Origin of the sequence: Sphingobium sp. B2, assembly GCF_007693735.1 — a bacterium.
Classification (GTDB): Bacteria; Pseudomonadota; Alphaproteobacteria; order Sphingomonadales; family Sphingomonadaceae; genus Sphingobium; species Sphingobium xenophagum.
The window spans coordinates 2,547,104-2,604,774 of record NZ_VDBZ01000001.1 but is presented as its reverse complement, the minus strand read 5'-3'; the positions used below and the strand labels follow the sequence as shown (position 1 = coordinate 2,604,774).

Below are 57,671 nucleotides of genomic sequence, written 5' to 3'. Positions count from 1 at the left end.
CGCGAACCACGCCTGACGCGCTGGTGGCCACGTGTCTGTTGTCGTCGACTCCGCCATTTCAACCTCTCCACGAATATGTAACGCTACAAAGCTTGTATCGGCCCTGCTGTCAATATCGGCGTGACCGGACGGACATTCTAACCCCTGTTATCGGGCATATAGCAGGCGGGTGGGCGGCACGCGTCTATGGATGGACATGCGAAAGCCGATTGACAATCCGCTCAAAAAGTCATTTAGCGGTACATCGAAGCGACTCACGGATCTGGTTCCCAAGTCGCCAAACCGTTGACGTCAAAAATCTCGACATGAGGGGATCTGAAGTGGCCACCTATAAGTGCACGTTAATTCCGGCGGCCTCCGCCCTGGCCATGGGCATGGCGATGCTGGCCATGCCTGCCGTGGCGCAGGACCAGGCAATGCCTGAGAATGAGCCGGGCGAAATCGTGGTCACTGCGCAAAAGCGCGCCGAGCGTCTGCAGGACGTGCCGTTGGCCGTTACCGCCGTGGGCGCGGACACGCTGGCATCGCGTCAGATCAACGACACCAACTCGCTGGTCCAGGCCGTGCCTTCGCTCTCGTTCCAGCAGGGCGCCAACCCCACCAACACCAGCTTCCGTATTCGCGGCGTCGGTACGGCGCTGTTTGGCCAGGGCGTTGAGCCTTCGGTTTCGGTCGTCGTCGATGGCGTGGTCGCCGTGCGTTCGGCGCAGGGCTTTTCCGAACTCGCCGATGTGGAGCGGGTCGAAGTGCTGCGCGGCCCGCAGGGTACCTTGTTCGGAAAGAATGCGTCGGCCGGCGTCATCAGCGTGACGACGGCGCGCCCGTCGCGCGACTTTGAGGGCAAGGGCGACATCACCATTGCCGAGCATAATGAATATCGCGCCCGCGGCACCGTTTCGGGTCCGATCACCGACACGCTGCGCGCCCGCGTTTCCGGCTTTTACAGCGACGTCCAGGGCATCACCCGCAACCTGGCCACCAACAAGTGGACGAACGGGTCGAAGAGCTGGGGCGTGCGCGGCAAGCTGGAATGGGACGCCACCGACAGCCTGACCCTGCTGCTGGCCGGCGAATATCGCAAGACGGACGCCGATTGCTGCGCCTCCACGCTGATCCAGATCCGCAACCCTGTGCTCCAGTCGATCGTCGGGCCGATCAACGCATCGCGCGAGAATCGCGAGATCAACGACGACACCGAAACCTATGCGAACAGCAAGGCGCAGACCTATTCGTTGCAGGCCGACTGGGATCTTGGCAGCGCCACGATCACGTCGATCAGCGCGTTCCAGAAATATGATCTGGATGTGAACCAGCCGATCGACCGCATTCCCGCGACCTCGCCCATCTTTTTGGGGACGCCGGCCTTCGCGCCCTACACCTTCTGGAACCAGAACCACGGCACGGTTGACCTGAAGGGCTGGTCGCAGGAACTGCGCATCGCCAACAACGGCAATTCCGACCTTAACTATGTCGCGGGCATCTTCTACATGCACAGCGACATCCTGCGTCCCTTCGACCGTCGCCGCGCGCGTTGCACCGCCGGTGTCGTGGGCCAGCCCTGCGCGCCCGCCAACATCGTCTGGCAGTCGTCGGCCAGCCGCATCCGGCTGAAGCAGGACAGCATCGCCGCGTTCGGCCAGGCGGACTATCGCATCGTCGGCGGGCTGCGCGCCATCGGCGGCATCCGCGTGCAGTATGAAAAGGGCACCAACAGCGGCTATCGCATTGCGCCGATCGTCGCGGGTGACGCGATCTTCCCCGGCAATCCGCCCCGCAGCGGCACCTTCTCCGCCAATGACACCGCCGTCACCGGCAAGGCTGGCCTGCAATATGAATTCAACCGCAATGCACAGGTCTATGCCAGCTACACGCGCGGCTATAAGGGGCTGGGCTATGAAATGGAGATTGGCGGCGATCTGGCCAACCAGAAGGCCATTCAGCCTGAGCATGTGAACGCCTATGAAATCGGCTTCAAGGGCAGCACGGCCGACCGTACGCTGAGCATTTCGGCCGCCCTGTTCCAGGCCGACTATTCCAACCTTCAGGTGCAGGCCAACCGGTCCGATCCGAACACCGGCATCATCCAGTTCGTGACCACCAACGCCGGTTCGTCGCGCAGCCGCGGTTTCGAAGTCGAAGCCACGCTGCGTCCGTCCGACTCCTTCTCGGTCAATGCCGCCGTGACCTACGCGCAGTCGCGCATCAACATTGACGGCCTCAACTGCGCATTGCAGCTTCAGGCGGCAGCGCCGGTGCTGAGCGGCACGCCGACCAACATCTGCTATCGCACCGCGCCCGGCGCGACGCCGCAGCAGAATCTGCGCAACCGCCCGTTGCAGGCAAGCCCCGACTGGCGCATCGGCGTGACGCCGCGCTATGACTATGAAGGCGACAATTTCAACGCCTTCGCGCAGGTCAGCGCCAACTTCACCAGCGCGCAGTTCTTCTCGTCGGAACTCGATCCGCTCACGATCCAGCCGGCCTACACGCTGGTCGACGCGACGGTGGGCGTCACCACGTCCGACCGCCGCTATGGCGTGACGCTGTTCGTGAAAAACCTGTTCGACGAAAATTACCTGACGAACATCGGTCACAACTCCATCATGTCGACCGTGGCAAATCCGCTGGATCTGGTGGGGACCTATAACAAGGACAGCAGCCGCTACTTCGGGGCAACCTTTAGCGCGCGCTTCTGATCGGGCCGGGTGCCGGGCGATGTGCGTCCGGCTCCTCCACTCCTTTGTTAGGGTACAGCATGCTCCTGGACAGTCTCACGCCGCCCCCGACAGAACCGCTCTCCATCGACGAGCAAGCACGCGCATGGGTGGAGCGCACGCGTGACGCCATGAGCATCGAGGAGATGATCGGGCAACTCTTCATCTTTTCAACGTCACAAGACAGCGCCGAGGAGCTAGGCCCGCTCCTGGCGCTCAAGCCCGGCGGCATCAACCGTTTTCCCCGGAACGACCTCTCCGCGTTCCGCTCCGCGTCCGTCCACGCGATCGAGCAGGCGGTGGTGCCGCCGGTCTTTACCGGCGATATAGAAGGGGGCACGATCAGCTATCCCTTCGCCACGACCGTTCCCAATATCATGGGCATTGCGGCGTGCGACGATCTGGCGACGACAGAGGCCATTGCCCGGCTGGGCGCGCGGGAAAGCCGGGTGCTGGGCTATGACTGGTCCTTTGGCCCGGTGGTCGACATCAACCATGCGTTCCGCAGCGCGATCGTGGGCACGCGATCCTTCGGCTCGCGCCCGGAAAATGTGCTGGCGCAGGCCAGCGTCTATATCAGCGCCTTGCAGGAAGAAGGCGTTGCCGCCTGCCTCAAACACTGGCCGGGCGATGGTTTCGACGACCGGGACCAGCATCTGGTCACCAGCGTCAATCCGCTGTCGGTTGAGGAATGGCACGGCCTGTTCGGCCGCATCTACGGCCAGCTGATCGGGCAAGGGGTGATGACGGTCATGTCCGCCCATATCGCCTTTCCTGCCTATATCCGCGCGCATTTGCCGGACGCGGGGCGCGAGGCGTTCCAGCCCGCGACCGTGTCGCACCTGCTGAACCAGCGCCTGCTGCGCGAGGAACTGGGCTTTAAAGGCCTGATCGTGTCGGACGCGACCGGCATGGGCGGGCTGACCGGCTGGATGGAGCGATCCGAAACGGTGCCCGCGGTGATCGAGAATGGCTGCGACATGTTCCTGTTCAGCCGCGCGCCGCAGAGAGATTATGGCTTCATGCTCGATGGCCTGCGCAATGGCCGTTTATCCGAAGGCCGCCTGTATGAGGCGGTGACCCGCATTCTGACGCTGAAGGCGCGGCTGGGGCTGCACCGGATCGATCCGGCCGAGCGGATGATGCCGATCGAGGCGATGCGGGACGCCTTGCAGACGCCCGACCATCGTGTCGCCGCGTTGCAGGCCGCCGGGCAGAGCATCACGCTGGTCAAGGACACGCAATCGCTGTTGCCGCTGGCGCCCGCGACCCACCGCCGCGTCGTCATCGTCGCGGAAGAAGGGTTCAGCTTCTGGGACGGCGCCTTGTCGCGCGGCTATGGCCCGGTTCTCGACGAATTGCGCGCCCGCGGCTTCGAGCCGCGGATGCTGGACGTGGACCAGTGGCCGACGCGCGAGGACACCGACCTTGTCCTCTATCTGGTCGGGCAGGAAGCAACGCCCAGCGCGGCGCACATCTTCCTGGATCTGGTGAAGCTGCACGGGTCCAATCGCAAGGCGATGAGCCAGTTCGCGCAGGAAATCCCGACCGCGCTGCTGTCGTTCGGGCAGCCCTATTATCTATATGATGCCCCGCATATGAAAACATGCGTCAACGCCTACAGCGCGATCGAGCCGGTGCTGCGCGAAACAGTGCGTCGGCTGACCGGCGAAGCGCCCTTCACCGGCGTCAGTCCCGTTGATCCATTTTGCGGGCAGGAACAGTTGCGTTGGTAAGGAGAGCGATATGACGGTCATGTCCCAGGATCACGGCGCCAACGATCAGCGCGCCCAGTTGGAGGCGCTATATGCCGCCATGGCCCCCAAAGGGCTGCTGCCGCTGTGGGAAAGCCTGCATGCGCTGGTCCTGGCCGAGCCGCAGTCCCCGGCCAAGCCCTGGCGGTGGAGCTATGACGAGGTGCGCGACCATCTGATGCGCGCAGGCGACATCATCAGCGCCGAACAGGCGGAGCGCCGCGTGCTCATTCTGGAAAATCCGGGCCTTGGCGGCCTGTCCGCCATAACCCCCAGCCTGTACGCCGGATTGCAGCTGATCCTGCCGGGCGAGGTCGCGCCGTGCCACCGACATTCCCAGAATGCGCTGCGCTTCGTCATGGAAGGCAGCGGGGCCTTCACCGCGCTGGACGGGGAAAAGGCGGTCATGCAGCCTTTCGACCTGGTGCTGACGCCTGCGGGCCAGTGGCATGACCATGGTAACCAGACCGACCAGCCGATGATCTGGCTCGACGGGCTGGACATTCCCACCGTCCGCCTGTTCGACGCCAGCTTTGCCGAGCGGCTGGATGTCGCGGCCCATCCCGAAACGGTGCCCGCCGGCGACACGCTGACCCGATATGGCCACAATATGCGTCCGTTGCGCGGGAGCCTGGCGGACCGTCGGCCCAGCGCGCGCCCGCTGTTCCATTATCGCTATGCCGACTGGCGGCCCGCGCTGGACGCGATGGCGTCGAGCGCCGAGATCGATCCGCATTTCGGCCATGCGCTGGAATTTCTGAACCCCGCCGATGGCGGCCCCATCCTTTCGACCATTTCCGCGCATGTCCGCCTGTTGCCCGCAGGTTTTGAAACCAGGACGCGGCAGGCGACCGACGGCACCGTGTTCGTGCTGGTCGAAGGCGAAGCGACGCTGGAACTGGGCGATCAGGAAATCCGGCTGGGCGCGCGCGACATGGTTGTCATACCGTCCTGGGTTCCCTACCGCTTCCAGGCGCATTCGCAGACGATATTGTTCGGCTATTCCGACAAGGCTTCACAGATGAAGCTCGACCTCTACCGGGAGTGCAACCATTGACCCTCTTGTTCGACCCTCAGTCGCCCGTTTTGGCCCCGACGAGCGACGGCCATGATTTCCCCGTCCGCCGCATTTTCTGCATCGGCCGCAACTATGCCGATCATGCGAAGGAAATGGGCGTCGAGGTGGATCGCGAAGCGCCCTTCTACTTCACCAAATGGGCCGAAACGGTCGTGCCCAGCGGGCCGATCGCCTACCCGACGATGACCGGCAACTATCATTATGAAGCCGAACTGGTCGTCGCCATCGGCAAGGGCGGTCGCGACATTCCCGCCGACAAGGCGGTCGACCATATCTATGGCTATGCCACTGGCCTCGACATGACCCGCCGCGACCTTCAGCTCGACGCGCGCGCCAAGGGGCGTCCGTGGGACGCAGGTAAGAATGTCGAGCAATCCTCCCCGCTCGGCACGCTCCACCCGATCAGCGAGACCGGGGAATTGTCGACCGGCGCCATTCGCCTGACCGTCAATGGCGAGGTGAAGCAGCAGGCCGACCTTGCCGACCTGATCCATCCGGTGTCCGAACTCATCGCCTTCCTCTCGCGCGCCTATCGGCTGGAGCCGGGCGACCTCATCTACACAGGGACGCCCGCTGGCGTCGGCGCGGTCGTGCCGGGCGATGAAATCATCGTGTCGATCGACGGCCTTACCGATACCAAGGTCATGATCACGCCGGTCGCCCATGACTGACATGATCCTGCACGGCTTCTGGCGATCCTCCGCGTCCTGGCGCGTGCGGATCGCCATGGGACTGAAGGGCCTGACATGGTCGGATCGCACCTATCGCCTGCGTGCGGGCGAGCAGCGGTCCGACGCCTATATGGCGATCAACCCGCAGGGTTTGGTGCCAGCCCTGGAAGTGGACGGCACGGTGCTGACGCAAAGCATGGCCATCTGCGAATATCTGGACGAATGCTATCCCGATCCGCCGCTATTGCCCGCCGACCCGCTGATGCGGGCGACCGTGCGGGGGTTCGCCCAAGCCGTTGCATGCGATATTCACCCAGTCCAGAACCTCAAGATCCTGCGCATGCTGGCAGCGCGCGGACTGGATGAGGACGCCGTGCAGGGCTGGGCGCGCGAGGTGATCGAAACCGGGCTTGAAGCCTGTTCGCGGCTGATCGCCGATCGGGAAGGGCCATATTGTTTCGGCGATCAGGTGACGCTGGCCGACATCGTCCTGATCCCGCAACTGGGCAATGCCCGTCGCTTTGGCGCGCGCACGGATTTTCCCCGGATCGAGGCTGTGGAAGCGGCCTGCAATGCCTTGCCCGCCTTTGCCGCCGCGCGGCCCGATCGCCAGCCCGACGCCGAGTAAGGATGTCGTTAGCGGGAGACGATCAGGCCCGTGCCGGTCCGGTCGATTGCCGTTCGATCATCTTGTAATCGACGTAGATCGCCAGCGGCTGGGTTTCCGGCGGCTCGCCGCGCAGTGTCGCGACGAGCCGCTCTGCCGCCCGTTCGGCGATCAGGGCCAGCGGCTGCCGGATGGTGGTCAGTTCCGGCCAGATTTTGACGGCGATCGGCGTATCGTCGAAACCTGTGATCGACAGGTCGTCCGGCACCGAAATCTTGTTGCGCAGCGCCACGTTCACGAATGCCGCCGCCATGTCGTCATTGCCCGCGATGACGGCGGTGAAATCCCGCTGCGTCGTCAGCACGCGCTCCGCCAGCGCCAGGCCCGCCTCGAACGTCGGGGGCGCTTCCCAGACCAGCTTCATATCGGCGACGACCCCTTCGTCGCCCAGCGCGCGCAGATAGCCCTTCAGGCGGGAGGCCGCCACCAGCGAGGTCGGCAGGGTGACGATGGCAATCCGGCGGTGCCCCTTGCCAAGCAGCATGCGCGTCATTTCATAGGACGCCTGTTCATCGTCGATGCGCACGCAATCCATGTTGCGCAGGTCGCCGCCGGGCGCGAGGCCGATCATCGGCACGTCATGCCTTTCGGGCAGACCAGCAGCGCTGGCGATCTCGCAGATCGGCGGCGGTAGCAACAGGCCGTCAATGCCGCTTCGGATCATCCTTTCGATGCCGCCGACAGGATCGGAGAAGTCGTATATTTCCAGCACCAGCTGCACGCCAAGGCGCGACGTGGCGCGCAGGCTGCCCACCAGCATGGCGCTCAGCAGCGCGCTGTCAATGTCACGGTGGAGCAGGCCGATCCGCAGCGTCTTGGCCGCCGCCAGGCTTCGGGCGGCGGAATTGGGCGTGTAGTTGAGCGCCTTCACCGCCTTCAAAACGGCTTCGCGCGCGACCGGGTTGACGAAGCTCTTGTTGTTGATGACGTTGGAGACCGTCATGGCCGATACGCCAGCTTCCCGCGCGACTGCCGTGATCGTGGGGCCTTTCGCGCCTCTCCGGCGTTTACGGGTAGTGTCCGGGCTCGTCATGTCATCCCTGGTCGGTTGGCGGAGGACATCGTCATAAGCGGGGATTGGCAAACAATCCACAGTCTGACGACCAGGCCCATTGGCCGGGCTGGTTCGGCCAATCAGTCACCGCCGCGGATGCGGAACTTGGCCGGCTCCTGCTTCAGGACCGGGGTGCCACCGGCCAGCGAGACGCGGAAATTCTCCAGCTGGGGATCGCCCGTCCGCTCCATCTCGGCCAGCATCAGACGCTGCATCTCATCGACCTTGGCCTTGTAGGCGGGATCGGCGATCAGATTGTTCCGCTGGCCCGGATCAGCCTCCAGATCATAGAGCGCCATGGGATAGCCCATCACATATTGCTTCACGCGCGCGGCGATGCGCGCGTCCGTTTCCGCGGCCTTCGCCATGGCGGGGAAGGTGAGACCCCACATGCTTTCGATCTTGAGTTCGGTCTTGCCGTTCGCCCAGGCGGTGTAATGGAAGGCGTGGCGTTTGTCCTGCAAGGTGCGCGAAGGGTAGAGCATCCCGCTCGACACATAGTCGACATAGGACATGACGAACGGCTTGCCCTGCGCCGCGCCGCCCTTCAGCATCGGAACCCAGGATTGCCCGTCCAGCTCCGCGATCGGCTTGGCCTGCAACAGCTCGATCAGCGTCGGCAATATGTCGAGGTTGGTCGTGAGCGTATCGAAGCGGCGCGGCTTTCCCATGCCGGGGTAGCGCAGCAGCACGGGCGTGCGGATGCCATGGTCATAGACGCTGGCCTTGGCAAAGGGCATCGGCATGCCATGATCCGCCACGAACAGGACAATCGTGTCGTCCCAAGTGCCGCTATCCTTGAGAGCCTTCAGAATATTGCCCACGGCGATGTCGAGGCGTTGCACCGAATTCCAATATTGCGCCATCTCCTCCCGAATATCGGGCAAGTCTTCGAGATTGGCGGGGATCGGAGCCTGACCCGCCTTGAGCGGCCGGGGGCTGCGGTAGGGGCCGGTCTGCTCCTGTCTCTTATACACATCTAGATGTGTATAAGAGACAGATATTGCCCACGGCGATGTCGAGGCATTGCACCGAATTCCAATATTGGGCGATCTCCTCCCGAATATCGGGCAAGTCTTCGAGATTGGCGGGGATCGGAACCTGACCCGCCTTGAGCGGCCGGGGGATGCGGTAGGGGCCGGTCTGCTCCTGTCTCTTATACACATCTAGATGTGTATAAGAGACAGGTCATAGACGCTGGCCTTGGCCTGTCTCTTATACACATCTAGATGTGTATAAGAGACAGTTCCAATATTGCGCCATCTCCTCCCGAATATCGGGCAAGCCTTCGAGATTGGCGGGGATCGGAACCTGACCCGCCTTGAGCGGCCGGGGGATGCGGTAGGGGCCGGTCTGCTCGTGATCGATTTCCTGCGCATCCTCCGCACCATAAAATGGCCGGTGCGGATCGTTGATGTTGCAGTTGATGAAGAAGGGTTTGTATTGCGCCTGCGCTTCCGTGACGGCAAGGCGGAGCATGTCGGCATGCACCATGGGATGACGGTCCTTGCCTTCCTGCTTTAAGTCCCAGGGGAAGGAGGAGGCGGGCTGCATATGGCCGATCTTGTGGCTGGCGGCGCAATAATAGCCTTCGGCAGCCAGGGTGGTGCATAGCGTCGGCGTACCCTCCCGCATCGGGAAGAAGCCGTTGCCGCCATTCTTGTGCGGCAGCAGGCCGCTCATGAACGCCTGGCGCGAGGGCATGCAGATCGGCGCTACGGTACGCACTTGCTCAAAGACATGGCTTTGCGCGGCGAGGCTGTCGAGATTGGGGGTGAGGCCGCGCCGTCCGTTCATGAAGCCGAGCGCCGACCAGTCCACATCGTCCGAGGTGATGAGCAGCAGATTGGGGCGCTTGCGCGGATCACGCTTCACATAGTCGACCGCCTGGGCATAGCGGGGAAACGCGGCCATGATGGCGGCGGCTGCGCTGGCCTGCAAAAACCTGCGCTTGCGTTGGTTGATCATCCCATCCTCCCTTGCGGCCACCGTCGCGTCACCCTGCGGGGCTGTCCGGTCCGTCACTTGATATGCTGCCTTGTGCAAATGCAGTCTTGCCCACTTCTGCGATATAATCAATATAGCGCTAAATTAAACTGACATTGCGAGAGAGGAGGGGCATGGCCTTGAAAGAGCTGTATCGGGGCGTAATGCTGGCTCCGGCCTGTGTCGCGGGGCTTTTTGCCCTGGCCACGCCGCTGGTTGCCGCTGGGCCTGAAGCGCCGCAGTGGCGGGATCTGAACCGCAACAACCAGCTAGACCGCTACGAGGATTCGCGCCTGTCGGTGCAGGAGCGGGTCGATGACCTGATGGCGCGCATGACCATCGAGGAAAAAGTCGGCCTGATGGTGCATGCGAGCCTGCCGGGGCATGGATCGGCGATCGGCGTGTCATCGACCGGCTATGATATGGCGCGGGTGCGCGCCATGATCGAAGGCGGGAAGATCAACAGCTTCATCACCCGGATCGTGGTGAAGCCGGCGGAATTCGCGCGCCAGAACAATATGGTGCAGAAGATCGCCGAGGGCACAAGGCTGGGGATTCCGGCAACGATCAGCACTGATCCGCGCCATCATTTTCAGGCCACGATCGGCGCAAGCACGACGGGCGGTGGCTTTACCCTGTGGCCCGATACGCTGGGATTTGCGGCGCTGGACGACGCCGATCTCGTCCGCCGGTTTGGGGATATTGCGCGGCAGGAATATCGTGCCGTCGGCATCCATATGGCGTTGTCGCCCCAGGCCGATGTGGGCAGCGAGCCGCGCTGGTCCCGCTTTTCCGCGACATTCGGTTCCGACCCCGCAACCATTTCCCGCCTGGCGGGCGCCTATGTGGAAGGGTTCCAGGGCGGCGCGACCGGCGTGACGCCAACGGGCGTCGCGACCGTGGTCAAGCATTGGGTCGGCTATGGCGCGGAGCCGGAAGGGTTTGACGGGCACAATCATTATGGCCGCAACGTCCATCTGACCGATGCGTCATTTGCCGATCATGTCCGTGCGTTCGATGGCCCGCTGGCAGCGGCGAGCGAGGGCGTGATGCCCACCTATGTCGCGCTGCATGGCCCCTCGATTGGCGGCAAGCCGGTCGAGCCGGTCGGCGCAGGGTTCAGCAAACAGGTGCTGACCGACCTGCTGCGTGGCGAAAAGGCATATCGGGGCCTGATCATTTCGGACTGGTCGATCACGCGCGACTGCCCGCAGACCTGCGTATCGCCGGATGCGGATCATCCCCAGGCGCCGCAGGCGATCGGCATGCCATGGGGCGTGGAAACGCTGAGCGTCGCCGATCGATTCGCCAAGGGCGTGGACGCAGGCATCGACCAGTTCGGCGGCGTGGATGATGCCACCCCGATATTGGAAGGCGTGCGCAGCGGCGCAATTTCGGTCGAGCGAATCGATGATTCGGCCCGGCGCATATTGGCGCTCAAGTTCCGGCAGGGTCTGTTCGACAATCCCTATGTCGACGAACAGGCCGCCGCCAGGCTGGTCGGCAATGCCGCCTGGCAGAGCGAGGCGGACAAGGCGCAGCGGCAAAGCCAGATCCTGCTGCGCAACGAGGGCGGATTATTGCCGCTGAAAGGGCGCAAGAAAATCTGGCTTTATGGCGTGGATGAGGCTGTTGCGGCTTCGGCAGGCTATGTCGTCGTCAAAGACCCGTCCGAGGCCGACATAGCGCTGGTGCGCGCCGCCACGCCGTTCGAAAAGCTGCACCCTTATCATTTTTTCGGGTCGCGGCAGCATGAAGGGCGGCTCGACTTCAGGGCCGATGATCCGGCACTGGTGGCGCTCAAGCGGGCGGCGGCGCATGTGCCCGTCATTGCCGCGGTGGAAATGGATCGCCCCGCGGTGCTTACCGCCCTCATGCCGCATGCCAAGGCCGTGCTCGTCAATTTCGGCACCAGCGACGTGGCCCTGTTCGACATAGTGTCGGGACGCAGCCCGGCCTGCGGTTACCTGCCTTTCGCGCTTCCGGCATCCATGGCCGCGGTCGAACGCCAGCGCCCGGACCTGTCGGACGACGAGGAGGCGCTGTTCCCCAGGGGGGCGGGCCTGTGTCTGAAATGATTTGGCAGTATCCGGATCGGTATAGGCAAGTGTCTGGCGCGCAAGGCACTGTTGCAAAACTGTATCGCTCGCCAGGCAATCGTGGGCAAGCTTGCAACGATGTGATTGACAGCGCTGCCATATAAAATTACCGCTACATCAACGGGTGAGCCCCCAAACGTCTAAATCGATGTCGGGGCACATAATCAGGCAGGCCAATTCTGACAGGCCGCCGCAACAGGGGAGGGTATCGTGGCTTCACAGCGTCATCGTCATTATCTGGGATTCTTGCTCGCGGGGGCCGCGATGGCATGCTGCGGCGCTGCAATGGCGCAGGAGCAGGCGGGGGAAGCGGATGGCGCAAGCGAAGCCATCATCGTTACCGGTTCGCGCGTGGTTCGTAACGGCGCGGACATGCCCACGCCGGTTACGGTGGTCGGCGCGGACCTGATTGCCCAAACCGGCGCGACCCAGCTTTCGCAAGTCATCAACGACCTGCCTGTCGTGCGCACCGATACCAGTTCGACGACGGCGTTCGTCGGCGGTGGCGGCAACGGCCCCGGCAACAATCTGATCAACCTCCGCGGTCTGGGCGCGGTTCGCACCCTCGTGCTGGTGGACGGGCTGCGCTTTCCCGCGACGACCTTCACCGGCCTGTTCAACACTGATCTCATTCCAAGCTCGCTGGTCTCGCGGCTGGACATCGTCACCGGCGGCGCGTCGGCGGCCTATGGTTCGGACGCTGTGGCCGGTGTCGTCAACATCATCCTCAACAACAAGCTGGAGGGCGTTCGCGCTTCGGCGCAATATGGCGTGACGGACGCTGGCGATGGGGATGAGCAGAAATACTCGTTCGGCGTGGGCCAGAAATTCCTGGATGGCCGTCTGCACATCATCGCCGGGCTTGATTATCAGGACCGGAAAAGGACGGGCAACTGCTACTCGCGCAGCTGGTGCGCCCAGGAATATGGCGTCATGTCGAACGCCAATTCCGCGCAAAACGGCCTGCCGGCCCTGATCATCTCGCCCGACGTGCGTTGGGCCCAGAATACGCCCGCTGGCCTGATCGTCAGTTCCAGGCTGACCAACGCATTTGGCGGGCAACAGGTGTCGGACGATGGCAAGACGCTGCTGCCCTTCACCTTCGGCCAGCTCTATACGCCCAATAACAACCAGATGATCGGCGGGTCGCGTCCCGGCATCAATCCTGCCAGCAGCGCCTTCGATCTTCAGGGGCCGCAAAAGCGCCTGGCCGCCCTCTTCCGGGCCGAAGCGGAACTGAGCGACAATCTGAAGGCGTGGGTGGACAGCGCCTACGGTCAGACGGACAATCAGGGCACGTTCGCGCAGCTGCGTTCGGGTAACCAGAACGCCGCAGGCACATTGCGGGCGGGCCCGCTCAACACCGGCGCGATCACGCTGTCGGTCAACAATCCCTTCCTTCCCGCCCAGCTGCGCAGCCAGATGCAGCAGATCGGCCTGGCGAACGTCAACATCGGCAAGGCGGGCGATGGTCTGCTGGTTCCGATCGTCGATTATCATGTCGAAAGCTATCGGGTCGCCACCGGCCTGAAGGGCGATCTGGGCGGCTGGACCTGGGACGCCAGCTATGTCCGGGGCGTCAGCAAGCTGGACAATGTCGCGCGCAACATCATCAATCAGAATAATTTCTCGCGCGCGGTTCAGGCCGTAAACGGCACGGGCGCCAATGCCGGCAGGATCGTCTGCGCGGTCAACCAGTCGGTGACGACGGATGCCGCTTGTCAGCCGCTCAACCTGTTCGGCGTCGGCACCGCCAGCGACGCCGCGCTGCAATATGCCTTTGGCACGGCCGTTCAGCGGTCCAGGATCACGCTGGACGATGTCAGCGCAAACGTCCAGGGTCAGCCTTTCGACGCCTGGGGCGGACCGGTTTCGGTCGCGGCGGGCGCGGAATATCGTACCGAAAGCATCGCGGCGGACGTCGACCCGGTATCGGCCGCCGGTGGCTTCGTTCAGAATTACAGCGCCCTGCACGGACGCAGCAAGGTGTTCGAAGTCTATGCCGAGGCCAATGTGCCGCTGCTGTCCAACGTTCCCCTTGCCGAGACGCTGGAAGTCAATGGCGCGGTGCGGCACGCCCATTATAAATTCTCCAGCCCCGAAGCGCCCCTGGCGGGCGGCGCCGTTGGCCCTGCGGACTCCAGCTTCAACGCGGTCACCTGGAAGCTCGGCCTGGTCTACAAGCCGGTAGACTGGCTGCGGATGCGCGGCACCATTTCGCGCGACTTCCGTGCGCCGAACATGAACGAGCAATATATCCTGCCCAACGTCCAGAACAGCGCGATCCTGGACCCGGCCACCAATACCAGCACGCAGGTCGCCACCCAGTCCGGCGGCAACCCGAACCTGCGCCCGGAAATTTCGCATACCAAGACCTTCGGCGTCACGATCCAGCCTGCGGCGATACCCAATCTCCAGCTGTCGGTTGACTATTATGACATCAAGGTCACCGGCTATATCGCAGCCGTGGGCGGCCCCACCCTGGTCACCCAGTGTTTTCAGGGCGCGCAGGATGCATGTGCCTTCGTCACCCGCGACGCTAACGGGGTTCTGACCTTTATCCGCAACATCTCCGCCAACGCGAACGAGTTGCAGGTCAAGGGCTTCGACGTCGAACTGGGCTATCGCAAGCAGATCGAGAATATCGGTACGCTGGACCTGCGCATCCTGGGCACGGCCTATACGAAGCTGACCTATGTCAACGCGGGATCGCCACTGGACGGCAAATGCCAGAACGGCACCGTCACGCAGCAGGCCTATCCCAGCATGTCCTGCTATCAGATCAACACGCGGGCCACCTTCACCAGCGGGCCGCTGACTTTGGGCATGCAGTCGCGCTATATTCCCAAGGGCAAGTTCGGCACCACCTATGTCGGGCCGCAGGATGACGGCTATAGCCCGACCCTGCCGAACAGCATCAACGACAATCGCGTCAAGGCGGTCACCTATGTCGACGTGAATGCGAGCTATCGCATCATCGACAATGGCCCGCGCATGGTGGAAGTGTTTGGCGCGATCAAGAATGCGTTCAACACCAACCCGCCGGTGGCGCCGGCCAACAATATCGGCACCAACGCCAATCTTTACGACGTGCTGGGTCGCACCTTCCGCGTCGGCGTGCGGATGGCCTACTGATCGGACCACTGCCGGATAATGGGCCGCCGCGATTTCGATCGGGGCGGCCTTTTCTTTTGAGCCTGCCGGGCATGGCCCCGGATGGCGGGTACAGGGTAATCGTCATCCCGATGCACAAGCGTGGCGTGCCTGCCCCGCTTTAACGCTAACTATAGCGGCCATTAAACCCGTGCCGCCTTGATGGAGTCGCACTCCGTGGTTGCGCTACATCATGACATTTGCATCTGCCCAACTGCTGCCATAGGCCGGTCGCCCAGCGACAGTCCGTAATGAGGTGAGATTTTTGGTCACGATCTATGATGTGGCGGCCAAGGCCGGCGTCGGCATGAAAACCGTCTCCAGAGTTCTCAACAACGAAGCCCATGTCCGCCCGGCCATGAAGGACCGGGTCATGAAGGCTATCGACGAACTTGGCTATCGCCCCAATCTGGCGGCGCGGCAATTGGCGGCCAGCCGATCCTTCCTGATCACCTTCATATTGAGCGACGTTTTCAGCAGCTATCAGACGAGCATGCTGGTGGCCGCATCGACCGAATGTCGTCTGCGCAATTATCATCTCGTGGTCGAGGTGAGGGATCAGGACGAGACTGCGGAGAGGCTGGTCGAGCGGGTGACGGCCAATCTGCGCCCGGACGGCATCATGCTGGTCCCGCCGCTCTGCAACGACGCCGCGATCGTCAGGGCGATCGAGAGCAAGGGAACCCGGCTGGTCAGGGTCGCGTCCACCCTGTCGGGCTATGGCGACATCGTTCCTGTCAGGGATACGGACGTCAGCCACGAAATGGTGGCGCATATCGCTGCGACGGGAAAGTCGCGCATCGCCCTCATCGCGCCGCCGTTCGACAAGGGCGCCGCCAGCGAACGGGTCACGGGCTATCGGTCCGCCCTTGCCGATGCGCGCCTGCCCTATCGTGCCGGCTATGTCGTGAAGGGGGATTTCACCTTCGCGTCCGGCAAGGCCGCCGCCGAGCAGCTTCTGGCCCTGCCGGAACCCCCCGACGCCATTTTCGCCACCAACGACGCGATGGCGCTGGGCGCGATGGCGGCGGCGCGGCAGATCGGCCTGGACATACCCCGCGACATAGCGATTGCGGGCTTCGACGATTCGCCGGGCAGTCGCACCATGTACCCGCCGCTGACGACGGTGAGGCAGCCGATTCCAGGCATGGCGCGCAATGCCATTTCCGTCCTTCTGGGCCATGCCGACGCGCTGGAGGAACTGGTGCCCGAACTCGTCATCCGTGGGTCCACGCAACCGGGAGCGGCCGCTGAGGTGCATGGCGAGGACATGTAAGGCGCGACATTGACAGCGCTGCCAATTGCGATATTACCGCTCTAAACAGATTGGAGGGGTCATGAAGAGGCTGCGTCTATACGGGTTGCTGGCGGCGGGTATGGTGTTGGCGACATGCCCCGCAACCCTGCTGTCCGCGCGCCCCGCGCAAAAGGCGGCCAGTCCCGCCAAGGCCGAACCGGCGCGCAAGCCGCGGAACGTGGTTTTCATCCTGCTGGATGACCTGCGCTATGACGGCATGGGCTTTTTGCAGCCGGAACTCAGAACCCCCAATATCGACCGGCTGGCGCGGGGCGGCACCTATTTTCCCAATACGGTGGTCACGTCATCGCTGTGCAGCCCCAGCCGCGCGACCATCTTGACGGGCGAAACCGCGCGCAACCATGGCATCGTCGACAATGCGAATTCGTCGGAAGCCGGGCTGACCTTCTTCCCGTCCTATCTGCAGAAGGCGGGTTACCAGACCGCCTTCATCGGCAAATGGCATATGGGCAACGACGTCGACACGCCGCGTCCGGGCTTTAACAAATGGGTCAGTTTCCGGGGGCAGGGGAGCTATTATCCTGCGAGCGGCGATCCCGATGCAGCCGTGCAGGGCGGCGAAACGACGATGTGGAACGTCGATGGCAAGAAGGTCGCGCAGCAAGGCTATATTACCGATGAACTGACCGACTACGCCATGAACTGGCTGGAAAAGGAACGCGACAAGAGCAAGCCGTTCTTCCTGTATCTAAGCCACAAGGCGGTCCATTCGGACCCTCTGCCGCCGCCGCGCTACCGCCATCTGTACGATCGGACCGATTTCAAGATTCCGGCCAGCGCCGCCAACACGCCCGAAAATTACAAGGGCAAGCCGATGTGGGTCTATAACCAGCGAAACACATGGCACGGCATCGATTTCTTCTTCAACACCGATATGAAGATGACCGAATATCTGCGCTATTATTATGGCGCGCTGGCCGCGGTCGATGACAGTGTTGGTCGTATTGCCGACTATCTGAAGGCGAACGGGCTGGAAAAGGATACGCTGGTCGTCTTTACCGCCGACAACGGGTTTCAGATCGGTGATCATGGCCTAATCGACAAGCGGACCGCCTATCAGGCGTCGGTGCGCGTGCCCATGGTCATGTATGAGCCGGGGACGGTGCCGGCCGGTGTGGTCAACACCGGGCGGATACGCAATCTTGACTATGCGCCGACCTTTCTGGACCTGGCCGGGGTGGAGAAGCCAGCGCAGTTCGAAGGGGTCAGCGCATGGCCGCTCATTACCGGCAAGGTCGCGGACAAGGACTGGAAGGCGCCCGACTTCACCTATGAATATTATTGGGAATGGGCCTATCCCATGACGCCGGGTACATTCGCCATTCAGCGCGATAACCTGAAATATATCCAATATTACGGCGTCTACGACACCGACGAACTCTATGATCTGGCGCGCGATCCTGACGAAATGCACAATCTGATCGACGATCCGGCCTATCTTCAGGCCAAGGTCGATCTGCGCAAGGCGCTGTACCAGCAACTGGCCAATCGCGACGGTCGCCACGCCATTCCCTATGGCGAACGCAACGCCATCGGCAGCGTGCGGCGCAACCGCGCGGGAACCGGCGCTGCGCCTTTCCCGGACAGCTGGCTGGTGGAACCCAATCGCGTGGACAGGAAGGACAATGTCCTGCCCGACAGCGTCGCCAAGCAGCGCGCGCATGATGAAGGCAAGGCGTTCGTTCGGTTCCCGGTGCTTGGCTCGCCGGAAGCGAATGAGAATGCGGGAATCAAGGATTGACGGCACGGACGCCTGAGGTGCCGCCGGGGACGTGCCCGCCGCGCTGGGGCGGGCTGGCCATGGCGGCGGCGGCGCTGCTTGCGGCCGCGCCTGCCATGGCGGCCCAGGACGGACCGGGATGCCTGGACCAGCGCCTGTCGGCGACGCTGATCCGCCTCCAGCCTAAAGGTTCGCGCCTGACGGCCGTGATCGCCCCGACGCTGGGTGGACAGCTGGTCGGATTGCAGCTGCGCCGGGCGGGCAAGAGCCATGAGCTTCTCTATCGCGGCATGGATTTCTGCCCGCAGCCCGGCTTTGCGGGCAAGGCGATGGTGATGTGGCCTGCAACGGGACGCACCTTCGCCGCCGATCCGTCGCAGAGCAAGGCTGACAAGGCCGCCGGCTGGCAATGGCAGGGGAAGCTCTGGCCGATGCCGATCCATGGCTTTGCCAAAAATGGCGCATGGTCGGTCGTTACCCCGCCAAAGGGGGTGAGCGGGGCGAGCGTCACGATCGCGTTGCGCGACACGCCCGAAAGCCGCGCGCTGTTCCCATTCCCGTTTCGCCTGTCGATCACCTACGCGCTGCGTGGCGACCGGATCAGCGTCACCCATCAGGTCACGAACCCTGGCGATGTGGCGATGCCCTTTTCGATCGGCAATCACATCACCTTCGCCTTGCCGCTTGGCGGGCAGGGCGACGCTGCCGACGCAAGGATCAGTACCGATGGGCGAGGGCGGCTTTTGCTGGACGCCTATGGACGGCCCGCAGGCACAGGCGCGGTCGGCCCCCTTAAAGCCGCACCTCTCTCCTCGCTTGGCACCGAAACGGCACTTCCTCTGCTCTGGTCGGGTTTTCGAGGTCGCCCCGCCGTCACGCTGACGCAGCCTGGCGTGGGATCGATCATGATCATGCAACAGTCGCGGCGTCCGGCGGAGCGCGATGTCGTTGCCTTCAATCTCTGGGGCAATGTCGAGAAGGGCTTTTTCAGTCCAGAGCCATGGTATGGGCGGCAGAATGCGCTGTCCGATGGCGGCGTCGTGCTGCTGCCGCCGGGACAGAGTTTCACATGGGCGTTCTCCGCCGACATTCGTTTGTAGTTTATGGCAGGGCGTGCGTTCGTCCTGCGGCAGAAGGGATCAGGGAAGCATGATGAGCAGGCAGCGCAGGCAGAGGGCGAGTTTGTGGGTGCAGGCGGCAATGCTGGCGCTGGCCCCCTGCGCCATGTCGCAGCCCGTTGTCGCCAGGACCAGCGCGCCGGAACAGGCCGCCCCGCAGCAGCAGCGCATGAACGTCCTTTTCCTGATCGCCGACGATCTGAACACCCGGACCAGCGCGACCGGCTTCAAGCCCGTCCAGACCCCCAATCTGGACAGGCTGGCGAAGCGTTCCGTGAACTTTGCCAACGCCTATTCGCAATATCCCTGGTGCGGGCCGAGCCGCGCCTCCTTCCTGACCGGGCGACGGCCCGACACCACAGGCGTCTGGGATTTGAAAACCAAGTTTCGGGACAATTTGCCCGGCGTGGTGACCCTGCCGCAATATTTCCGCCAGAATGGCTATTTCACCGGGCGCGTGGGCAAAATCTATCATCAGGGCGTGCCCGGCGACATCGGGACCAGCGGGCCTGACGACACGCCATCATGGGACCGGGTCGTTAATCCTGCCGGGCGGGACAAGATCAATGAGCGGGATGGCCGGATGACCATCCTCAACCCGCATCCGTCCGGGCGGCTGGGCAGCGCGCTCGCTTTCCTGGCGGATGAAGGGACGGACGAGGAGCAGACCGACGGCAAGGTCGCGTCCGAAACCATCGCCATGTTGAAAGAGCATCGGGACGGCCCTTTCTTCATTGCCGCCGGTTTCTATCGCCCGCACGTCCCAGAAGTTGCGCCCAAAAAATATTTCGACATGTATCCGCTGGACAAGGTCAAGTTCGAGCCGGAGGACCCGGCGGCGCTGGCCAAGGTGCTGCCCGCATCCTACGGACTGGTCGGCTTCCAGAATCTGGACCTGACCGTCGATCAGCAGCGCAGCTTCGTGCGCGCCTATTACGCCGCCACATCCTTCATGGACGCGCAGGTCGGCCGCGTACTGGATGCGCTCAAGCCGCTGGGCCTGGATCGCAACACGATCATCATATTCACCAGCGACCATGGCTTCCTGCTGGGCGAACATGGCCAGTGGGAAAAGCAGATGCTGTTCGAAGGGTCTGTGAAGGTGCCGCTGATCATCAACATGCCCGGCGCGAAAGGCAATCGGCGCGTGTCGAGGAAGATGGTCGAACTGGTCGATCTCTATCCGACCATCGCGGAGATCGCCGGACTGCCCAAGCCCGAGGGCCTTGAAGGCGACAGTTTGAAGCCGCTGCTGGACAATCCGGCATCGAAAGCGTGGACGCAGCCCGCCTATAGCCAGGTGCAGGGCGGTCGCAGCGTTCGCGTCGCCCGCTGGCGCTACACGGAGTGGGAGAAGGGCAAGCTGGGCGCGGAACTCTATGATGAGGATCGCGATCCGGGCGAGACGCGCAATCTGGCGGCTGATCCACGCTATGCCCACATCGTCCAGCGGTTGAAGGCGATGTTGCCCGAAGCCTCCCCGGGGCCGCGTTATGGGACTGGCGGGGCTGAATAGCCGCCTGATGGCCTGACCCGCCATGGCACGGGATGCAGATGCCTGCGCATGATGTCGAGGAAGGCCGTGATGCGGCGGCTGCGGCCATGGCGCGCGCCCAGCAGGGCCACCACGTCCACGTCGGGCGCGCGCCAGTCAGGCAGGATCTGCACCAGGTTGCCGGTCGCAAGGTCGTCGGCAAGATCCCATTCCGACCGCATGATCACGCCCAGTCCCGCAAGCGCCCAGCCGCGCATGATCGCGCCGTCATTCGTCGACATGAAAGGTTTGATCCGGATCGTTTCGGGGCTGCTGTCGGGTCGGAAAAATCGCCATAGCGTGACGTCCTCGTCATTTTCCCGCAACGCCAGGCATCGGCACTGTTGCAGATCGACGGGTGCCTTGATGACGGGATGATCCCGAAGATAGGCCGGCGACGCGCAGACGATGCGGCGATTGGGGGCAAGCGTCGTGACCAGCCGGGTCGTCCCGTGCAGCGACCCGATATGAATGACGACATCCCAACTGTCCGATGACAGCGACGCGGGATGATCGGACAGTTCCAGCGCGACCGTGGCTTCCGGATGCAACCGGACGAACTCGCTTACAGCCGGGGCGACGAATTCCCGGCCAAAGCCATAGGGCGCGGCGATCCTCAATTTTCCCCTGACGCTCGTCGATCGTTGGCCCAGCCGTTCGTCCAGTTGCTCGATCGCGTCGACGATCGCCGAGCCCTGGGCGGCCAGAAGCTCGCCTTCATCGGTCAGTATGAGCCCGCGCGACGAACGCTCGATCAGCCGTACGCCCACGCGCTGTTCAAGCGCCTTGAGCCGCTGGGTCACGGCTGGCGCCGACACGTTGAGCCGACGCGATGCGTCCGCCAGCGAGGCTGACCCGGCAATGACCCCGAAGAACAGGAAATCCTCACTCGATAGCATTAAGTCTGACCTTAATTAGAAATGACGAATCTATTAATTGAAGACGACGGGAAATTCCATAGACTGGTTGTCCTGTCACGCCCCCTAAAGAGTGAAGCGGAACCAGCCTTGTTGGATGAAAAGACACGATATGCCGCCGATGCGGGCGCTCAAACGCTCAGGACCGTTGGCACCCCCTGCCTGATCCTCGATCAGGATCGGATGGACCGCAACGTCGCGCGACTGCGCGAGCGGATGGAGCGGCTGGGCGTGCAATTGCGGCCCCATCTGAAAACGGCGAAGTCGGTCGATGCCGCGCGGCGGGTCATGACCGCGCCAGCGGGTCCGGCGACGGTTTCGACGCTGAAGGAGGCGGAGCAGTTCGCACGCGCTGGCGTGACCGACCTGACCTATGCCGTGGGCATTTCCCCCGACAAGATCGACCGGGTGCTGGCCCTGCGTGCTTCAGGGGTCGACCTGTCGGTCACGCTGGACACGGTCGAGCAGGCGCGCGCGGTGGCGGAAGCATCGCGCCGGGCGGGCGACAGGATACCCGCCCTGATCGAGATTGATTGCGACGGTCATCGGTCGGGCGTCCTGCCCGGCGATCGCGCGCTGCTGGTCGACATCGCCCAGGCGCTGGAAGATGGCGGCAGCTTGCGCGGGGTGCTGACCCATGCCGGGGCAAGCTATGGCGCGATCGGCGACGATGCGATCCGCGCAGCGGCCGAAGGCGAGCGCGCGGCGGTGGTTCAGGCCGCCACGCTGCTGCGCGAAGCGGGTTTCGATTGCCCGGTCGTAAGCGCCGGGTCCACGCCGACCGCGCATTTCGCCGAAACGCTGGACGGCGTGACGGAAATGCGCGCGGGCGTGTTCGTCTTTTTCGATCTGGTCATGGCCGGGATCGGCGTCTGCGCGATCGACGATATAGCAGTGTCGGTGCTGGCGACGGTGATCGGGCACCAGCCTGAAAAGGGCTGGATATTGGTCGATGCCGGATGGATGGCGATGTCGCGCGATCGCGGTACCGCCAAGCAGGCGGTCGATCAGGGATATGGCCTGGTCTGCGATGTGCACGGCCAGCCTATGGACGATCTGATCCTGTCCGAAGCGAATCAGGAGCATGGCATCATCACGCTTCGGCCCGGTTCGACGGCGTCGCTCCCCGACTTGCCGATCGGCACGCGGCTGCGCATCCTGCCCAACCATGCCTGCGCGACGGGCGCGCAGCATGACAGCTATCATGTCGTCAGCGGGCAGGGCGACAGGATCGAGGCCGTGTGGCCCCGGTTCGGAGGATGGTGATGACGCGCATCGACGCGACCGGCGACGGCCCGCTTCCCGTGACGACGGCCAATGCGCCCGCGGCAGGCGGTCATTATGCGCAGGCCATCAAGCATGGCGGTCTTGCCTATATTTCCGGCCAGTTGCCGATCGACCCTGATGGCACGCACCGTCCCGAAGCGGATTTTGACGATCAGGCGCGGCTGGCCATCCGCAACCTGCTGGCGGTGGCGCAGGCAGCCGGCAGTTCGGCCGAAAATCTCCTGAAAGTGACGGTCTATATCGTCGGCATCGAAAACTGGCCCCGCTTCAACGCCATCTACGCCGATCTGCTGGGCGACGTTCGCCCGGCCCGGTCGGTCGTTCCCGTCCCGCATCTCCACTATGGCTATCTTGTCGAAATTGACGCCATCGCCGCCTGCGCGGACTGATGGCGCTGAACTGATGCTTGACATGAAAGAGGATAGAGCGATTTCCACCCATCCTTCCATCATCGTGCGGCCCATGACCGGCGCGGACCGGGATCTCGATGGCGCGCTGGCGCTATCGCAGGCGGTCAGCTGGCCATATCGCAAGGATGACTGGCGCATCGCGCTGGAACTGGGCCACGGCCTGCTGGCCGAAGCCGATGGCGCCATCGTCGCCTCCATCCTCTGGTGGCCCTATGGCGACGCCTTTGCCACCTGCGGCATCATCATCGTGTCGCCCGCCATGCAGGGACGCGGACTGGGCCGGACGTTGATGGAACAGATGCTCGACGCGACCGGCGACCGGGCGCTTCTGCTCAATTCGACGGTGGAGGGGCATCGTCTGTATGAAAGCTTCGGGTTCAGCGATGTCGGCACGGTTCACCAGCATCAGGCCCGGCTGCCGGATAGCGTCCCTCCGTTGCCGGACAGCGCGGTGCGAACGGCGCAGGCAAGCGACCTGCCCGCCATCGTCAGGCTGGACGAACAGGCCTTCGGCGCGGCGCGGCCCCGATTGATCGAGGCGTTCAGCCACATCGGCACCGCCGCAGTCATCGAACGGGACGGGGTGATCACGGGCTTTGCCATGTGCCGGCGCTTTGGTTTTGGCCAGGCGGTCGGGCCGGTCGTCGCGGCAACGGCAGGTGACGCGCGGCAACTGATCCACCATTTCATGGCGGAACATGCGGGTACATTTCTGCGGATCGACATTAGCGGCGACAGCGGCCTGGGCGACTGGCTGACGACAAATGGCCTGCCCGAAGTCGGCCACGTCACGACCATGATCCGGGGACAGCGCCCTGCCGTCGCAGGAGAAGTCCGGACCTATAGTCTTGCAAGCCAGTCTTTCGGTTGAAGGCGCAGTTCATGAAACTTATCCCCTATTGGCACGACACGGCCCCCGTCTTTTCTGGCACCGAAAAAGGGCCGGTCGAAGGCGACTATGACGTGGCAGTGGTGGGCGGTGGCTTTACCGGCCTTTCCGCATCATTGGCGCTGGCGAAGAAAGGCGCGCGCGTCATCCTGCTGGAAACCGGGCGGCTGGGCGGATGTGCATCCGGGCGCAATGGCGGGATGTGCAACAACGGCTTTGCGCAGGATTATGCCGGCATGGTCGGCCGCCTTGGCGCGGATGTCGCCAAACGCCTCTACCAAAGCTTCAACAGCGCGGTCGACACGGTCGAGCAGATCGTTCGGGACGAAGCGATCGACTGCGATTTCAAGCGTGTCGGCAAGCTCAAGATGGCGGCGAAACCCGCGCATTATGACAAGCTGGCGCGGTCGCAGGAACTGATGGCGCAGGGCGCGGATCCGGACGCCTATATGGTGTCGCGTCAGGATATGCCCTCGGAAGTCGGCACCGACCGCTATTTCGGCGGGCTGATCTTTCCCAGAAGCGCCGCGATGCATATGGGCAAATTCGTCCATGGTCTGGCAAGCGCAGCGGCGCGCCATGGCGTCCGGCTGCATGAGGACAGCCCGGTCACGGGCATGAAGCGGCTGAACGGCCACGCCCATCGCCTGTCCACGCCATCGGGTGATGTCACGGCCCGGCAGGTGCTGCTGGCGACGGGCACCTCCGCTGTCGGGCCATTATCCTATTTTCGCCGCCGCATCGTTCCGGTCGGCGCGTTTCTGATCGTGACCGAACCCCTGTCGCAGGCGCGGCTGGACAGCCTGTTGCCGCATCGCCGCAACGCGACCGATACGCGCAATTTCGTCAGCTATTTCCGCGTGACGCCGGACAACCGCCTGCTCTTTGGCGGGCGGGCGCGCTTTGCCAGATCCAATCCCCGTTCGGACGTGAAGAGCGGGACCATCCTCCAGAAATCGATGGTCGATATTTTTCCCGGCCTGTCCGACGCCCGGATCGATTATTGCTGGGGTGGCATGGTCGATATGACGGCTGACCGCCTGCCGCGCGCGGGCGAGCATGACGGTCTGTTCTATTCCATGGGCTATAGTGGGCACGGCACGCAGATGTCGACCCATATGGGCCAGATCATGGCCGAGGTGATGGACGGCAACCCCGCCGCCAATCCGTGGGGCGATTTCGCCTGGCCGGCCATTCCGGGGCATTTCGGACCGACATGGTTCCTGCCGTTCGTCGGTGCCTATTATAAATTGCAGGACATATTGCACTGAAACGGTCCCGGATACCGGGCCTGTCGGCAACAGCTTCATAAGGACAGATCAGCGTGAGCGTCCCAGAATATCGCCAATTCTATATTGATGGCGCGTGGCGTACATCATCGTCCGACAAGATGAACGCCATCCTGTGCCCGGTGACCGAAAGGGTCATCGGTTCGCTGGCCATGGGCACCCACGCCGATGTCGATGATGCCGTTGCCGCCGCCAGGCGTGCGTTCGCGACATTTTCCCTGACCCCGGTCGAGGAACGGCGCGCGCTGCTGGGGCGGATATTGGCGCTGATGGAGGAGCGGGCCGAAGCGTTGGCGATCGCGATGACCACGGAAATGGGCACGGCGATCAGTTTTGCGCGCAGCGCGCAGGTGCCCTTCGGCATCGCCCATGTGCGGGCGGCGATGGAGGCGCTGAGCGACTATGCGTTCATCACCCACCAGGGATCGACCGCGATCGTGCGGGAGCCGATTGGCGTGTGCGGCCTGATTACGCCCTGGAACTGGCCGCTCTACCAGATCACCGCCAAAGTTGCGCCGGCAATCGCGGCGGGCTGCACGACCGTCCTGAAACCCAGCGAATTGTCACCGCTAAGCGCGCTGCTGTTCGCGCAGATCATGCATGATGCGGGCACGCCCCCCGGCGTCTTCAATCTGGTCAATGGCACCGGGGAAGAGGTTGGGGCTGCGATGGCGTCGCATCCCGACATCGACATGATATCCATTACCGGATCGGTCCGTGCGGGCATATTGGTGGCGCAGGCGGCGGCGGTAACGGTCAAGCGCGTGGTGCAGGAACTGGGCGGCAAGTCGCCCAACATCCTGTTGCCCGACGCCGATTTCGCGCGCGTGGTGCCGTTGGGCGTCGCGTCAGCCCTGCGCAATGTCGGCCAGTCGTGCAGCGCGCCGACGCGGATGATCGTACCCGTCGACCGGCTGGAAGAGGTGGAGACGCTGGCCCGCCGTCATGCGGAAACCATGATTGTTGGCGATCCGATGGCGCAGGACAGCGTTCTGGGCCCGGTTGCCAACAAGGCGCAGTTCGACCGCGTTCAGCATATGATCCGCGTCGGCATCGACGCAGGGGCGAAGCTGGTCTGCGGCGGTCCCGGTCGCCCCGAGGGATTGAGCGAGGGCTATTTCACGCGGCCCACCATATTTTCCGACGTCACGACCGACATGCGTATCGCGCAGGAGGAGATTTTCGGGCCGGTACTGTGCATCATCCCCTATGCGACGGAAGATGAAGCGATCGCCATCGCCAACGACACCGTCTACGGCCTTGGCGGGCATGTCCAGTCGGCGGACCTGGAAAGCGCGCGCCGGGTCGCGCGCCGCATCCGATCCGGCCAGGTGCATATCAATCACCCCGCCTGGGACGCCCATGCCGCCTTTGGTGGTTACAAACAGTCGGGCAATGGCCGCGAATATGGCGTTTTCGGTCTGGAAGAATGCCTCGAAACCAAGGCGATATTGGGATACGGCCCTTCATGACCAACGTCTGAAGGGGCTGTCGCCAGAACCTTTCCCACCTTATTGACTGAACGCAGGCTGGAACTTCATCATGTCCCCCAGAACCAAAAAGATCGCCAGCGACGAAAGTCTGCCCCGGTCCGCCGACGTCGTCATCATCGGGGGCGGTATCGTGGGCGCGGCGACCGCTTACTATCTCGCCAGGCGCGGCCTGTCGGTGGCCCTGCTGGAAAAGGGCTATATCGGCTGTGAACAATCCAGCCGGAACTGGGGTTGGTGCAGGCAACAGAATCGGGACATGCGCGAAATGCCGCTGTCGGTCCTGTCGATGCGGCTCTGGGACGGGTTGGCCGATGAAATCGGTCAGGATCTGGGCTTTCGCCGAACCGGCCTTCTCTATGCCAGCGATGATGACAAGCAGTTGGCCGAATGGGAAAAGTGGCAGGAGGTCGCGCGGCTGTTTGATGTCGAAACGCGCATGTTGTCGGCGCGCGAAGCGGCGGAAACCTTCCCCGAAACCAAACGCAAATGGCGCGGTGGCATCCACGCTGCCCGCGATGGCAAGGCGGAACCCGCGCTGGCCGCGCCTGTCCTTGCCGAAGGTGCGCGCGCGCACGGCGCGACGATCCATCAACAATGCGCCGCCTATGCGCTCGATATAACCAATGGGGCCGTGAGCGGCGTCCACACGGAGAAGGGGTTTATCGCGGCCGACGCCGTCCTGTGCGCTGCCGGTGCCTGGGCATCAGCATTTTGCCATACACTGGGCGTGCGCTTTCCCCAGGCCAGCGTGCGCCAGACCGCGCTTCGTTCCCGCCCCGCGCCCAATGTCGGCGAAGTGCTCTATACCCCCGATTGCGCGCTCACCCGCAGGCTGGACGGCAGCTATACGATGACGATCAGCGGCAAGGCCACGTTGGAAGTGACGCCCCAGAGCCTGCGCTACGCCAAGCCGTTCATGCCCATGTTTCTCAAGCGTCTGCGGGCCGTACAGGTGGGTGTCGGCAAATCCTTTTTTGTCGGGCCGGAATCCGTTTCCAGCTGGTGGTCCGCCAAGGAGCGCCGCTTTTCCGACATCCGGGTGCTGGACCCCGATCCCGATCCGAAATTCGTCGCTGCGATCCTGGCCAATGTCCGCGCGAGCTTCCCGGCGCTGGCGGACATAGAAGTCGATGAGGCATGGGGTGCCTATGTCGATTCGACCCCCGACGCGGTGCCGGTGATTTCGCCGATCGAAGGGATTGGCGGCTATTATCTGGCCGCTGGCTGTTCGGGACATGGCTTTGGCGTCGGGCCGGGCATCGGATTTCTGGCGGCGGAACTGATCGCCAATGACAAGCCCAGCGTCGATCCCCACCCCTATCGGCTGTCGCGATGGTCCGATGGGACAAGGATTGAAGTCGGCGCACTGTAATCCTGTGCCAACTGGCGGTGGCGCGAATCCGCCATGCGAGGGCCTAGGCGAGGCGAATGAAGACGTTGGTGGTCAATCTTTCCTGACATCCCTGGTCCGTGAAGTGATCTGGCGGAATCATCCCTGAATGGAGAGCATTGCTTGGGTAGACCGCGATCCTGCCGGGGTGTCCAGTGATGGCGGCGGTCATTTCATAGTCGTCATTCGACCCGCATATATATTTTTTGCGCGCTCCGAGATGCTCGATGGAGGTTAGATAGTAGCTGAGCTTGTCTTCGGTAATTCGTTCCAGTCCAGTGGCGCGATGGCGGTAGAGGGCCGTGCCCATGGTGGGAGTCAGATAGTGCAAAATGGCGATCATTTTGCCACTGGTGTCATCAAAATGAGGGTTGCTCTGATATCTCGTAAGTTTTTCAGGGCGCGTCGTGACCCTTGAAAGGCTTGCGGATATGGCCCCCAAAATATCTGCTTCGAACGCATCGCTGATAAGAGGCGCCAAGATGTTCAGCATGGGGCCGACATAGCCAGCCATCAGGCTATCACCCGGCTTAAGGAAATGGCGCTCGCCTGGATAAGGACCCGTGGCTTGCGGGTATGGCAACAGCGCGCGCGCGCGACTGACAATCGCGTCAAGGTCGGCGACATAATTGTCGACAATCAGGACCGGTACTTTTTCGCGTCCGACATAGAGCAATTGTGGTTCGATCGTCGTCCGCCTTTCGAGCCTGCTCTCCGCCTCCAGATCGGTCCGCAGCCCTGCAAGCCGAGAACCAAAACGGTCCCGGATCGCCTATTGGTAGCGTTATCCAAAGTCAACTCTGGGCCAGTAGCGCCAGTCCAGTGAGCCCCCGCCTCCATGGGACATAGTCCGTGAAGGCGAGAGTCGTTCCGATCAGGCATCCACCAGTTGTTTCGCGCCGCGCTGCACCGTCATGCGGTGCGTGCCGGCCAGTTCGGTCGTGCGGGTGCGGATGTCCTTCATGAAGTGCCATGAACCCGCGACCTGTTGCGGCGTCACCTCCAGCGAGACATAGCCGCGCTGGCTGGTGTCGCAGAAGGCCATGCCCGGATTGACCGCGCGCAGGGCGCGGGCGATGTCGGCTGGCGGCACGCCCTTGGCATAGGCTTCAAAGCCCGGCGACGTGACGCTATGACCGGCAAATTCCACGCCGACCCGGTCCTTGCCGCCGCCCTGACCGGGGCCGCGATCGCCCAGATTATAGCCCCAGGCATTGTGGCTGTCGCCCGACAGGACGACAAGGTCGGCGTCGGCGCCAAGCGCCGCGTCGTACAGGCGGTTGCGCGCGGCCGGATAGCCGTCCCAGCTGTCCATATTATAGGGCAGGCCCGCCTGCGAGGCGGCGACCGCGCCGGCCAGCGACTTGCGCACGATCTCCGGCGCGTTGGCGGGCACCCAATCGGCCGCGTTGGTCGGAAAACGGCCATAGCCCATGATCACTTGCTGGGCCAGTATCTGCCAGGCGGTGCCTGCCTTTTTGGATTTGCCGAACCCGTCATAGAGCCATTTTTCCTGCGCCGTGCCCATCAGCGTACGGTCCTGCGCGCTCCAGGCGCCATCGCGGAAGTCGGCGAGCGCCTTGGCGACGTCTCCGCGCCCGGCGATCGCTTCGCGCACGTCCAGCTGCTTGTCGCGCCCGGTGATCCGGGTTTCTGGACGGAAGATGGTGGCCAGCGTACCGATCTGGAAACTGTCATACATCGCGTCGGAGACAGGCATCCATTCGCGATAGACCTTCTCCGCCGCCGCCTTGCGCACGGCCCATTCGCCTTCCTTGTCGGGCTGATGATTTTCCGCGCCGTCCCTATAGGCGTCATTGGCCAGTTCATGATCGTCCCACTGGGCAATCATCGGGAAGGCGGCGTGCAGCGCCTGAAGATCGGGATCGAGCCGGTAAGAGGCGTAGCGCAGGCGATAATCGGCCAGCGTCACCATCTCGTTCGCCGGTTCGATGATGCGGCCGGGCACCGCCTCCTCCAGGCTGGGATAATGGCCGCGATCATATTCGTAGAGATAGTCGCCGCAATGGATGACCAGGTCGATATCGTCGCGCGCGGCGGCATGGCCATAGGCGTTGAAATAGCCAAAGGGCAGGTTGGAGCAGGAAAAGAGACCGATGCCGAAGCGGGATACGTCTCCCTGCGGCAGGGTGCGGGTGCGGCCGATCCGGCTGATCCGGCCATCGGGGGCGATGAAGCGGTAGAAATACCATTGGCCCGGCTGAAGGCCGGTAACGGTTATTTTCGCGGTGTGATCGGCATCGGCGCGGGCCGTGACTTCGCCGCCCGACATGACCTTCGCAAAGGCCGGATCGGTCGCGACCTCGACCCGCAGCTTGCTGTCGCCCGACCCGACATAACGGGTCCACAGCAGCACGCTATTCGCGCCCGGCTCGCCACTGGCGACGCCATGGGTGAAGCCGCGCAGGCTCAATATCTGCGCAACGCCGGGAACGGGCAGGGCGGCCAGCCCGACGATGCTGGCCTTGATAAGCAGGCGGCGGTCGATGGTGAAGCTCATGGCGGTTCCTTTCCTGCTGCCGTTCAGAAACGGCCGGTCAGCTGCGCGCCGTAGAAGCGCGGTTCGGCGGGGATGAAGGTGGGGATGCCAAAGGCGCCCCCGGTATTGCCTGCGTCGAGCAGGTAATTCCTGTCTGTCGCGTTGCGCACGAAAGCGGAAATTTCGTAGCGATCCTCGGCAAAGCTGACACCTGCGCGCAGGTTGACCAGCATCACGCCCTTCTGGCTGATCGCTTCGCTGTTGGGGACTTCGAAATAGATTTTGCTGCGATAGGTAAGGCTGGGCGTCGCAAAGACGCGCATGCCGTTGCCCATCGGCGCATCGATCGTGAAGCCAGCCGCCGCCTGAAATCTGGGCTGGAGGCGGAACTGGTCCCCGGCGAAGCGGCCATTGGCCGGCTTGTCGTCGATGCCGCCATCGATATAGCCGCCATTGGCGAATATGTTGAGCCAGCTGGTAGGCTGGATCGCGACTTCCGCTTCAACGCCAAGGTTGCTGGCCGTGCCAGCGCTGACCGTGCGGGTCACGCCGTCGCTGCCGGTCACGCTGACCTGGAAATTATCATAGGTCTGATAGTAGACGCCCAGCGAGCCGGAAAAGATGCCGCTATTGCCCTTTAGCCCGACTTCATAGTTCCAGACATTTTCTTCCGCGATCCGGTTGATGCGGGCGACGCCCCCGGCGGCAGCGTCCAGATTGACGGTCGGCGAGCGGCGGCCCTTCGACACGGTGGCAAAACCGTTCAGGGCGGGCGAGAAGCGATAGAGGATGTTGAAACGCGGCAGGAAGGCCGCGAAGCTGCCCTGGGTCCGCAGGACGCGACCATTGGTGTTGACCTGACCCGGAATGAGCGGCGCGCGGGTCAGCACGGAATTGGGCACATTGGTCACATAGCCCGACCGGCGTTCTTCGATCAGCGCGCGGATGCCGGCCGTCAGTTCCAGCGACGGACTGGCGAGCCAGGTGCCGTCGGCGAACATCGAATAGCTGTCATTCTTGCCCTGATTTTCAAAGACCGAGCTGTAGGGAATGACGGTGGCTGCGCCGTTGGTGAGGATCGCGGTCGCCTGCGACGCGGCGACGGTGCCGTTGGCCGCGACGCAGGGCAGGCCGGGGATCAGGCGCGCGGCGCACTGAAGATAGGTGCCTTCTTCGGTCGAAAAGGGCACGCGCTGGTGGTTATCCTCGCGAAACAGGTTCCAGCCGAATGCGCCGCGGAAATGATCGCCGGCATAGGCGAAGCGGGTTTCGTGACTGGCCTGCCAGCCCTTTGCCTCCTCGGCAAATTCCAGATACCAGGCGGCCGACCCGTCGGCGTCAAAGACTTCGTTGCTGTCGAACTTGCGATAGCCATTGACCATCGTCAGCGTCCAGTCGTCGGCGAAATCCCAGCTGAAGGTCAGGTTCGCGTCATAGACGTCGCGGTGCAGGCCAAGCTTGTCGCCGCCCAGCACGGTCGACGACAGCGGCGAACCGCTCAGATTGGCCGCGCCGAACGGGTTGCCCGGCCCGTCCGATGTCGGCAGCGCGCGGGATATGAAGGGCGTGCCGGAATTGCGCTGGCGGTCATAGGTCAGGATGAGGTCGGCGGTGAAGCTGTCGGTTGGCTTGAGGCGCAGCGAGCCGCGCACGCCCAGCTGGTCGCGGGCATAGAGATCATCCTGCGTCGCGGACAGATTCTTCACATAGCCGTCGCGCTTTTTCCAGGCAAAGGCGATGCGTCCGGCGACCTTGTCCGACCCGCCATTGACGAAGCCGCTCAGCAGCTTGGAATCATAATTGCCATAGCCCGCGGTCAGTTCGGCGGAAAAGCCGGGCTTGGGCCGGGCGGAAATCATGCTGATCGCGCCCACCGCCGACGCCGTGCCGAACAATGTCGCCTGCGGTCCCTTGATGACCTCGATCCGCTCCATATCGTAAATATCCTGATAGGAGCCGCGCGAGCGCGAAATATCGATGCCATTATAATAGAGGGTGACGCGCGGCGCCTGTTGCGCCGACCCGCTGTCGGACGTGATGCCGCGAATGACGATGCCGGGATTATTGGCGCTCTGTTCCTGGATGTTGAGGCCGGGGATATAGTTGGACAGTTCGTCAAGGTCCGAAACGCCGATTTGCTCCATCCGCTTGCCGCTGACGGCCGAGATGGTGATTGGCACATCCATCGCGCGCTGTTCGATCTTCTGGGCGGTCACGATGATCTGCTCGCCACCGGCCACTTCCGCGTCGGGCGCAGCGGTCTGGGCGATGGCTGGGAAGGCTGTGCTGCTGGCGAGCAGGACGGCAAAAATTTTCATACGGCGTGTCATGGTGCGAACCCCCTTTATGGATGGGGACGCCGTTGCCGGAAGGATGTGACTCGCCGACTGCCGGGACATGACAATGTCGTGAAAGTTCCGATATTATATTGTCATACAATACCGATTCCTAATGGCGCCGAAACGGCCCGTCTGGACCTGTCGCCATGATCGTGACAGCGGCCCCCAGCCCGCCTCTTGCGGCGCGTGCTTGCGCGGCACAGGGCCGCGGTAGGCGAGCAGGCGACATGCCCAACCGCGATCAAAACAGGGCGGCAACCATAGATTCGCACCAGCCGGATTATAGAGAATTCTTTGAAAGCAGAGATGTGGTGGCGGAGCGGCAGGGATTCGAACCCTGGATACGCTTTTGGCGTATACTCACTTTCCAGGCGAGCGCCTTCGACCACTCGGCCACCGCTCCGCATTGCACTGGAAGTCGCGCTCCCTATCGCGGCGAAGGCGGCTAGGCAAGGGGATGCTTTACTTTCCTGCGCAGTGACGCTCTGATCGGGGCATGATCCGATTTTTCGCGCCCGCGCTGCTCGCTTTTATACCCGCCTCTGCCGCCATCGCCGCTGATCCGCCCGCAACGCCCGCCGCCGTGGCGGCCGCCGCCCCGGCCAGCGCCTGGCGCGCGATGGCGGCGGAAAATCTGCTGGTGGTGACGATCGAGGGGGGCAAGCGCGCGGTGATAGAGGTCGCGCCGGCCTTTGCGCCGCGCCATGTCGCCAATATCCGCGCGCTGGCAAAGGCGCACTGGTGGGACGGGACCAGCATCAACCGGGTGCAGGATAATTATGTCGTGCAATGGGGCGATGCGACCGAGAAGAAGCCGCTGCCGCCCGGCCTGTCGCCCACCAGTCCGGCCGACTATGTCCGATCGATCGCCAATGTCCGGCTGGCGATCACGCCCTCTCCCTCGGCGGACGCCTATGCGCCCAAGACGGGCTATGTCGATGGCTGGCCGATGGCGATGGACGGCGATGGCGCATGGTTGCCGCATTGCTATGGCTTTGTCGGCGTCGGCCGCAATGTCTCGCCCGATGCGGGAACGGGGGCGGAGCTTTACGCCGTGAACGGGCAGGCGCCGCGCCAGCTTGATCGCAATATCGCCGTGGTCGGCCGGGTGGTCGATGGCATGGCACATCTGTCCAGCCTGCCGCGCGGATCGGGCGAACTGGGTTTCTACACGGCCGACGAAAAGACAGTGCCGATCCTGTCGGTGCGACTGGCGAGCGAGTTGCCCGACGCCGAACGGCCGCATTTTCAGGTGATGGACGTCGCTTCGCCCAGCTTTGCCGCCTATTTGCGGCTGCGCGCCAACCGGATGGATGATTTTTACGATCGCCCCGCTGGCGGCGTCGACCTGTGCAATGCGCCGGTGCCGGTGCGCGCCACGCCATAAAGGAACATTCGCCGCCCCATTCGCGCTATAGCGGCAGCATGATAGCGGGAGAGAGCGGATGATCGTAGGCACCGTCAAGGAAATCAAGAATCACGAATATCGCGTCGGGCTGACCCCCGAAAGCGTCCATGAACTGACCGCGCATGGTCATGAGGTGCTGGTGGAAACGGGCGCGGGCGACGGGATCGGCGCGCATGACGCGCTGTATGAGAAGGCGGGCGCCAGGATCGTCGCCACCGCTGCGGAGATATTCGCCAGCGCCGAAATGATCGTGAAGGTCAAGGAGCCGCAACCGGGCGAACGCGCCATGCTGCGCGCCGGGCAGATCCTCTACACCTATCTGCATCTGGCCCCCGATCCCGACCAGACCCGCGATTTGATCGCCAGCGGGGCCGTCTGCATCGCCTATGAAACGGTGACGGATGATCAGGGTGGCCTGCCGCTGCTCAAACCCATGAGCCAGGTGGCTGGCCGCATGTCGATCCAGGCGGGCGCGACGGCGCTGGAAAAGGCGCATGGCGGGCGTGGCGTGCTGCTGGGCGGGGTGCCGGGCGTGCTGCCTGCCAAGGTGGCGGTGATCGGCGGCGGCGTGGTCGGCTTCAACGCGGCGCAGATGGCGGCGGGGCTTGGCGCGGACGTAACGATCCTGGACCGCAGCCCGCAAGTGCTGGAGCGGCTGGGCATGTATTTCGAAGCGCGGGCCAAGACGCGCTTTTCCAACCGCGCCAACCTGGCCGATTGCGTGGCGGACGCTGATCTGGTGATCGGCGCGGTGCTGATCCCCGGCGCGGCCGCGCCCAAGCTGGTCAGCGCGGACATGCTCAAAAGCATGAAGAAGGGCGCGGTGCTGGTCGATGTCGCGATCGACCAGGGCGGCTGTTTCGAAACCAGCCATGCCACCACCCATGCCGACCCGACCTATATCGTCGATGGCATCGTCCATTATTGCGTCGCCAACATGCCGGGCGCGGTGGCCCGCACCAGCACCTATGCGCTCAACAATGTGACGCTGCCCCATGCGTTGCGGATCGCCGATCTGGGATGGAAGGACGCGTTGCGCAGCGACCCGCATTTGCTGGCGGGCCTCAATGTGTGGGACGGCAAGATCACCTATGGCGCGGTCGCGGACGCACTGGGTCTGGACCATGTTCCGGCGGCACAGGCGGTCGCCTAGATACGCGACCGTCCAACTTTTGCCTGTTCCTGTTGCGGGTTAGCCGCGCCTGTTCGTCTAGCCAGACAAGGGGCGCTGTTCCGTGTCCCTTATCCGGTTTCGCCGAAGAGAGGCATGGTTTCCCGTGATGATCGATTCCCCGACATTCGCCCCCTTGACCTGCAAGGGCGTTAGCAACAGCTTGATCAAGGGTCAGGCACGGGAACAGGGGGCGCGGTGATGCACGGTGATGTCATGACCTGGCTGGTGCCGCTGGTTTCCATGCTGGCGGCGGGGCTGTTCGCCGGCTTTGCCGCGGGCATTTTCGGTATTGGCGGCGGCTTCGTCGTCGTACCTGCCTTGTTCGTCGTGCTGCCCCTGCTGGGCGGCACGCACGATGCCATCGCCCATGTCGCGATCGGCACGTCGGCGGCGACGATCATCGTCACCTCCATTCGCTCGCTCCTGTCCCATGCCAAGCGCGGGGCGGTGGAGTTTGAGATACTCAAGACCTGGGCGCCGTGGATCATCCTGGGCGATGGCATGGGCGTGTTGTTGGCAGGCCATGTCGACGGGCGCATCCTGACCATGATCTTCGCCGGGGGCGTATTCCTGATGTCGCTCAACTTCCTGCTGCCCAAGGTCGGTGACAAGGTGATCAGCCAGGACATGCCGTCGGGGATCGCGCGGGTCGGCATTGCCGGGGGGCTGGGCACATTTTCCGCGCTGCTGGGGATCGGCGGCGGGACGATCGCGATCATGGTGATGACCTTGTGCGGTCGCTCGATCCACCGCGCGATTGCCACCGCGTCCGGCGTCGGCACGCTGATCGCCATTCCCAGCGCGATCGGCTTTGCGCTGATCGGCCTTAAGGAAACCGGCCTGCCCTGGGGGTCGCTGGGCTATGTCAATGTGCCCGCGACGCTGGCGATTGCCTCCATGTCGGTGCTGACCGCGCCGCTCGGCGTCGCAGTCGCCCATGCGCTGCCCGCCAAGCCGCTCAAGAAGATTTTCGGCGTCTATCTGGTCGTCATCGCCTTCGTCATGTTCCGCAACGCCCTGAAAATCTGACGGCGTGGGGCGTCACTAACAGCCATTGTCACTGGCGGCCTTTCCCTTCATTCGTGTAGCGGGGGGCGTTATGGGGCATAGTGACCAGATTTCCGTGCTGTTGGTGGAGGATGACGCGGCCGCGCGCGCCAATATCGCCGCGATCCTCAGCAGCGCGGGCATCAGCGTGGAACAGGCCGAAGATGGCGCGACCGGCCTGACGCGCGCGGGCAGCGGCAGCCATGACGTGCTGATCCTGGACCGGATGCTGCCTGGCTATTCGGGCATCGACATCGTCACCCGGCTGCGCGGCGCGGGGGTAGGGGCGCCGGTCCTGATGCTGTCCGCGCTGGGGCGCAGCGAACATCGGGTCGAAGGACTGGAAAGCGGGGTCGATGACTATCTCGCCAAGCCGTTCGAGCCGGACGAACTGGTCGCCCGCGTCCGGGCCTTGTGGCGGCGCGCCAGTCGCCGCAGCCATGATCCGGTGCTGCTGTTTGGCGATCTGGAATGTCATGCCAAGGCGCGCACCGCCTATCGGCAGGGCCGGCACCTGGCGCTGTCGCCCAAGGAATTTGAACTGTTCCGTTACCTGATGGACCATGCGGGCGAGGTGGTGACGCGCGAAATGCTGCTGCGCCATGTCTGGAAGCTGAATTTCGATCCGCAGACCAATGTCGTCGACGTCAATGTCGGCCGCCTGCGCCGCAAGCTGGAGGAGGGGTTTGACAGCCCCGTGCTGGAAACGGTGTGGGGCACCGGATACCGGCTGATCGCGGTCGGGGCCGGGCCTGCCGGCGGATCGACCAGCGGACCGGCCGTTGGCTAGGATCAATCTGTTCCACTCGGTCTTTGGCCGGGTCACCCTGTCGGCGCTGCTGGTCAGCCTGTTGTCGACGCTGGCGCTGTTCCTGTTGGTGGAAAAGATTGTCGTCGATGATGGCCGGGCGAGGCTGGCGCGGGAGGTCGATACCGATCTGGCCGGGCTGGCGGATATTTATGTCAGCGGCGGCGACGCGGAATTGCGCGCGCGCATCGCCGACCGGCTGTCGGTCGAACAGCAGGATGGCGAACAGGGCTGGTATCTGCTGGCCGACGCGCAGGGGCGTCGCATCGCAGGCAATCTCGACCGCTGGCCCAAATTGTCCGCCCATGTTTCCGAAGCGCGATTCGTCACCCTGCCCGATGGGCAGCGCATGTTCGCGCGGGCGACCCGGCTTGGCCCGTCGGCGCAATTGCTGGTCGGGCGCAGCGATATGCGTGGGCAGGCGCTGCTCGCCCGGCTGGCGATGGCCTTTGCTGTCGCGGGCGCGCTGATCGCGCTGTTCAGCCTGCTGGCGGGTCATTTTGCCGCGCGCCGCCTGCGCGTTCGGGTGGAGGCGGTCAATGCCACCTTCGCGGCGGTCCGGGCCGGGCGGATTGCGGCACGGGTGCCAGGCGCCGGGACCAGTGACGAACTGGCCGAACTGGCCGCCAACACCAATGCGATGCTGGATCAGGTCGAACGGCTGATAGAGGCGCAGCGCGCCGTGTCGGACCAGACCGCGCATGAAATCCGCACCCCGCTGATGCACCTCGACACCCGCATATTGAAGGCGATGGAAGGGACGCAGGACAGCACGTTGCTGCGCACGCTCGACCAGTCGCGCGGCGAGATTCGCGGGGTCGTGCGATTGCTCGATTCGCTGCTCGACATAGCGGGCACGCAGGCGCTGCGCGGTGACCTGCGCGGACTGGCGGAAGTCGATTTGAGCGACATAGCCGAGACGCTGGCGGACCTTTATGGCGCAAGCGCCGAAGAATTGGGCATCGGCTTTCATGCCCGGATCACGCCCGGCGTCATGCTGCGCGCGGACCCGATGCAGATGATGCGGCTGATGTCCAACCTGCTCGACAATGCGTTCAAATATGTGCCGAGCGGCGGGTCGGTGGCGCTGATCCTGTCGCCCGGCCCCCGCATCATCGTGCAGGATGACGGCCCCGGCATCCCCGCCGCCGACCGCACGCGCATTTTCGAACGCTATGTTCGGCTTGATGTCGGGTCGGGCGGCGGGCATGGGCTGGGGCTGGCGCTTGCCAGAGCGATTGCGCAGCGGCATGAACTGTCGCTGCATGTGGAGGATGCCGCGCCCGGTGCGCGGTTCGTCGTCCAGTTGGAGGATCTGGCGGCTGGAGGGTCGGGATGATTAGGCTGTTGCTGCCCGCATTGCTGCTTGTCGCGCCGCCCGCCGCGCCCGCCGCGGACATGCTGCCCGCCGACCCGGTGCTGCGCACGCTGATGGAGGGGGACGCCGCGCTGGCTGGCGGCAATGCGGCGCAGCTTATGGACGTGGCGCAGATTCTCAAAGCCCTTGGCGCGACACCGGCCGAGGGGCAGGATGATCTCGCCGCGCTCTGGACGCAGGAGGCGCAGACGCGCGGCGTGACCCGGTCCACCCTGGCCTTTCGCGGGCGGGCTCTGGGTCCGGCCTACCGGCGCGGTTTGCTGGAGGCGGGCGGCAGCTTCACCATGCGGCAATTATTCCTGGCCGGGCAGCGCGCGCAGATTTCCATTGCCCCGGCGAGTGGGGCTGGCGGCGCTGGCCTGTCGATCCGGGTACAGGGGAGCGACGGCGCGACCTTGTGCGCGAAAGCGGTCGGCGGGCCGCAGGCGGACTGCGCCTGGCTGCCGGTCTTTACCGAACGCTATGATATTGTGATAGAAAATGGCGGATCGACGCCTGCGGGATTCTATCTGATCATGCGCTGACCGCCGCTCGGTTCGTCGCTACGCGGGCGCGCTTCATCCATTCTGTCAGTTCATTCAGGCGAAAAAGGCCGGGGTCGGGGCGTTGTGTCCTCCATGTTTCATGAGGAATGAGGAGAAACCCGATGAAGCGTTCGTCCTTTCTGGCCGCTGCTGCCCTGTTCACCCTGACCTCCACCACGGCTTTCGCGCAGGGTGAAGGCCCGATCAGCTATGAAGAGCAATTGGCGCAGGTGGAAAACCAGTTGACCTATCAGTCGCCGATCGCCGGGGTCGAGAATGATTATTGGTTCAATTATCAGACCGACCTGGCCGAAGCGCGCAAGGAATTGACCAAGGATCTGCGCCGCTCGTCCGATGCGGAGGATAATCGGGACGCCTGGGAAGAATATCGCGCCGAACTGGCCGACGCCCGCGGCGACTATGCCAAGGAAATGGCCGAAAAAGGCTATCCGGTCGGGCAGGTGCGCGTGTTGAGCGATAATGGCCGGTGAAGAGGCGACGGGGGAGGGGACTGCCCTTTCCCCGTCCCTCAGTCGGCGTCGGGATCGCGGAAATTCAGCCGCCGCGTGACGGTATAGTCGAGCACGCCGACCAGCAGATAGCTGATCCATTGCTTGACCAGCGTCACCATCGTGCGGGTGGCGCGGTGGCTTTCCATCGTTACCAACTGGCTGTCCCGCGCCAACCGATCGATCAGCCCGCGCACCGACGTCGCGAACCCGGCATCGTCGATCCGCAGCATGACCTCCAGATTGATGAACAGGCTGCGCATGTCGAAATTGGCCGATCCGATGAACACGGCATCGTCGATGACGATCAGCTTCATATGCAATTTGCGCGGGCTATATTCGGCGATCTTTACGCCACGCTTGAGCAGCGGACCATAGAGCAGCCGCGCCGCCTCTATCGTCGTGCGATTGTCCGATTTGGCGGGCAGGATGATCCGCGCGCCCTTGCGACCTGCGGCGCGGGCGATTCGCTTGAGCATCCCGCGCCCCGGCGAAAAATAGGCCGCGACCATGTCGACGCGCTGCGCATGCTCCAGATCATGCTTGACCACCTGCGCCCAGGGACTAAGCCGCCGGGTCGGCCCGCCGATCAGCCAGCGGAACGGATCGGCCGGGTCATGATGGAGCGAAGGGTGCCAGTGGCGCACCATGCGCCGCAACGTGCGGAACCGCTGCTTTTTGGTCGAGACCCAGCGCCATAGCTGCCCATACCAGCGGGTCATCGCCTCGACCTGCGGACCTTCTATCCATAGGCCCATGTCCGCCCAGCTATCGCGCGGCGGGATGCCGAAATAGCCATTTTCGACATTGAAGCCGCCGATCAGCACCTGCGTGTCATCGGCAATCGCCATCTTCTGATGGTTGCGGATCAGGTAGCGGGTGGACCGGCGCGTGCCGAAACGGCCGAAATGGGCGCCTGCGTCCACCAGAGGGGCAAAGAAGCTGTCGGGCGTGCGCGCCGATCCGAAGCCGTCGACCATCAGCGTCACCATCACGCCACGCGCCCGCGCCGCGATCAGGGCGTCACGCACCGCCATGCCGCAGTCATCACCGGAAAAGATATAATAATAGAGTTTGAGCGACGTCCGCGCCCCTGCAATCAGTGCGATCAGCGCATCCAGCAGGGCTGCGCCGTCGACGATCAGGCGCAGGTGATTGCCGTCCAGCGTGACGGCGATGTCGGGCACGTCGGCTTGCGCGCCTGCTGGCCTGTGGGTCGCCATCGCGCCCTCATGCCGCCTTTTGGCAGCGCACGCCATGGCTTTATGGCCTTTTCATTGACTTGTAACAGGGGCGCTGCTAACCGGCCAACTGATCATTCCATTTGTTGCAGGAGGCCCGTTTGGCCCGCGTTACCGTCGAAGATTGCGTCGACAAGGTTACCAACCGTTTTGACCTCGTTCTGCTCGCCGCCCAGCGCGCGCGGGAAATTTCGGGCGGCGCAGAGCTGACCGTGGACCGCGACCGGGACAAGAATCCCGTCGTCGCCCTGCGCGAAATCGCTGAAGAAACGGTGCTGCCCGCCGAACTGCATGATTCGGTTGTCGCCTCGCTTCAGAAGGTGCAGATTGACGATGACGATACGCCGGACGAAATCGGCTCGATCGCGCAGTCGGCCGAAGCCCTGCGCCTGACCGCCGCTGCGCCGCCGCGCAACCAGAATATCGGCGGCGATTACGACGGCTGATCCACGGGATTGAGTTTGGAGAGGGAAGAGGCCCGGCCTGCGCAAGCAGGACCGGGCCTCACTTATTGGCGGCGGCTATTCCCTCTCCTTTCAGGGAGAAGCGCGCGCACTCACCCCGCAGGCCGCGCGATGCGCTTGCCTTTGGTCCGGCTGGTGAGGTGAAATTGCCCGCAGCGGTCGCAGCGATAGGGGCGGAGGATGATGGTCGCCTGCTCTACCGCTGCCTGCGCCTGCTCCTGCGTCGGATAACGGCGCTTGGCGGCACAGATACGCAGGCGGGTGCTTTTCACAGATCAATCACAGCGGCGGCAATGCCCAGTCGATCGGCTCACGCCCATGCGCCTCCAGAAAGGCGTTGGCCTGCGAAAAGGGTCGCGATCCGTGAAAGCCGTTATGGGCAGACAGCGGGGAAGGGTGGGCGGATTTCAGCACCAGATGCCGGCTTTGATCGACAAACGCCGCCTTGCGCTGGGCATAGGCGCCCCAAAGCAGGAACACGGTGGGCTGTTCCTGCTCCGCCACCAGTCGCACGACGGCATCGGTGAATAATTCCCACCCCTTGCCCTGATGCGATGCGGCGCGCGCCATTTCGACGGTCAGCACGCTGTTGAGCAGCAGCACGCCCTGCCTGGCCCAATGTTCCAGAAATCCGTGGGATGCGCGCGGGATGCCCAGGTCCGCCTCCATCTCCTTGTAGATGTTGACCAGGGATGGCGGGGTGCGCACGCCCGGCTGGACCGAAAAGCACAGGCCATGCGCCTGCCCTTCGCCATGATAGGGATCTTGCCCCAATATCACGACCTTGACCTGGTCCAGCGGGGTGAGGTCGAGCGCGCGGAAATAGTCGCGCCCCTTGGGGAAGATGCGTTTGCCCGCCGCCTTTTCCGCCGCCAGAAAGGCTTTCAGTCCCTGCATATGCGGGGTGGTGAACTGGTCGGCCAGCGGGGTCAGCCAGCTTTCATGTAACTTGATCGCGCTACTCATGGCGCGGGTGATGGCCCGCCCGGCAAAGGCCTGTCAACGCGCGAATCGCGGTAAACTCTCTTGCGCTTGGCCTGCGCTTTGGCGACATGGGAGGCATGGTTCCGTTTCGTCCCATCGCCATGCTCGCCGCCCTTGGCCTGTTCCTCGCGCCGCTGCCCGACGCCGACGCCTTTGGCCCTGCCAAGACAGCGGTGCAGCAAACCGCCGAAACGCGGCTGATCGCCCAGTTCCAGCGCTTTGCCAGCCTGACCGACGGCACGGTCGGCATCGTCGTGCGCGACCTTGGCACCGGGGAAACGCTCTCGCTCAATGGCGACACGCTCTTCCCGATGGCCAGCGCCTACAAGGTCGCGGTGGCAGGGCGGATCTTTGCGATGATCGACGCGGGCGCGCTGACGCTGGAGGATCAACTCGCCAGCCCGGCGGGTCCGGTTTCGGTCGCCACGCTGCTGGACCTGATGCTGACCCGTAGCGACAATGACGCGACCGACCTGCTCGTCGCGCGGGCAGGCGGCCCGACGGCGGTGCATCAATGGGTCGCGGGGCTGGGCATCCGGGGTCTGCGGGTGGACAGCAACACAGCCGATCTTCTGTATCGCGCCATGGGCCTTGCCCCCCAGCCGGGCAATTTCCACCGCAATGTCGCCGCTGCCATGGCGGCCGACCCGGCGTTGCGCGAACGCGATGCACATGACATTCCCAACATCGCCTTCGCCCGCGACCCGCGCGATACCGCCACGCCGACCGCGATGACCGATCTGGTCGCCGCGATTCGCACAGGCAAAGCCCTGTCGGGGCGCAGCACGGTGGCTTTGCTGTCGATCATGGAACGGTGCCGCACCGGCAAGGCGCGACTGCCCGGCATGTTGCCGCCCGGTACGCTGGTGGCGCACAAGACCGGGTCGCTCAACGGCACCGGCAATGATACCGGCATCATCAGCCTGCCCGACGGACGGCTGTTCGCGATCACCGTATTCGTGATGCAGGATCATAAGGGGCATGAGACGCGCGACCGCATCATGGCGGAAGCCGCGCGGGCAAGTTATGACTATTTTCTGTTCGCGCCTGATAGAGGCACGGTCTGACGCACGGCCCTTAACATCGATCAACTCTGGAGATAGGGTGGCGATAGAGAGGATTGCCGTGCCCGCCATCACCCGATTTCGCGACTTCTGGCCCTATTATCTGCAGGAACATGCGCGTCCTGGCACGCGCGCCCTGCATTATACCGGGACCAGCATGGTCGTGGCGCTGTTGACGGCGGCGCCCATTGCCGGGCGCTGGTGGATGGCGCTGGCCCTGCCGGTCGTCGGCTATGGTTTTGCATGGATCGGCCATGGCCTGATCGAACGCAACCGGCCTGCTACCTTCCGCTATCCATTCTGGTCGCTGCGCGCCGATTTCGTGATGTGGTACCGATATTTGACCGGGCATATCCGCCGCGATCTGGCGCGCGCCGGGGTGCGGCCCGACGGCACGGTGGACCCCGACCGGCGCGTGTCGGCCTAGCACCACTGCTTGACCGCACCCGGCGCTCTGCGACAAGAGGGCGCAATGGCTCTTGTCGCGCAATTTACTCCCCTGCCGAACCGGACGGCGCTTGGCGCGCGCTGGAAGGCGCTCGAAGCGCAGGCGGATGCCGCGTTTTTCCTCAGCTGGACCTGGGTAGGCGCTTGGCTGGCCAGCTATGACGTGCGCCCCGAACTGCTGGCGGTGACGGATGAGGCAGGCGCGGACGTCGCGCTGGCGCTGGTCGGTCACGCGATGATGCCGCGCCTGCTGGGGCGCACGGCGACGCTTAGCCTCAACCAGTCGGGCGATGGGCAGGCCGACCGGCCCTATGTCGAATATAATGGCCTGCTTGCCGCGCGCGGGCGGGAGGCGGAGGCCGCAACCGCCGCCATCGCCGCGCTGAGCCGCCGTCGTGACTGGCGCGCGCTGCGGCTGAGCGGGATCGCGCCGGATTCGCCGCTGCTGGACATGCCCTGCTGGACGAAGCGCCGGGTCGACGCCTCGCCGGTCTATCAGGTCGATCTGGACGGGGTGCGCGGCGTGGCGGGCGACTATCTCTCGCTGCTCAGCGCCAATACGCGCAGCCAGATCCGCCGCGCGATCAAGGATCATGGCGGCGGCCTGCCCCATGTCGCGCGGGCAGGCGCTAACGAAGTTGCCCCCTGGCTGGCGGAAATGGCCGCGCTCAACAGCGGGCGTCATGCCGACAATGCCTGGGACGATCCCGCCTTTCGCGGCTTTGTTACCACCATCGTCGAACAGGGACGGGCCAGCGGCGCGGTCGATCTGCTGCGCTTTACCGACGCGGGCGGGGTCGTCGGCCTGCTCGTCAATTTCGTCCATCGGGGGCAGGCGCTCAACTATCAGTCCGCCTTTGCCGATCCGCGCACGGGCAAGGACAAGCCGGGCCTGCTCTGCCACGCCGCCGCCGTCGACCATTATGCCGCGCGCGGCCTGGCGCTTTATTCCCTGCTCGCGGGCAAGGATCGCTACAAGCAGAGCCTCTCGACCTGTCAGGAGAGTCTGGACTGGTGGGTGATCGAACGTTTTTCGCCGCGGCTGGCGGCAGAAGCGGCGCTGCGCTATATCCTCAAGCGCCCAGCTTCCGCATGACGCGATAGACCAGCCGTCTGACGCTCTGCTTTTCAGGCCGGTCACTGACGGTGCCCACCGGCAGTTTGCGCCGTCGCAGCAGCGCGTTGAAGCTGTGCAACTCCCCCTCCGCCACACTGCGTTCGGACCGCCATGTCACCGACAGGCTGACCGATACGGCAGGGCCATTTTCGACGAAATGCGGGGCCTTGACCGGCACATGCACCGCGTCGCCGGGGTGGAGCGGATAGGGGGCGCCCAGCGCCTTGAACCCGTCCTGCCAGACCAGATTGCGATGGCCACCGCCATGAAATTCCTCGCTTTTCTGCGCCGGAACCAGCGCTTCGTAGCGCGCGGGGAAGATGGTCATCACCTTGGACCCCATGATCTGGAGCAGGATATTATGTTCCGGGTCCATGTGAAACGGGGTGACGCTGCCCGGCGATGTCAGGAAGATGAAGGCTTCGCGGTGGAGCATCGGCCCGGTCCTGGCTGCCACGATCGGTTCCAGATCGGCCAGCGCCGCATCGAGCAGCGCGGCATAGGCCGGGTCGCGCTCGACATTTTTGAGCACGGCCCAGCTGCCATTGGTTTCGATGGTGCGGATCGTTTCGCCCAGTGTCAGTCCGTTCGACGGCGTATCCTCCGGTCGCACGCCCAGCGGCAGCTTGCCCAGATTATATTCGACGCTGGACGCAGGCATCCGCTCCGCCAGCGTCGCGAGCGCATCGAGGCTGAGCAGCGAGTGGCCGACCAGATTATGGCTTAGCGCGACGGGCTGGTCGGGATAGGCGGCGGCAAAGGTCGTGCGCGCGCTGTCGGGGAAGGTCGCTTCGTGGGTGGCGGCGATCGGGCGATGGGCGGTCATCGCTGTCCTTTCAATAGGCTGGCCAGGGTTTCAAGGCCGTTGACAAGGGCGAAGGCGGCGGCGCGCTGGACCCGCGCCAGGCCGGTGCCGCGCAGCGCAATGCGATATTGCACGATCGTTCGCCGTTCCGCCCACAGGCTGTCGATCATCGGATGGTCGGGCGCGGCGCAACTGTCCATCCAGCCGATCGCGGGATCATTCTGCACCGCGTGCAGATTGGCGATCTCGATCAGCACGCCCGGCGAAAAGCGGCCCAGCGCTTCGTCAAAGGCAATCTTGAATGAAAAGGCGCCTGCACCATGGCGGAAATTGGCCAGCATCGCGATGGCCCGGCCATCCAGGTCGATGCGCAGCATATGCAGCCGCCCCGCGTCGAACGCCGCGGCGCAGGCGGCGCGGAAAAAGGCGGCATCGGTAGGCTTGCAGGCCAGCGCCGTACCTTCCTGCCCCTTCCAGCCCGACGCTTCGAGCGCCAGAAAATCGGCGCACCAGTGCGGCAGGTCTGCGCGTTCGGTGAGCAACCGGGTCTCGACCGTGCCAAGTTCGGCAAGCCGCTTTTGCAGACGGCGGATTTCCTTGCGCTTTTTGGCGCGAACATTGGTGTCCCAATAGGCGTCGGCTGACAGGTCCGACCGCAGCATCGCCCGGTCATAGCGGTGAATCTCCCGCCGCCCGCGCCGTTGTTCGACGCACAGCGCTTCCAGCGCGGCGGCATTCGCCCCGGCCGCGTCCAGCCCCTCCATATGCAAAAAGCCACGCGCCCAGGGGGCGTCATCCAGCTGCGCCAGGAAACTGCGCCACGCCGCGACTTCCTGCCCTTCGCGAATCATCGGCGCGCCAAAGAAGCAATGATCGTGCATCCAGTTGGACACGCAGCCGATCGGCATGCGGCCATGGCGCGGCTGCACCACGACCGGCAACAGCCCGATCAGATGGTCGCCCACTCGCGCTTCGATCAACCGGACATGCGCGTCGGTGGCGAGATGGTCGATCGCCGCGCCCAGCATGTCGGGCGCATAAAAGGCATTGGCTTCCGCCGCCTCCTTCGCTAGCGCCGCCCAGCGCGCACGCGGCTTCGCCCCCGTTGGCAGGGGGACGGGGCGCGATGGGTGCAATGCCATGTCCATGGGTTTCGCCTTAAATGGCAAAGATTAGGGAAAGCCTAAACTTTGCCCGCTAGGCGCGAAGCCACAGGATGGTTTATCGGGTAAATGGGGCGCGAAAAGGCCTTTACTTTGCCCGCCACTTTGGTGTGACTGACAGGGTGCGCCGCCCGCTGGCGCGACTTCGCGTGGGAGAATGAAGAGCATGACGATATTGGTCACCGGCGCGGCCGGCTTTATCGGCATGACCGTCGCCGATCGGCTCATGGCGCAGGGCCATGCCGTGGTCGGCATCGACAATATGAACGATTATTATCCCGTGTCGCTGAAGCGGGACAGGATTGCCGCGCTGGAACAGGCGCATGGCAAGCTGTTCACCTTTCACGAACTGGATTTCGCCGACAATGATGCGTTGCAAGCCGCGCTTGCCGATCAGGTGATCGAATCGATCGTCCATCTCGGCGCGCAGGCCGGTGTGCGCTATTCGCTCATCAATCCGCATGCCTATGTGCGCTCCAACCTGGCGGGGCATGTCAACATGCTGGAACTCGCGCGTGAGCGGCGGGTGCGGCATTTTGTCTATGCCTCTTCCTCCTCCGTCTATGGCGGCAATGACAGCCTGCCCTTCCGCGTAGAGGACCGGGCCGACCATCCCGTTTCGCTCTATGCCGCGACCAAGCGTGCTGACGAACTGATGAGCGAGACCTACGCCCATCTGTTCCGCATACCGATGACGGGGCTGCGCTTCTTCACCGTCTACGGGCCGTGGGGGCGGCCAGACATGGCGATGTGGATCTTCACCAAGAAGATTCTGGCCGGGGATCCCATTCCGGTATTCAACCATGGCCGGATGCAGCGTGATTTCACCTATATCGATGACATCGTCACCGGGGTCATCGGCTGCCTCGATCATCCGCCCGCCGACGACGGCGCGCCCAAGCCCGGTGGTAGCCGGTCGCCGCACCGGCTCTACAATATCGGCAATAACAAGCCGGAAGAACTGATGCATCTGATCGCGGTGCTGGAGGATGCGCTGGGCCAGAAGGCGCAGATCGATTTCCAGCCGATGCAGCCGGGCGATGTTCACGCCACCTTTGCCGACATCAGCGCCATCGCCCATGACATCGGTTTTGCCCCGACCACGCAAATTGAATCGGGCGTGCCGCGATTCGTGGCATGGTATCGCGACTATCATCAGCCAAAATGACAATCCTGTTGCAATGCACCCATTAAGGCGAGAAAAGTTCCGCGGCTCGTCGCTAACTCAACTCGGCCTGTCGCGCGGCGTCGCGACGGTGTGAAGCAAAACCACGCCGAAATCCCTTTTCGCAGTTGCAAAATGATTTGCCATAAGTCCCTGAAACGGCGTAGACAGTCGCCCTGTGCCGGGGGTCAAACCGGCCAGGGGTCGCGGAACGAGGGATAGACGGCGCACCAAATAAGGTGGTTCGTCGCCGCGTGTGCCAGCCGGATATCCGGCGGTGACATGCGGGAAAAAGGGCAAACGCGTGTCGACACTTGCTTCGAAAATTGTGCCGTTCGGTTCGGGCGGACGAATAGTGAAGGCGGCCTGCCACAGCCTGTCGGTCGCTGCATTGGGCCTCAACGCGCTGGAAGCGCAATTTTCTGAACGTGACTTTGCCGCTACATTCGTGCGGCTGATCGGCGTCATCATGAATGTCCGGGGGCGCGTGATCGTGACTGGCATTGGCAAGAGCGGCATTGTCGCGCGCAAGATGACGGCGACTTTGACCTCCACGGGCACCCCGGCCATCTTCCTGCATCCGGCCGACGCTGGCCATGGCGATCTGGGCATGGTGACGCCGGATGATGTCGTGTTGATGCTGTCCCATTCGGGCGAGTCGACCGAACTTGGCCCGATCATCCAATATTGCAAGCGCTTCGCCATTCCCTTGCTGGGCATGACCGCGCGGGCCCACAGCACGGTCGCCACCGCGGCAGACATTTGCATGCTGATGCCCGATGTGCCGGAAGCCTGCCCCAATTCGCTCGCTCCCACCACGTCGACCACGGTGCAGATGGCCTTTGGTGACGCCATGGCGATTGCGCTGATGGAAATGCGCGGATTTTCGGCGGATGATTTCCACAAATTCCATCCCAATGGCCGTCTTGGCGCGCAACTGATCAAGGTGCGCGAACTGATGGCCAAGGGGGCGGACATCCCCTCCGTGCGGGAAGGCGCCTCGCTCCTCGATGCGACCATCGAAATGACGCGCGCGCGCCTTGGCGGCACAGCGGTTGTCGATCGCGAAGGGCGGCTGATCGGTGCCTTCACTGACGGCGACCTGCGCCGCACCGTGACCGGCAAGCAGAATCTGACCGAGGCGGTCGGCCGCTTCATGACGCACACGCCGCTCGCTGTGGGGCCGGACGAACTGGCGCAGGAAGCACTGCACCTGATGCATGAGCACAATGTCATGCTGCTGTTCGTTTGCGACAATGGTCGTTTGATCGGCGCCGTCCATATGCACGATCTGCTGAACGCGGGCGTCGCCTGAACCAGCTTGTCGTCATTCCGGCGCGGGCGGGGTCATCCCGCCTGCCGCGCAAGCCGCTGCGTCTGATCGCCGGGCGCACCTTGCTCCATCGCACCATCGCCATGGCCCGCGCCGCGATCGGCGCGCGCGCGGGCGTTGCGCTGACGGTCGCTACCGATGATGACGAAATCGCCGATCATGCCCGCGAGGTCGGGTGTGATGCGGTGATGACCGACAGCGCCATTGCCACCGGATCGGGGCGCGCGCTGGCCGCCGCGCTGGCGCAGCCCACGCCGCCGCGCTTCGTCGTCAACCTCCAGGGCGATTCCCCTTTTCAGCCGCAGGGTGCGCTGGGCGCGGTCATCGCCGCGCTGGAGGCGGGCGCGCAGGTCGCCACCCCGGTGATCGCGCTCGATTGGGCTGCGCTCGATGCCCTGCGTGATCACAAGACCCGCTCTCCTTTCAGCGGCACGACCTGCGCTCGCGCGCCAGATGGCCGGGCCTTGTGGTTCTCCAAAAATATCATTCCCGCCATCAGGGGGGAGGATGCCCTGCGCGCCAGCCAGCCCGTCTCGCCGGTCTGGCGGCATGTCGGCCTTTATGGCTATGCACTGGACGCCCTGCGCGCCTTTGAAGCCAGCCCGCCCACGGCGCTCGAAAATCTGGAAGGGCTGGAGCAGCTGCGTTTGCTGGAACTGGGCATCCCGGTCATGACCGTGCCGGTTGATCCGCCGTCGTTCGACAGTAGCGGCATTGATACCGAAGCGGACATCAGCCGCGTCGAGGCACTGATCGCCCGGCATGGCGATCCGACACCGCCCTGACGCCATGCGCCGCCTTTTCATCATCCGTCATGGCAACACGTTCGCCAGCAGCGCGCAGGCCTGTCGCATCGGATCACGCACGGACCTGCCGCTGGTCGAGAGCGGCCATGCCCAGGCGCAACGGCTGGGCGCGTGGTTCGCCGCGCAGGATTTCGCCATCACCCGCCTTCTGACCAGCCCGCTCTTGCGCGCCCGACAAACCGCGCAGGCGATCGCTGACGCCACCGGCCATGCGCCAGACGGGACGGGCGACTGGCTGGGCGAAATCGATCATGGGCCCGACGAAGGCCGGCCCGAAGCGCAGGTTCTGGCGCGCATCGGCGCGCAGGCGATCGCCGACTGGGATGAGCGCGGCATCGCCCCGGCCGACTGGATCGTCGACGCCGAAGCGCGGATCGCGGCGTGGCGCGCCTGCTTTGCCGAGGGCGGGGAGGGTGTGGACCTGTTCGTCACCAGCAATGGCGCGGCCCGCTTCGCGCTGCTGGCTGCCGGTTTGCCGCTAGAATCGCTCAAATTGCGGACGGGGGCGTTCGGGGAGCTGGCGCTGGATGCGGACGACCGCGTGACGCTGGTGCAATGGGACGTGCGGCCTTGAAGCGATAGCGACGCGCTCCGCTTCCTCTTGCCTGCCGGGTGCGGCAGGCCGCCGATCTAGGCTGCTAGTAGCTTTTAGAAAACCAGATCATGATGCCCATTGAGGCTATCGCCCAGCCGGCCAGCCCGACCGCCAGGCCACTGATGACACCGATGGTCATGTTCCAGCGGCGCGCGCTGAGAATAGCGCCACCAAGCGCGAGGGCGAATACCACCAAAACGATTGCCGCCAATGTCATGAGGCAGCTTATCGCAGCACAAATGAAAATGTGCAATCCATGATTGCTACAGGGTTGACGCCCCGGATCAACCCACTTTCAAACGGTTCGTCGCGTCAGGAAAACTCCATAACGTCCGCGCTTAATTTTTTCGCTGCGGGACCGAGAATGTCCCTGTCACCCGGCCCCCGGCGCTGCCCGTCACGCCCGCGCCGCCGCCCGATGCGCGACCATCGACGGTCGATCGCCCGGTGTTCAGGTCCATCACCAGCCGCCCGCCGGTCAGCCGGTTGGACCCCTGCGTCAGCGCGACATTGCCCAACATGGTGATGAGCTTGCTGTTGAGGTCGTAAATGGCGACATTGCCACGCGCGGTCTGATCCGCCTTGGTCACCACGACATTGCCGGATGCGTCGATCCGGTCGATCTCCACCCCGCTTGCACCGCCGCCTGGCTCGTTGCGATAGGCCACCGTCATGCGCGCGGCGTTGAGCGTCATGCCCGCCTGCGTCACTTCGACATTGCCGGACACGACGACACGGTCGGCGCGGTCCTGCACCTCGATCCGGTCGGCGGTGAAGTTGACCGGGGCGTTGCTGTCATGCTTGCTGACGACTTGCGCGAGCGATGGCATGGCGCCGACGAACATCAGGCCCGCGGCGCCCGCGCAGCCGACCGACAGCAGAAGATAAGAGGCTTTCATCAGTTTCGCCCTTTGAGGCCATTTTGTTCGATGCGCAAGCTGGCCCGGCCATTCAATGTCACCGTGCGCGCGCCCATGTCGGCTTCCAGATGGTCCGCGCTGAACGTGCCGATCGGGATGCGTCCGTCGACCCGGCCCGCGCTGCGCATCCGCCGGGTCTTTAGGTCGATGCCGACGTCGCGCGTGGTCAGGCGATAGCCGCCCGCCGCCTCGAACTGCACTGGCCCTTCGATCCCGACCCGCTCGGTCTCCATGTCGTAACGGCCCTTTTGCGCGCTCAGCACGGCGGGACCGTCCGACAGCAGGATGCGCGCGGACATGCTGTTCAGGTCCACGATCGGCTCGCGCGAGCTTTTCTGCACCGCTGATCCTGCGCGCAGGGAAAAGGGCTGCCCCTTGCTGTCCTGCCCGCGATACAGCGCCTCTGTTACGCGCATGCGTTCCTTGGCGACTTCGACCTTGTTCTTGTCCAGAACGAAGCTGACCTTGTCACCGCTGGTAAAGGGCGCGGTCGCCAAAAGCGCGCTCAGCACCCCGACCGCGACCGGCAGCCAGTTTTTGAGCAGGCCGACCAGCCGGTCATGGCTGCCCCCCGGTCGCGCCCAGTGGCGGCGCACATCGCGTTGCTGATCGGCCTGGACGGACATGGTGACGACGATCCGATTCGCTTACATGTGGGAAAATATGTCGATCTCCGGCCATCCCGCCAGATCGAGTTCAGCACGGTGCGGCAGGAAATCGAAACAGGCCTGCGCCAGTTCCATCCGCCCTTCGCGCTCCAGCCGCTTGTTCAATTCGGTGCGCAGCGCGTGGAGGAAGCGCACGTCGGACGCGGCATAATCCTTCTGTGCGTCGGACAGGACCGGGTTGCCCCAGTCGCTCGACTGCTGCTGCTTGCTGATGTCCTGGCCCAGCAGTTCGCGGACCAGTTCCTTCAGGCCATGGCGGTCGGTATAGGTGCGAATGAGGCGCGAAGCGATCTTGGTGCAATAGACAGGGGCTGCCACGACGCCCAGATAATATTTGATCGCGGCAATGTCGAAACGCCCGAAATGGTAGAGTTTCAGCCGTTCCGGGTCCGCCAGCACGGCGCGCAGATTGGGCGCGGCATAGTCCGATCCGGCGGCAAAACGGACCAGATGTTCATCGCCCTTGCCATCGCTGATCTGCACCACGCACAGGCGGTCGCGTGGGGTGATCAGCCCCATGGTTTCGGTGTCGACGGCAACCGGGCCGGGGGCGAGCACGCCTGCGGGCAGGTCTTCTTCATGAAAATGGACGGTCATGGCTTCCCCTCTATGGGCAAAGCGGGGATATCGCAATCAAAGGCTTTGCCGATGGTGCGACATGGCCATAGGATCAACCGAAGTCCTACCTGAAGCCTTGCCTGTAAAAACATTCGCGCTCCCCTGAAAAGTTGATATAGTGATTCCCAAACCGCGCCTTTGCGGTGGATTGTGCATGTCATTCGCCCGACATGTTTGTCCGATTGGTCTTGGGGCGAAGCGAAAGTGACTAACAGGGCATGAGTTTTGACAGAGGTCGCCGCGGCGGGCGCGGCAAGGACAAGCGCGACGGTTTCGGCGACGACAATTTCTACGATCAGGGCGCTGGCGGCGGCGGCGGTCGCGGTGGTTTTGGTGGCGGCTTCGGCGCGCAGGCCGGTGTGCGCTATTCGCTCATCAATCCGCATGCCTATGTGCGCTCCAACCTGGCGGGCTTCGGTGGCGGTGATCGCGCCGGCGGCGGCGGCTTTGGCGGTGGCAACCGCGGCGGCGTCGGTGGCGGCGGCGGCGGCGGTGGTCGCGGCATGCCTGCGCAGGTCGTTGGCGAAGGCACTGGCGTCGTTAAATTCTTCAACGGGCAAAAGGGCTTCGGCTTCGTCGTTCGCGATGACGGCGGCGAGGACGTGTTCGTGCATATCAGTGCTGTCGAACAGGCCGGCCTGACTGGCCTGGCCGAAGGTCAGCAGCTTGGCTTCACCCTGGTCGATCGTGGCGGCAAGGTTTCGGCAACCGATCTCAAGATCGAAGGCGAACCGCTCCCCGTGACGGACCGTGGCCCGCCGCGTGAACCGCGCGCCGGTGGTTTCGGCGCCCCCGGTGGCGATCGTGGCGGCCCGCAGCGCCAGCTGACCGGCGAACGCGCCAGCGGCACGGTCAAATTCTTCAACGCGATGAAGGGCTTTGGCTTCATTCAGCGCGATGATGGCCAGCCCGACGCCTTCGTCCACATCAGCGCCGTCGAACGCGCTGGGATGGCCGCCCTGAATGAAGGCGATCGTCTGGACTTTGAACTGGAAGTCGACCGTCGCGGCAAATATGCCGCCGTCAACCTCCAGCCCAAGGCCGACTAAGCGGCCACGCTTCCGCTTTCGCGGGAGAGGATAAAGAAGGGGTCGCCTGCCCGGCGGCCCCTTTTTTGGTGTTGGGGTGTGGGGCGGCTATGCCGCTTGACGATGACGTTGCCGCAATCTGGCGCGAAGGCTTGTTCGCGCAGGCAAGCGCGTCAACGCGATATTGTCCGCGTCACCCGGCTGCACGGACGCCGTTTCGTCCATCCCGCTTGACCTGATACAGGGCGGTGTCGGCGGCCTCGAACAGTTGATCGCGCGACATGCCCGGCATGTAGCCTGCGACTCCGCAACTGATCGAGGTGAGGACTAACAGGGTCTCATCGGAAAATATGGGGCGTTGGGAAACGGAATAGGCGATACGCTCGCAGGCCAGTTTCGCTGTTTCCAGGTCGCATTGAAAGAGGATGGCGAACTCGTCGCCGCCGATACGGCCTACGATGTCGCTTTGCCTTATGCCCGCGGTCAATCGCTGCGCGATCTCCATGAGAACCGCATCCCCGACCTGATGACCGTAGCGGTCGTTGATGACCTTGAAATGATCGACATCGACAATCGCTACCGAACAGGGACGGCTGGTGTCGGCCAATGCGGCGCGCACATGTCGCCGAAAGCCAGCCCGGTTCTTGACCCCGGTCAGATCATCGGTTTCGACCTGAATCGTTATCGCCTGCTCGCGGGCCTTTCGCGCTGTCGCGTCGCGCAAGGTCACGACGCGCCCGACAATCATGCCATCACGGGTAAGATCCCGGAACGATGCTTCCAGCGTGAGGGATGGTTGCAAAATCGGCGAAAACTCGATGGCCTTCTCCGTGCTCCGTTCATCGGTAGGGCGACCAGACGCCACCAGCAGTTCTTCGCCGGTGCGAAGGGCGATTGCTGCGGCGGGATTGCCAAAAAGCTCCTCCGGCCCAAGCCCCAGATATTCGCGGACAGGACCGTCCGCCCATCGGCATACGCCATCATTGTCGAAGCTCAGGATGACGTCGGGTGAATGCGCCATGATGAGGCGCAGCGTCTCCTCGCGGGCGGCCAGATTGCCCAACGCCTCGGCGCGCGATGCAACGATCGCTGCCACAGGCAGTGTCGTCACCAATAGCGTCGCCAGATAGGCCTGAAAGAAGATGGCCTGAAAGGCCGCGCCCTCATTGATCAAGGCCATGGGGCCAAAATGCTGAAGGGCTGACACCGCGCCGATAATGGCAACGAGCATGACTCCGGCATAGGTGCCGAGCCGCCCGATGCGAAATGAGAGCAGAAGAAGCGAAGAAAAGGAAAGGAACAGTATCGGCAGGTGATTCTGCCCGAACACAAAAATTGTCACGGCGGCGTGGATCGCCATCAGGGCGAATGTTTCGCCTCTTTCCCACAGACTTTTGGCCGCAAAGCAACGACGGTAGCTTCCATCGAAAACGGCATTCAGGAACGGCGTACAAACGAGCAATCCAAGCGAATTGCTGGCAAACCAGCGGATGAATGACGGGCCGATCGGCACATTGTAATTCACCGAAGCGACCAGAGATCCGACAGCGGCTCCCATCAAGGGAGCGAAAAGACCTGCCCAGATGACGAAACGCCCGACCGCCCTTACATCGGAGAGCAGATTCCTGGTGTCGCCGGACCGTCTGAGCGACCATGCCGCCAGCAGCACCTGGCCCATATTGATCGCGCCATAGAGAATGATCCCGATGGTCCATTCACGGGTGAGCCCGTTGGCGGCAAGGTTGCCCAGCCACCCTGCCGTCAGAAGCAATGGCCAATGCCGTCTGCCCGAATTGAGGAGCAGCGCCAGGATGATGGCATCTGCGGGCCACACCGTTGCGTGATCACGGCCGTCGCTTGTCAGCGCGATAGTGCCACTGGCAAGCATCAGATACCCTAACGCCCCCACCAGCGCGAAGGCGATCGGCTTTCTCAGCAATATTCCGTTGAAAGGGCGGCGGCTGTGCATCACGCCCTGTCTTGCCCGCACGCTGGTTAAAAAGACGTCAACCTTTCCGGACTATGCGACGAATGACATTGAAAACTGATGCTTTTTCCTCCGTCGCCTCTTTTTGATGGGGCCACCCGATTTCGCGGCTTCAGGCAAATTGGGCGATCGAGGATGATCGACGATGGCCGTTGTCACCCCGTCCCAAATGCAGCGGGACCATTCGCCTGCCAGCCGCAAGTCCCCATCACACCCGCCTGAACGGAAACGGCGCGCTCGTCCGTTCATAGCCATGCAAATCGAGCGCCCGCGTCACCGGGGGCAGCGCCCTGTCGGGGCAGGCGCGGCGTTCGCACAGGTGGCAGGTCGGGCCGACCTCGACCGCGTCGTCCTTGTCCGCGTCGATTCCGTCGGCGTGGACGATCCGCGACGCATGTTTCGCCTCGCACCCCAGCGCGATGACCGCGCGGCCACGCGCGCCCGGCGGAAGGGGCAGCGCCATGGCGAGCGTGACGAAGCGGCGCTCGTCCAGCGTCTCGATCAATTGTACGCTCACCTGATCGACTGCGCCAGCGCCATGCGCGTCCCAGCGGGGGCACGTGCTGCCATAGCGGGCAAAGGGCCAGGCTTCGCCGTCGAAGCGCTTGGATATGATGCCCGCCCGGTCCATCCTGACCATGAAGAAGGGGATGCCGCGCGCGCCGGTGCGGTTGAGGCTGGTCAGGCGGTGGGCAAGCTGTTCGCTCGTCACGCCGAACCTGTCGCGCAGCATGGGCAGGTCATGGCGGCATTGCTCCGCCGCCTGGCGGATGCGGTCATAGGGCATGATCAGCGCGGCCGCGGCATAGTTGGTGAGCGCGATGGTGGCGAGGCGGCGGCTATCCTCGTCCGGCGGGGCCGTGCGGGCGACCTGCGCGGCAATCGCGTCGGCCAGTTCCTGCGCGCACAGATGATAGGCGATGGCGAACAGCCGCCCGGACGCGGCCAGCCGCTCGCTCAGCATCAACCGCCGCCGGTGCATGTCATAATGGCGCAGCGTCCCCGCCAGCACATCGGCGCGCAGCACCTGGACGGCCA

At 63.8% G+C, this 57,671-nt stretch carries 53 protein-coding genes and 1 tRNA gene (2 of these 54 running past the window's edge); 33 read left to right on the top strand and 21 right to left on the bottom strand.

Annotation, left to right across the window (positions count from 1 at the left end; genetic code table 11):
• Positions 1-57 carry the start of a spinster family MFS transporter gene (locus FE851_RS12800; RefSeq protein ID WP_261370922.1) on the bottom strand. Its footprint begins 1,281 nt before the window's first position, so 57 of the gene's 1,338 nt are visible here — the first part of the coding sequence; it begins with the start codon at positions 55-57; the stop codon falls past the left edge of the window.
• 263 nt (positions 58-320) lie between these two features.
• Between FE851_RS12800 and FE851_RS12795 the strand changes: the two genes are divergently transcribed.
• From FE851_RS12795 to maiA, 5 genes are read left to right on the top strand one after another with little or no spacing between them, the layout of a single operon-like run.
• A complete protein-coding gene (locus FE851_RS12795) occupies positions 321-2,696 on the top strand; it encodes a TonB-dependent receptor (protein ID WP_261370921.1) in 2,376 nt (791 codons plus the stop codon).
• Positions 2,697-2,755: 59 nt separating this feature from the next.
• Positions 2,756-4,450 (top strand): glycoside hydrolase family 3 protein, encoded by a 1,695-nt coding sequence (locus FE851_RS12790; protein WP_145202900.1) that lies wholly within the window; start codon positions 2,756-2,758, stop codon positions 4,448-4,450.
• 10 nt (positions 4,451-4,460) lie between these two features.
• A complete protein-coding gene (gene gtdA, locus FE851_RS12785; RefSeq protein WP_145202896.1) occupies positions 4,461-5,525 on the top strand; it encodes a gentisate 1,2-dioxygenase in 1,065 nt (354 codons plus the stop codon).
• Positions 5,522-6,217 (top strand): fumarylacetoacetate hydrolase family protein, encoded by a 696-nt coding sequence (locus FE851_RS12780; protein WP_145202893.1) that lies wholly within the window; start codon positions 5,522-5,524, stop codon positions 6,215-6,217. Before gtdA ends, FE851_RS12780 begins: the two co-directional genes overlap by 4 nt.
• Entirely contained in the window at positions 6,210-6,845 is a 636-nt protein-coding gene (maiA, locus tag FE851_RS12775) for a maleylacetoacetate isomerase (RefSeq protein WP_017183913.1), read from the top strand. The genes FE851_RS12780 and maiA overlap by 8 nt, the downstream gene beginning before the upstream one ends.
• Positions 6,846-6,867: 22 nt before the next feature.
• Here maiA and FE851_RS12770 read toward each other — a convergent pair whose 3' ends face one another.
• From FE851_RS12770 to FE851_RS12755, 4 genes are all read right to left on the bottom strand, one after another.
• Positions 6,868-7,917, bottom strand: a complete 1,050-nt coding sequence (locus FE851_RS12770; protein ID WP_145202890.1) for a LacI family DNA-binding transcriptional regulator — start codon at positions 7,915-7,917, stop codon at positions 6,868-6,870.
• Positions 7,918-8,018: 101 nt separating this feature from the next.
• Positions 8,019-8,915 carry a sulfatase-like hydrolase/transferase gene (locus tag FE851_RS12765; RefSeq protein ID WP_261370920.1) on the bottom strand — a complete coding sequence of 299 codons (897 nt, stop codon included), beginning with the start codon at positions 8,913-8,915 and terminating at the stop codon, positions 8,019-8,021.
• Positions 8,908-9,102: a hypothetical protein gene (locus FE851_RS12760; RefSeq protein WP_186378812.1), complete on the bottom strand. Its 195-nt coding sequence runs from the start codon at positions 9,100-9,102 to the stop codon at positions 8,908-8,910. The genes FE851_RS12765 and FE851_RS12760 overlap by 8 nt, the downstream gene beginning before the upstream one ends.
• Before the next feature lie 51 nt (positions 9,103-9,153).
• Positions 9,154-9,906, bottom strand: coding sequence for a sulfatase-like hydrolase/transferase (locus FE851_RS12755; RefSeq protein WP_261370919.1), 753 nt, complete (start codon positions 9,904-9,906; stop codon positions 9,154-9,156).
• A 152-nt stretch (positions 9,907-10,058) separates the two neighbouring features.
• On the opposite strand from FE851_RS12755, the gene FE851_RS12750 reads away from it, so the two are divergent.
• From FE851_RS12750 to FE851_RS12725, 6 genes are all read left to right on the top strand, one after another.
• Positions 10,059-12,002, top strand: coding sequence for a glycoside hydrolase family 3 protein (locus tag FE851_RS12750; protein ID WP_261370918.1), 1,944 nt, complete (start codon positions 10,059-10,061; stop codon positions 12,000-12,002).
• Between the two features lie 231 nt (positions 12,003-12,233).
• Positions 12,234-15,158 carry a TonB-dependent receptor domain-containing protein gene (locus tag FE851_RS12745; protein ID WP_261370917.1) on the top strand — a complete coding sequence of 975 codons (2,925 nt, stop codon included), beginning with the start codon at positions 12,234-12,236 and terminating at the stop codon, positions 15,156-15,158.
• Positions 15,159-15,441: 283 nt separating this feature from the next.
• Positions 15,442-16,452: a LacI family DNA-binding transcriptional regulator gene (locus FE851_RS12740; protein ID WP_145202886.1), complete on the top strand. Its 1,011-nt coding sequence runs from the start codon at positions 15,442-15,444 to the stop codon at positions 16,450-16,452.
• 61 nt (positions 16,453-16,513) lie between these two features.
• A complete protein-coding gene (locus FE851_RS12735; RefSeq protein WP_145202883.1) occupies positions 16,514-18,235 on the top strand; it encodes a sulfatase in 1,722 nt (573 codons plus the stop codon).
• Complete coding sequence (locus tag FE851_RS12730; RefSeq protein ID WP_261370916.1) at positions 18,232-19,314, top strand: aldose 1-epimerase; 1,083 nt, start codon at positions 18,232-18,234, stop codon at positions 19,312-19,314. Before FE851_RS12735 ends, FE851_RS12730 begins: the two co-directional genes overlap by 4 nt.
• Before the next feature lie 52 nt (positions 19,315-19,366).
• Positions 19,367-20,848 carry a sulfatase gene (locus FE851_RS12725; RefSeq protein ID WP_261370915.1) on the top strand — a complete coding sequence of 494 codons (1,482 nt, stop codon included), beginning with the start codon at positions 19,367-19,369 and terminating at the stop codon, positions 20,846-20,848.
• On the opposite strand, the gene FE851_RS12720 is transcribed toward FE851_RS12725, so the two are convergent.
• Complete coding sequence (locus FE851_RS12720) at positions 20,824-21,765, bottom strand: LysR family transcriptional regulator (protein ID WP_145202880.1); 942 nt, start codon at positions 21,763-21,765, stop codon at positions 20,824-20,826. The genes FE851_RS12725 and FE851_RS12720 overlap by 25 nt on opposite strands.
• 108 nt (positions 21,766-21,873) lie before the next feature.
• Between FE851_RS12720 and FE851_RS12715 the strand changes: the two genes are divergently transcribed.
• From FE851_RS12715 to FE851_RS12690, 6 genes are all read left to right on the top strand, one after another.
• The gene (locus FE851_RS12715) at positions 21,874-23,049 is read left to right on the top strand and encodes a DSD1 family PLP-dependent enzyme (protein ID WP_145202877.1); all 1,176 of its coding nucleotides are present in this window, start codon (positions 21,874-21,876) and stop codon (positions 23,047-23,049) included.
• Positions 23,043-23,459 (top strand): RidA family protein, encoded by a 417-nt coding sequence (locus tag FE851_RS12710; protein ID WP_130751865.1) that lies wholly within the window; start codon positions 23,043-23,045, stop codon positions 23,457-23,459. Before FE851_RS12715 ends, FE851_RS12710 begins: the two co-directional genes overlap by 7 nt.
• Before the next feature lie 22 nt (positions 23,460-23,481).
• Positions 23,482-24,351 (top strand): GNAT family N-acetyltransferase, encoded by an 870-nt coding sequence (locus FE851_RS12705; RefSeq protein WP_261370914.1) that lies wholly within the window; start codon positions 23,482-23,484, stop codon positions 24,349-24,351.
• An 11-nt stretch (positions 24,352-24,362) separates the two neighbouring features.
• On the top strand, positions 24,363-25,640 hold the full coding sequence (locus tag FE851_RS12700) for an NAD(P)/FAD-dependent oxidoreductase (protein ID WP_186378811.1): 1,278 nt from the start codon (positions 24,363-24,365) through the stop codon (positions 25,638-25,640).
• An 83-nt stretch (positions 25,641-25,723) separates the two neighbouring features.
• Positions 25,724-27,130, top strand: coding sequence for an aldehyde dehydrogenase family protein (locus tag FE851_RS12695; RefSeq protein WP_261370988.1), 1,407 nt, complete (start codon positions 25,724-25,726; stop codon positions 27,128-27,130).
• A 70-nt stretch (positions 27,131-27,200) separates the two neighbouring features.
• Positions 27,201-28,523, top strand: a complete 1,323-nt coding sequence (locus tag FE851_RS12690) for an NAD(P)/FAD-dependent oxidoreductase (RefSeq protein WP_145202865.1) — start codon at positions 27,201-27,203, stop codon at positions 28,521-28,523.
• A 43-nt stretch (positions 28,524-28,566) separates the two neighbouring features.
• Here FE851_RS12690 and FE851_RS12685 read toward each other — a convergent pair whose 3' ends face one another.
• From FE851_RS12685 to FE851_RS12670, 4 genes are all read right to left on the bottom strand, one after another.
• Positions 28,567-29,217 carry a DUF6445 family protein gene (locus tag FE851_RS12685; RefSeq protein WP_019052857.1) on the bottom strand — a complete coding sequence of 217 codons (651 nt, stop codon included), beginning with the start codon at positions 29,215-29,217 and terminating at the stop codon, positions 28,567-28,569.
• Positions 29,218-29,415: 198 nt separating this feature from the next.
• Positions 29,416-31,062, bottom strand: coding sequence for an alkaline phosphatase D family protein (locus tag FE851_RS12680; RefSeq protein ID WP_017183929.1), 1,647 nt, complete (start codon positions 31,060-31,062; stop codon positions 29,416-29,418).
• 23 nt (positions 31,063-31,085) lie between these two features.
• Positions 31,086-33,359: a TonB-dependent receptor gene (locus FE851_RS12675; RefSeq protein WP_145202859.1), complete on the bottom strand. Its 2,274-nt coding sequence runs from the start codon at positions 33,357-33,359 to the stop codon at positions 31,086-31,088.
• Positions 33,360-33,692: 333 nt separating this feature from the next.
• A tRNA-Ser gene (locus FE851_RS12670) sits at positions 33,693-33,783 on the bottom strand.
• Positions 33,784-33,876: 93 nt separating this feature from the next.
• On the opposite strand from FE851_RS12670, the gene FE851_RS12665 reads away from it, so the two are divergent.
• The 7 genes from FE851_RS12665 (at position 33,877) to FE851_RS12635 (ending at position 40,210) form a co-directional block, all read left to right on the top strand.
• On the top strand, positions 33,877-34,767 hold the full coding sequence (locus FE851_RS12665; protein ID WP_145202856.1) for a peptidylprolyl isomerase: 891 nt from the start codon (positions 33,877-33,879) through the stop codon (positions 34,765-34,767).
• A gap of 58 nt (positions 34,768-34,825) precedes the next feature.
• Positions 34,826-35,941 (top strand): alanine dehydrogenase, encoded by a 1,116-nt coding sequence (gene ald / locus FE851_RS12660; protein WP_145202853.1) that lies wholly within the window; start codon positions 34,826-34,828, stop codon positions 35,939-35,941.
• Positions 35,942-36,160: 219 nt separating this feature from the next.
• Positions 36,161-36,991 carry a sulfite exporter TauE/SafE family protein gene (locus FE851_RS12655; RefSeq protein ID WP_017183934.1) on the top strand — a complete coding sequence of 277 codons (831 nt, stop codon included), beginning with the start codon at positions 36,161-36,163 and terminating at the stop codon, positions 36,989-36,991.
• A gap of 70 nt (positions 36,992-37,061) precedes the next feature.
• Complete coding sequence (locus FE851_RS12650; protein WP_145202850.1) at positions 37,062-37,799, top strand: response regulator transcription factor; 738 nt, start codon at positions 37,062-37,064, stop codon at positions 37,797-37,799.
• Entirely contained in the window at positions 37,792-39,156 is a 1,365-nt protein-coding gene (locus FE851_RS12645) for a sensor histidine kinase (RefSeq protein ID WP_145202847.1), read from the top strand. The genes FE851_RS12650 and FE851_RS12645 overlap by 8 nt, the downstream gene beginning before the upstream one ends.
• A complete protein-coding gene (locus FE851_RS12640) occupies positions 39,153-39,719 on the top strand; it encodes a hypothetical protein (RefSeq protein ID WP_017183937.1) in 567 nt (188 codons plus the stop codon). The genes FE851_RS12645 and FE851_RS12640 overlap by 4 nt, the downstream gene beginning before the upstream one ends.
• A 122-nt stretch (positions 39,720-39,841) precedes the next feature.
• Positions 39,842-40,210 carry a hypothetical protein gene (locus tag FE851_RS12635; RefSeq protein WP_017183938.1) on the top strand — a complete coding sequence of 123 codons (369 nt, stop codon included), beginning with the start codon at positions 39,842-39,844 and terminating at the stop codon, positions 40,208-40,210.
• A 38-nt stretch (positions 40,211-40,248) separates the two neighbouring features.
• On the opposite strand, the gene FE851_RS12630 is transcribed toward FE851_RS12635, so the two are convergent.
• Positions 40,249-41,487, bottom strand: coding sequence for a phospholipase D-like domain-containing protein (locus FE851_RS12630; RefSeq protein WP_145202844.1), 1,239 nt, complete (start codon positions 41,485-41,487; stop codon positions 40,249-40,251).
• Positions 41,488-41,570: 83 nt separating this feature from the next.
• Between FE851_RS12630 and rpoZ the strand changes: the two genes are divergently transcribed.
• Entirely contained in the window at positions 41,571-41,915 is a 345-nt protein-coding gene (rpoZ, locus tag FE851_RS12625) for a DNA-directed RNA polymerase subunit omega (protein WP_026002539.1), read from the top strand.
• A gap of 110 nt (positions 41,916-42,025) precedes the next feature.
• Here rpoZ and FE851_RS12620 read toward each other — a convergent pair whose 3' ends face one another.
• Entirely contained in the window at positions 42,026-42,205 is a 180-nt protein-coding gene (locus FE851_RS12620; protein ID WP_017183941.1) for a hypothetical protein, read from the bottom strand.
• Positions 42,206-42,212: 7 nt separating this feature from the next.
• Positions 42,213-42,899, bottom strand: a complete 687-nt coding sequence (gene ung / locus FE851_RS12615; protein WP_145202841.1) for a uracil-DNA glycosylase — start codon at positions 42,897-42,899, stop codon at positions 42,213-42,215.
• Between the two features lie 95 nt (positions 42,900-42,994).
• On the opposite strand from ung, the gene FE851_RS12610 reads away from it, so the two are divergent.
• Genes FE851_RS12610 through FE851_RS12600 form a run of 3 tightly spaced genes read left to right on the top strand, consistent with a single transcriptional unit; the run spans position 42,995 to position 45,524 of the window.
• Positions 42,995-43,984: a serine hydrolase gene (locus tag FE851_RS12610; RefSeq protein WP_145202839.1), complete on the top strand. Its 990-nt coding sequence runs from the start codon at positions 42,995-42,997 to the stop codon at positions 43,982-43,984.
• Positions 43,985-44,042: 58 nt separating this feature from the next.
• On the top strand, positions 44,043-44,408 hold the full coding sequence (locus FE851_RS12605; RefSeq protein ID WP_130752294.1) for a DUF962 domain-containing protein: 366 nt from the start codon (positions 44,043-44,045) through the stop codon (positions 44,406-44,408).
• A 45-nt stretch (positions 44,409-44,453) separates the two neighbouring features.
• A complete protein-coding gene (locus FE851_RS12600) occupies positions 44,454-45,524 on the top strand; it encodes a GNAT family N-acetyltransferase (RefSeq protein WP_145202835.1) in 1,071 nt (356 codons plus the stop codon).
• Here the strand turns inward: FE851_RS12600 and FE851_RS12595 are convergent.
• Together FE851_RS12595 and FE851_RS12590 are read right to left on the bottom strand one after the other, a co-directional pair.
• The gene (locus tag FE851_RS12595; RefSeq protein ID WP_145202832.1) at positions 45,502-46,371 is read right to left on the bottom strand and encodes a transcriptional regulator; all 870 of its coding nucleotides are present in this window, start codon (positions 46,369-46,371) and stop codon (positions 45,502-45,504) included. The genes FE851_RS12600 and FE851_RS12595 overlap by 23 nt on opposite strands.
• Positions 46,368-47,498, bottom strand: a complete 1,131-nt coding sequence (locus FE851_RS12590; protein ID WP_145202829.1) for a GNAT family N-acetyltransferase — start codon at positions 47,496-47,498, stop codon at positions 46,368-46,370. Before FE851_RS12590 ends, FE851_RS12595 begins: the two co-directional genes overlap by 4 nt.
• Before the next feature lie 181 nt (positions 47,499-47,679).
• On the opposite strand from FE851_RS12590, the gene FE851_RS12585 reads away from it, so the two are divergent.
• The 4 genes from FE851_RS12585 to FE851_RS12570 all read left to right on the top strand — a co-directional run bounded on the left by FE851_RS12585 (position 47,680) and on the right by FE851_RS12570 (position 51,391).
• Positions 47,680-48,681, top strand: coding sequence for an NAD-dependent epimerase/dehydratase family protein (locus FE851_RS12585; protein ID WP_017183948.1), 1,002 nt, complete (start codon positions 47,680-47,682; stop codon positions 48,679-48,681).
• Positions 48,682-49,033: 352 nt separating this feature from the next.
• A complete protein-coding gene (locus FE851_RS12580) occupies positions 49,034-49,993 on the top strand; it encodes an SIS domain-containing protein (RefSeq protein WP_409994502.1) in 960 nt (319 codons plus the stop codon).
• Positions 49,990-50,796, top strand: a complete 807-nt coding sequence (kdsB, locus tag FE851_RS12575; RefSeq protein ID WP_145204369.1) for a 3-deoxy-manno-octulosonate cytidylyltransferase — start codon at positions 49,990-49,992, stop codon at positions 50,794-50,796. The genes FE851_RS12580 and kdsB overlap by 4 nt, the downstream gene beginning before the upstream one ends.
• 4 nt (positions 50,797-50,800) lie before the next feature.
• Complete coding sequence (locus tag FE851_RS12570) at positions 50,801-51,391, top strand: histidine phosphatase family protein (RefSeq protein WP_145204372.1); 591 nt, start codon at positions 50,801-50,803, stop codon at positions 51,389-51,391.
• Between the two features lie 64 nt (positions 51,392-51,455).
• Here the strand turns inward: FE851_RS12570 and FE851_RS26150 are convergent, their stop codons facing one another.
• The 4 genes from FE851_RS26150 to FE851_RS12555 form a co-directional block, all read right to left on the bottom strand.
• The gene (locus tag FE851_RS26150) at positions 51,456-51,629 is read right to left on the bottom strand and encodes a hypothetical protein (RefSeq protein WP_017183952.1); all 174 of its coding nucleotides are present in this window, start codon (positions 51,627-51,629) and stop codon (positions 51,456-51,458) included.
• Positions 51,630-51,750: 121 nt separating this feature from the next.
• Positions 51,751-52,311, bottom strand: a complete 561-nt coding sequence (locus FE851_RS12565; RefSeq protein WP_017183953.1) for an LptA/OstA family protein — start codon at positions 52,309-52,311, stop codon at positions 51,751-51,753.
• Complete coding sequence (locus FE851_RS12560) at positions 52,311-52,958, bottom strand: hypothetical protein (protein WP_019052875.1); 648 nt, start codon at positions 52,956-52,958, stop codon at positions 52,311-52,313. Before FE851_RS12560 ends, FE851_RS12565 begins: the two co-directional genes overlap by 1 nt.
• A gap of 21 nt (positions 52,959-52,979) precedes the next feature.
• Positions 52,980-53,597, bottom strand: a complete 618-nt coding sequence (locus tag FE851_RS12555) for a ribonuclease D (RefSeq protein WP_017183955.1) — start codon at positions 53,595-53,597, stop codon at positions 52,980-52,982.
• A 239-nt stretch (positions 53,598-53,836) separates the two neighbouring features.
• Between FE851_RS12555 and FE851_RS27160 the strand changes: the two genes are divergently transcribed.
• Complete coding sequence (locus tag FE851_RS27160) at positions 53,837-54,667, top strand: cold-shock protein (RefSeq protein ID WP_145202822.1); 831 nt, start codon at positions 53,837-53,839, stop codon at positions 54,665-54,667.
• 172 nt (positions 54,668-54,839) lie between these two features.
• On the opposite strand, the gene FE851_RS12545 is transcribed toward FE851_RS27160, so the two are convergent.
• Together FE851_RS12545 and FE851_RS12540 are read right to left on the bottom strand one after the other, a co-directional pair.
• The gene (locus FE851_RS12545) at positions 54,840-56,615 is read right to left on the bottom strand and encodes a diguanylate cyclase (RefSeq protein WP_145202819.1); all 1,776 of its coding nucleotides are present in this window, start codon (positions 56,613-56,615) and stop codon (positions 54,840-54,842) included.
• Between the two features lie 226 nt (positions 56,616-56,841).
• A protein-coding gene (locus FE851_RS12540) for a short-chain fatty acyl-CoA regulator family protein (protein ID WP_145202817.1) crosses the window boundary here: on the bottom strand, positions 56,842-57,671 show its 3' portion. The gene runs 580 nt beyond the window's last position; 830 of the gene's 1,410 nt are visible here — the last part of the coding sequence; the start codon falls outside the window, past its right edge; the stop codon is at positions 56,842-56,844.

Excerpts from the sequence above, each read along its gene's own strand:
- FE851_RS12790 (WP_145202900.1), top strand. The coding sequence starts at position 2,756 with ATGCTCCTGGACAGTCTCACGCCGCCCCCGACAGAACCGCTCTCCATC.
- gtdA (WP_145202896.1), top strand. The coding sequence starts at position 4,461 with ATGACGGTCATGTCCCAGGATCACGGCGCCAACGATCAGCGCGCCCAG.
- maiA (WP_017183913.1), top strand. The coding sequence starts at position 6,210 with ATGACTGACATGATCCTGCACGGCTTCTGGCGATCCTCCGCGTCCTGG.
- FE851_RS12770 (WP_145202890.1), bottom strand. The coding sequence starts at position 7,917 with ATGACGAGCCCGGACACTACCCGTAAACGCCGGAGAGGCGCGAAAGGC.
- FE851_RS12755 (WP_261370919.1), bottom strand. The coding sequence starts at position 9,906 with ATGATCAACCAACGCAAGCGCAGGTTTTTGCAGGCCAGCGCAGCCGCC.
- FE851_RS12750 (WP_261370918.1), top strand. The coding sequence starts at position 10,059 with ATGGCCTTGAAAGAGCTGTATCGGGGCGTAATGCTGGCTCCGGCCTGT.
- FE851_RS12735 (WP_145202883.1), top strand. The coding sequence starts at position 16,514 with ATGAAGAGGCTGCGTCTATACGGGTTGCTGGCGGCGGGTATGGTGTTG.
- FE851_RS12725 (WP_261370915.1), top strand. The coding sequence starts at position 19,367 with ATGAGCAGGCAGCGCAGGCAGAGGGCGAGTTTGTGGGTGCAGGCGGCA.
- FE851_RS12720 (WP_145202880.1), bottom strand. The coding sequence starts at position 21,765 with ATGCTATCGAGTGAGGATTTCCTGTTCTTCGGGGTCATTGCCGGGTCA.
- FE851_RS12710 (WP_130751865.1), top strand. The coding sequence starts at position 23,043 with ATGGTGATGACGCGCATCGACGCGACCGGCGACGGCCCGCTTCCCGTG.
- FE851_RS12705 (WP_261370914.1), top strand. The coding sequence starts at position 23,482 with ATGAAAGAGGATAGAGCGATTTCCACCCATCCTTCCATCATCGTGCGG.
- FE851_RS12700 (WP_186378811.1), top strand. The coding sequence starts at position 24,363 with ATGAAACTTATCCCCTATTGGCACGACACGGCCCCCGTCTTTTCTGGC.
- FE851_RS12690 (WP_145202865.1), top strand. The coding sequence starts at position 27,201 with ATGTCCCCCAGAACCAAAAAGATCGCCAGCGACGAAAGTCTGCCCCGG.
- FE851_RS12680 (WP_017183929.1), bottom strand. The coding sequence starts at position 31,062 with ATGAGCTTCACCATCGACCGCCGCCTGCTTATCAAGGCCAGCATCGTC.
- FE851_RS12675 (WP_145202859.1), bottom strand. The coding sequence starts at position 33,359 with ATGAAAATTTTTGCCGTCCTGCTCGCCAGCAGCACAGCCTTCCCAGCC.
- FE851_RS12665 (WP_145202856.1), top strand. The coding sequence starts at position 33,877 with ATGATCCGATTTTTCGCGCCCGCGCTGCTCGCTTTTATACCCGCCTCT.
- ald (WP_145202853.1), top strand. The coding sequence starts at position 34,826 with ATGATCGTAGGCACCGTCAAGGAAATCAAGAATCACGAATATCGCGTC.
- FE851_RS12655 (WP_017183934.1), top strand. The coding sequence starts at position 36,161 with ATGCACGGTGATGTCATGACCTGGCTGGTGCCGCTGGTTTCCATGCTG.
- FE851_RS12650 (WP_145202850.1), top strand. The coding sequence starts at position 37,062 with ATGGGGCATAGTGACCAGATTTCCGTGCTGTTGGTGGAGGATGACGCG.
- FE851_RS12640 (WP_017183937.1), top strand. The coding sequence starts at position 39,153 with ATGATTAGGCTGTTGCTGCCCGCATTGCTGCTTGTCGCGCCGCCCGCC.
- FE851_RS12635 (WP_017183938.1), top strand. The coding sequence starts at position 39,842 with ATGAAGCGTTCGTCCTTTCTGGCCGCTGCTGCCCTGTTCACCCTGACC.
- FE851_RS12630 (WP_145202844.1), bottom strand. The coding sequence starts at position 41,487 with ATGGCGTGCGCTGCCAAAAGGCGGCATGAGGGCGCGATGGCGACCCAC.
- ung (WP_145202841.1), bottom strand. The coding sequence starts at position 42,899 with ATGAGTAGCGCGATCAAGTTACATGAAAGCTGGCTGACCCCGCTGGCC.
- FE851_RS12610 (WP_145202839.1), top strand. The coding sequence starts at position 42,995 with ATGGTTCCGTTTCGTCCCATCGCCATGCTCGCCGCCCTTGGCCTGTTC.
- FE851_RS12600 (WP_145202835.1), top strand. The coding sequence starts at position 44,454 with ATGGCTCTTGTCGCGCAATTTACTCCCCTGCCGAACCGGACGGCGCTT.
- FE851_RS12595 (WP_145202832.1), bottom strand. The coding sequence starts at position 46,371 with ATGACCGCCCATCGCCCGATCGCCGCCACCCACGAAGCGACCTTCCCC.
- FE851_RS12590 (WP_145202829.1), bottom strand. The coding sequence starts at position 47,498 with ATGGACATGGCATTGCACCCATCGCGCCCCGTCCCCCTGCCAACGGGG.
- FE851_RS12585 (WP_017183948.1), top strand. The coding sequence starts at position 47,680 with ATGACGATATTGGTCACCGGCGCGGCCGGCTTTATCGGCATGACCGTC.
- FE851_RS12570 (WP_145204372.1), top strand. The coding sequence starts at position 50,801 with ATGCGCCGCCTTTTCATCATCCGTCATGGCAACACGTTCGCCAGCAGC.
- FE851_RS26150 (WP_017183952.1), bottom strand. The coding sequence starts at position 51,629 with ATGACATTGGCGGCAATCGTTTTGGTGGTATTCGCCCTCGCGCTTGGT.
- FE851_RS12565 (WP_017183953.1), bottom strand. The coding sequence starts at position 52,311 with ATGAAAGCCTCTTATCTTCTGCTGTCGGTCGGCTGCGCGGGCGCCGCG.
- FE851_RS12560 (WP_019052875.1), bottom strand. The coding sequence starts at position 52,958 with ATGTCCGTCCAGGCCGATCAGCAACGCGATGTGCGCCGCCACTGGGCG.
- FE851_RS12555 (WP_017183955.1), bottom strand. The coding sequence starts at position 53,597 with ATGACCGTCCATTTTCATGAAGAAGACCTGCCCGCAGGCGTGCTCGCC.
- FE851_RS27160 (WP_145202822.1), top strand. The coding sequence starts at position 53,837 with ATGAGTTTTGACAGAGGTCGCCGCGGCGGGCGCGGCAAGGACAAGCGC.
- FE851_RS12545 (WP_145202819.1), bottom strand. The coding sequence starts at position 56,615 with ATGCACAGCCGCCGCCCTTTCAACGGAATATTGCTGAGAAAGCCGATC.